Consider the following 57,671-nt stretch of genomic DNA (forward strand, 5'->3'; position numbering starts at 1 on the left):
GGTCAGCATCGGAAGCTCGGCCTCCATCCGGTCCATCTCCTGCTCCAATGCCTCGATGTCCTGTGGGAGCAGATCCGGCTTTTTGACCTTGTCTTTCCCCGGAGCGGTGGCTAGGTCAGCACCGATGGTAAAGAGCCTGTCCTGGATTTCCTTCAGGAAATCAGCCCGTTTGGCATTGACCTCCTGGTCCCGGACCAGCCCGATAAAAGAATTCAATTCGTCGATCGTGCCGTAGGCGTCTATCCTCAAGTCTGATTTCGGTACCCGCTTGCCTCCTAAGAGTGATGTGATTCCCTGGTCTCCTGTTTTGGTATAGATTTTCATTCTGACGCTCTTCTTTCGGAGTCAAAAATAAGAATCTATTTCAAATAAAGGGGAAATCAGACGTGGACAGCGACTCCGCGGGTTGGGTTAGGATTGATCTTGTCAGTCTCCACGAGTCCGTCACGCAGACGGATCACGCGGTGGGCATAGTGGGCGATATCGTCTTCGTGGGTTACCATGATGATGGTGTTGCCCTTGGAGTGAAGCTCGTGAAAGAGCTCCATGATGTCGTAGGAAGTCTTGGAGTCCAAGTTTCCGGTCGGTTCATCGGCAAGGATGATACTGGGATTGTTCACCAGTGCCCGCGCGATGGCGACACGCTGGCGCTGTCCACCGGAAAGCTCGTTGGGGCGGTGCTTGGTGCGCTCGCCTAGGCCCACGTTCTCCAAGGCTTGGAAGGCCCGCTCTTCTCTTTCGGCTTTGCTGAATCCAGCATAGACGAGCGGAAGGGCCACATTGTCCAGGCAGGAAGCCCTAGGAAGCAGGTTGAAGGTCTGAAATACAAAGCCGATTTCCTTGTTTCGGATCTCGGCCAGCTCGTTTTCGCTCATGTCGCTGACATCTTTGCCAGCCAATACGTAGGTGCCGGAGGTAGGAGAGTCCAGGCAGCCGATGATGTTCATCAGCGTGGACTTGCCAGATCCGGAAGGCCCCATGAAAGCCACATATTCCCCACGATCCACGGTGATACTCACTGACTTGAGGGCTTGGATGATCTCGGAGCCCATTTTATAGGTTTTGTTGATTTCGTGGGTTTCTATGACTCTGCTCATGGTAGAAAATTTTGCTTAAGATAGTGGTTTAGTATTTAAAATTTCGAAGGCCGATGGGTCAAAATACGTGAAAAAGTGCTAATAGTTTGTCCTTTGGAGCAATTCGATCTCGTCCCAGCTCATCCAGTTGCGCATTTCCTGGATCGCATCCGTGGCGTAGTTGTCCAGGCCGATTCGCTTCGCCGCCTGCACCTTTCTGATCCACAGCAGGGGATCCCTGCTGAATTCGCTGGCGGTGTTGAGCAGCTCATACTGGGCCAAAGGGTCGGGCATGCGGTCCGCTGCACTCAGGATGAGCGGCGTGCGATAGGGGTTTGCCGTGAGTTCCTCGCCGACTTTCAGGAAGTCCATGTAGGCCGTTAGTGAGTTTTGGTTTGCCCAGTCGGTTTTTTGCAGAAACTCGTTCAGCTTGTCCTCGTTTTCCACCTTTCCCTTTAATACTTTTCCCAGCTCGTTTAGCTGGTAGCTGGTCAGTCCATGGGCTTTTCTCTCCAGGATCAAAAAAGCCAAAGCAGCCCTGGAATCCGGAGAGCTAAGCGTATTCCAGCGGTCGAAAAGCTTGTCCGGCAGCGTTTGGTTGAACGTAGCCAGCAAGGACAGGAATTCATCCTTGGTGTTGGATTCCGGTACCTGGTATTTCGCGCGGAGCTCTTCTGCTTTTTCCCCAAATCCACCCAAGTCCATCATGCCCAGATGATAAGGCCTAAAAGCTTTTAAGCCTTTTTCCTCGGCTGCGATGAGGTCTTTCGCCGCTTTTTCAAAATCCAGGTTTCTGGCCAAAATCCCCGCGGTCAAGTTGAGGTAGTAGCCTGCGTCGCCGGGATTGCGGAAGGCCAGCCCGTTCAGGTTTTTGACCGCTTCGGTCACCCGACCGGCCGCAAGGCTCCTGATGGAGGCTGTCTCCTGCACCTGCATCAGATATTCCAACATCTGGGGCTGGCGGCTCAGGGAGTCTATCCAGGCCAGGTCCTCGGAGGTATTGGCCTGCGCAGGTACGGAAAAGAGATTTCTCGTCCCTGCATTCAACAGCATGGGGGAGGATTCCAGCTCCAGCTTTTTGCGAAGCGAGGCCAATTCCTCCTCGCTGGAAAGCTCGCCTCGGAGGTTTTTGGCGGCTAGGAGGTTGATCTGGGAAGCCAAATCTTGGGATACTTCCAGTTCATCCTGCTCTAGCTGCAGCTTGCTGCGCATCGCCAGGAGGTTGGAGGCTACGATAGGGTCGGTCGCCTGATTTTCCTCCAAAAGCTTCACGGCTTCGTCAGCCCTGCGGACTTTCACATAGACCAAAGCGAGGTTGTTGAGTAGCTGCGGATTGCCTGGAAATCGCTTTAGGCCGTTTTCGAGGTAAAACACGGCTTCGAAGGGCTTGTTTTCCAGTAGCATCCGCGAGCTCAGCAGCAGGATGTTGTCGACTTGCGGGGCTTCCGCAAAGCTTTCGTCCAAATGTTCCTTGGCCAGTGTGGGCTGGTTGAGCTCAAAGAGCAGGTGCGCAGTCGCGTTTTTTGCCTTTTTGTTTTTCCGGAACGAGTCCCAGGCATTTTCATAGAGTATGCTCGCCTCGAGTTTTTGGCCGGTCTGGTAGTAGTAGTCCCCAAGGATGTTGGTCGTCAGGGAGTTGGCCTGGGCGGCGATCACCGCGTCCATGTAGATGGTGACCACCAGGATGGAGATCAGCCCGCCGATGCGGAGGTGGTAGTAAGGCAGTGAATAGGGCTGGAAAAGCACCTTTTCGATGGCCTTGCCTGTGTCCATGATGGACAGGAAGTTGCTGAAAAGGTAAACCAGGAAAAATAGCGAAAAGCCAAACTGGCTGTAGATGATCACGTGCTTTGCAAATTCCCCCGCGGCTTCGTTGCCGGAGAGTTCCAGCTTCCACAGCAGCCAGCAGGTCATGGCAAATCCAAACAGAAAAAGCGCCTTTAGATAGACGGGAAGGGCGGCGACTTCTTTTTCCTGTTCCAGTTTTTCCCGCGTAGAGATCCAGCCCAACACCCCGATCGGGAGGATCAACAGCAAAGCGGTCGATGTGGGAAGAGGAAGGTTTATTTCACCCTTCAAGTCCAGAAGCAACAGGATCAGGCCGATCAGATACAGCGCGCCGATGCCGAAAATCTGCCAGGAGATCTTCATGCTGATGTTTTGGTTGGCTCGCGCCAAAAGCACATAGATACCCGACAAGACGCCGTGACCTTGCCAAAAGATCCAGGCGATGGACATGCCCAGGGCGATGACCAGGCTTTGCTCGGCCAGATAAAGCTGGGGAAGGGCGATGGGGCTCAGGCTCACGAGTGCCAGCAAGGCAGCGCCGCTGGATAGAAAGAGCGTCAGCCAACGCATCCAAAAAGGAGCGTTTGGCCTCCAGACGTGGAAAACCAACAACGGCAAGACTGTGCCGGCAATCAGGATGATCAGGGGGAGGTTGGAGCTGGGCGAGCCAATGTTTAGGCCATTGGAATTGAATAGCGTAAGCAAAACAATCCAGGCTGCGGAGGCGATGAGAAAGGGGATCTTTCTGAAGGTGCTGAAAAGTGCCAGTGCAGAGACGCAAACCAGGAACACGACGGCGCCAAAGAGGTAACTTTCTCCTAATGTGAAGCCGGGCAAAAGTGAGTGGAATTCCTGAAAGACCAGGTAGTTGTCCACTTCGACCGGAAAGGCCAGTGCACCAAAACTCACCCAGTCTATGGGCACGGCCAGCGTGTCCAAAAACGCCGCCGGGGCAATCTGCGGATAGGCAGACGCGCCAAACCACAATGAGTAGAGCGCAAAAAGCCCTCCGGTCACGAGGAGCAGGAGGGCGGATGTTTTGGCCAGAAAGTCCAAAGGAAGGGTTTTTCGCTGCATTCCTATTCCAATACTTTCGGTACGCGGAAGTAGTCTTCGTCACGCTTGGGGGCGTTTTTGAGGCCTGCTTCGTGGTCAAGGTGCGTCCCCACTTTGTCCTCGCGCATGTCGTTGACCTCGGAAGACATGGTGGTCAGGGGCTCCACGTCGCTGGTGTCCACCTCATTGAGCTGCTCCACCCAATCCAGGATTTGGGACATGTCCTGGGACATTTTTTCCGCAGAGCTCTCGTCAAATTCCAGCCGGGCCAGATGCGCGATTTTCTTGATGGAGGCTTTGTCTATTTTCATTTCTCAGGGGATTCTAGGTTTGGATCTACGGCATTGTCCCGATTCAGTTGCTCTTGGATGATGCCAAAACAAGCGGCTCTCAAGCTGTCGTCCGAGACAAAATCCCTCGGGTGCAGCGCCGGGTGGAAGACCATTTTTGCGCGTCTCCTTTGGAGCAAAAAATGGCCGTCGTCGGGCAAAATTAGATGATTATAGGATAAAGTGACAGGGATGACGGGGATTTGTTTTTCCATGGCCAGGCGAAAAGCGCCATTTTTGAAGGCGATCATCTGGGGTGGGCGCTTGGTGAAAATACCTCCTTCGGGAAAGAGGACGATGCCGCTGCCGCGGTCAAGTGCCTCGCCCGCCCGGCGCATCGTCTCGGCGCGGCTCTTCATCCTGTCCCGGTCCACGGCGATATGGAGCATTTTGAAATAGTAGCCAAAAAGCGGTGCCTTGCGGATAGACGCTTTGCCTACAAAAAGCACATCGCCTGGGATAAAACCCATCATCGCCACGTCTAGGTAGCTAAAGTGGTTGGCCAGAAAGATGTAGGGGCTGCCGCTTTTCAGCTTGGCCTTCATCTCGATATCTACCGGAAGCAAAATCAGGGAAAAATAGACCCTTGCCCAGTAGCGGTTGATTTTCCTCCCGTACTTTTTCCAGCCAGGCATCCAGATGCAGATCAGGATAAACGGAAAGATGAGCAGAAAGGTGAGGATGAACATCACCGCCGCATAGACCGAGTAGATGCGTCGGAGCAGCCTATTCATGGTTGATCATGTGGTTGGCGACTTTGATGAAATAGCCCGCCATGAGCTCTTTGGCATTTTGCTCGGGTCCGAGCCGGTCCAGGGCAGTCAGCATCGCATTCAGCCAATGGTCACGCATCTCCGGGCCGATCTGCCAGTCCAGATGGCGCATTCTCAGTCGGGGATGGCCCCGCTCCTCATAATAGGTCTGCGGCCCGCCAAACACCTGGAGGAGAAAGAGAAAAAGCCTTCGCTCGGCAGGGGCGAGGTCCTCGTCTGGATAGAGCTTTCGCAGGTCGGGGATTTGCCGCACTTCCTCGTAAAAGTAGCGCGTCAGCAGTCGGATTTGATCTTCGCCGATCAGTTCATAGATGGACTGAAATGGATTCATGCCGTAAACTTAGGGAAATCTTCCGGCTCAGGATTGGAGATTTTTCACCTTCAGCGAGGTGCCTTCGGTGGAGATGACGACGATCTTTTCGCCTTGGTCGATGAATTCACCTCTGGAGTAAGCGTCGTAGATCTCGCCGTCGATTTCCACTTTGCCGCTTGGGCGAAGACGGGAGTGGACTGTGCCCGTTTTTCCCATCATCCCACTGCTGTAGAAGCTGGACGTGTAGCCTTGGCTGCGATCTTGGGTGTCCGCTAGCGTCACATGGCGAAAGGCCCCCCATTCGTTCACTTTGGGAGTCAGCCAAAAGACCAAGCCAACAGAGGCCAGTGAAGCCAAAATCACCGTCAACAACGCGCCAAACAACTGGGAGGCCGGGACAAAATCAAAGTTGAAGTCCTGGTTGGGCACCATGCCAAGCACCAGCCCGCCGATGATGCACACGATGCCGAGCACGCCGAAAATACCGAATCCGGGAATCACAAAAAGCTCTATCGCCAGCAAGATGATCCCGGCAAAGAAGACGAGTATTTCCCAGTTTTCGGCGAGCCCATTCAGATAGTAGGGGATGAAGTACAGGGCGGTGGCGATGATGGAAGCGACGATGGGGAAGCCCACGCCGGGAGTTTGCAGTTCAAAATAGATGCCCCCGACGATGATCAGGATCAAAACCCCGCTGATGGCCGGGCTAAGGAAAAAGGAAATGATCTTGTCCACAGTGTCTTCCTCGTAGGCCAGCACCTCCGCATTTTCCAGATTTTGGGCTTGGAGTATCGCTTCGATGGAGCGGTATTCCCCTTCGCAAAAGCCGTATTTGATCGCCTCGGACACCGAAAGCGTAATGACCGATCCGGCGCTGGAGATCCCTTCGATTTCTATTTTTTCGTCCACCATGCCCTCGGCGATGCGCGGATCACGGCCTCTAGCCTCTGCCGTGCTGCGCATCATAGAGCGCATATAGGACTGGTATTTGTCCGGCGCAGCGGCGCCATCCGCACCGTTGACCACGGTGGCGGCACCGATGCTCGCACCCGGGGCCATGTAGATGCTGTCACAGGCGATGGAGATCAGCGCTCCGGCAGAGGCAGCGTCCTTGTTGATGAAGACATACACGGGGATGTCGCTTTCCAAAATCATGGTGCGTATCTCGTCGGCATCGGTCACTACCCCGCCATAGGTGTCCATCTCGATCAATATGAGGCCAGCATCTGTTTTTTTTGCCTGCTCCAAAGCGAGCTGCACGCGGCGGTTCATCGCAGGATCGATGTCTGCATCGATCTTGAAAGTGAAGACTTTGTCTGGTTTTTCCTGTGCAAAAAGGGAAAAACCGACAAGTCCTAGAAGCAATACCAAGAGAATGGAAAACCGCATTTGTTGGAGAATTTGTAAGAAAAGATACGTATCCGGGCGAGATAACGCCAAATTTTCGCCAGGAGATTCAAAAAAGGAGGGGGAGGTGTTTCGTGGGGTTTGAAATAGCGGGATAAAAAGGCCGAGGCGTGGCATTTCTAGCATAATTCTTGCGAAAAGTCTAGTGGAATTTTTGACCTGTTTCACTTCAATACCCCAGATTACAATGATTTCTCCATCCAAATTCCTAAGTACGTTCCTTCTGGTTTTGGTTATAAGTATTTCTTATTCAAAAGCTTCCAGTCTAGTCGCTGGAGACTCCATCGGCGTGGAGCGAGTAGGGGACAAGACCTTTATCCTGCACAAAGTGACTCCTCAAGAGACGCTTTTTGGCATCTCCAGAAAGTACCAAGTCCCGGTAGGGGAGATCCAAAATGCAAACGAGGTGCTGAAGCAAGGACTTAAAATCGGCCAAACCATCCGCGTTCCTTACATAGAGAAGAACAAAGTTCCAGCTGGTGCTGAGCTTCACAAGGTAAGCCCCGGAGAGACGCTTTTTTCCATTTCCAAGAAATATGGCGTGACGGTGGATTCGCTAAAAAGATGGAATAAGCTCTTGGGAAATGACCTGAGTGTCGGTCAGGCCTTGGTCGTGAGAGACGTAGCAGTCGCCAGCAGCCCGACGCCGAGCCCCGTGGCCCCTACGGCGGCGGCAACTTCCGCTGTAGCTGCCACAACGAAGGCAAATCCTTCAGTGGTGGAAAATAAGCCCAAAGTCGAAAAGAAGACCGAAACCGTTACCAAACCTCAGCCCGAGGCCACCCGTCCCGCAACGACTCCGACGGCTACCGCAGCCAACACCACGCCCATCGCTCCCGGAGAGTGGATATCCCATACCGTGAAGCAGGGCGAGACGCTGTTTTCCATCTCTACCCAGTACAACTCCAGCGTGGAAGACCTGATCAAATGGAACGCCCTGACCTCCAATAACCTCCGATCTGGCCAGGTGGTCAAAGTGGGGCGTGCCCCGGAAGGCCCGTCCACCGTGCCCGTCATCGGTACTCCCAAGGTCGCTGCCTCGACTGCCGAAATGAGCGTAGAGCCAACTGTCGAAAACACCTCGGGAGGATTCAAGAACATCACCGAAACCGGCCAAGCCGAGCTCATCGAGGGCACCGGTTCACATAAAAAATACCTGGTGCTTCACCGCACCGCGCCAGTGGGCAGCATCATGCGGGTGAAAAACGAGGAGAATGACCTGACCATCTTTGCGCGTGTGGTAGGGACATTGCCGGAAACGGGCGACAACTCCAAGCTGGTGATCAAGCTTTCCCAAGCGGCCTTTGACCAGCTGAAAGCAGTAAACCAGCGATTCCCGGTGGAAGTGCTTTACTAAGCCATAGTCAAATTATTATCGAGTCCCCTTGCAGCGCCTGCAAGGGGGTTTTTTTTGCCTAAAGAATACCGATCTACCAGGCGACTGATGAAAGGGTCAAAAAATCAGGCAACCGACTTTGGCTTGGGATTCTTGGCGGGTCGGAGTACCTTTGTGCATCGAGTATTCAGGCATGAATAAAGTCCAACTCTTTTTCCACCACGCGTTTCGATTTGTCTGGAACGCGATCTTCATCATCAGCTATCCCATTTTGGCTAGCTTTGGACTGCTTTTCATCGGCTTGACTTTCGTTTTTTCCAAGCTTTCCCAGCTACTTACCCGCATCAAGCCCGAAGGCAACAAGGTGGTGTTCAAGGAATCGGACTGGGAGACCATGCCCCATACGAGCGAGCTGCTGGAGGCCAAGGTGTACAAACAGATCATGTTTGGCCCGGCTGGGTTCAAGCTGAGGAGAAAGGACGGGGTGCCGTCCGTCCTGGAAGACCATGTCTTCGGCAACAAAGTCCGGGTGATGGATGAGGGGTTTATTCTGGAAAAATGGAATACCCTCGACTCCAAGGAAATGCCGGACTTCGACATCTGTCTCTATGACCCCGACCAGGACTCGCTCAGACCGCTGACAAATATCAAATGCTTCGACTGGCATGTGTCCGAAAAGGTGGAGAATGAGCTTTCCTTCAAATGGTTTGACGGGACCCAGGGTGGGGAAGTGAAAGTGGCGCTTTGATGCAAAACCTGAAGGATTTTCTCGATGAAAAGGTCGAGCAATACAACCAGCCTGGGTTTATTCCTAACGATCCCATCTGCATCCCGCATCGCTTTTCCAAAAAACAGGACATCGAGATCGCCGGTTTCTTTGCGGCGATTTTGGCTTGGGGGCAGCGGAAGACTATCATCAACAAGTGCTTGGAGCTTTTCCACCTCATGGACGATGCCCCACATGATTTTTTGCTCCACCATCAGGACTCGGACTTGAAGCGCTTTCTGAGCTTTAAACATCGCACATTCAATGAGGTGGACACGCTCTACTTCATCCATTTTCTGGGTTGGTTTTACCAAAGCCACGACAGCCTGGAGGAGGCTTTTCTGAAAGGGCAAACTGGCCAAGTGGATGCCATGGAGCCGATTCTGGCTCAGTTCCACCGTTTCTTTTTCAGCTTGCCGGATTCCCCCAGCCGAACGAAGAAGCACATTGCCACGCCAGCCCGCAAGGCCGCCTGCAAGCGGATCAATATGTACTTGCGCTGGATGGTGCGATCCGACGAGAAAGGGGTGGATTTTGGACTTTGGAAGCGTATCAGCCCAGCCCAGCTCATCTGTCCCTGTGACCTTCACGTGGATCGGGTGGGGAGGAAGCTGGGCTTGATCACCCGCAAGCAAACCGACTGGCTGACCGCCGTGGAACTAACCCAGCGCCTTCGGGAATTTGACCCGCTAGACCCGGTGAAGTATGATTTTGCACTGTTCGGCTTGGGGATAGAGGAGAAGTTTTGATGGGCGGATCAGAGATTCAGCTCACTTTTAAGTTGGAGTAGATCTGAGAGTAATTCCTCTCTCATTTTTTGGGTGTAGATCCGATAGATATCCCCATAGTTTTGAAACTCGATCAGTCTCTCGAGGTCGCGCAATCTCGCTTTCCATGTGATTCCGTCCGTGACCAGAATGAAATAAGTGTCACTTCTTTTTTCAAAAATGATTTTCTGTACGTCGCCGATTACATCGCTTTGCTTACTCCCGGTAGCACCATAGGCTTTGACCTCGATGACGATACTTGGATGTTGGGTGGACGGAATACAAAAATCGGCTTTGGCTGTAGTCAATCCTTTGGCACCCAAAAAGCTTTTTCTAATCTCAAACTCATCAAAAACGGCAGTGAGGATCGATTCAACAAAATCTTCAAGGTTTTTTCCGCGTCGTTGTCCCTTGATGGCACTTCCACGGCCGAGTTTCAGTCGCTCCTGGACAAGGTCTCTCCATGAGTAGGTTCTCGAAACCAGCTGGTTTAGTGCTGTAATCAGTCCATATTCCGCCAGAGTCCGGGCGTAGTTCGTAGGATGGATAATAAAAGCCAGCTTTCCGTAGCCATTCGGATTGTTGAAAAATATAGCTTTTAGCGTTTCTGTGAATTCGTCTTTGGATTGCTCGAGCGCCAGTCTAAAGAATGTGATCCCGGTTTCGTAGTCTCGCTCTAGGATTTGGACTAAATGTGCTTCGGTGATAGGTACATTCAAAGACAGTTCGTCCAAGAAAGTCAGAAAATCGACAGCAAATGTGTCTTTCCAATCCGTGGCCACTTCTCCAAGCTTCTCGATGAGTTGCTCCTTTGTTTGCGTGATTCTCCGCATGAGTTAGTCTTTCCCGATGATTAGATACTCAACCACATTAGCACGCATAGCTTTGGAGTGGTTGCCAAAATTATAGCGATGGGATTTGGTCTTCACCTCTACTGTGGCTTTTTGGTTTTTCATCAGGGAGACCAACGTGTCAAGATCCGGGAAGGCATTGGAGGAATAGGAAAGCGCAATGATGCTGTCGGAAAACTTGTCAAACATATTCTCAAACGCTTCAATGGCTGTCTTTTTATAGGAAAAAGGAGTATACTTTTTCTGGATCTTTTTCACTTTGGTGTCTTCCATGATCTGTTCTCCATGCCAGTATTTCGAGAGGCCTTCAAGGAAATGGTACCTTTTGACGTAGCAATTGTCGTCCGAAGCAGGGACATAAGGAGGGTCAAGATAGACCAGATCCGGCTTGCAAGATTGGGTGTCAATTTCAAAAATACTTGAATGGAGAGATTGATTTTCTTGCTGGTTGTCAAACACTACTTCGTTGTAGATGGCGACTTGTTCCAAAAAATGTCTTTGGAGAGATATTTTCAGATCCCGGCGGCCATCATCGTATTTTTCCAGATTTCCAGATATCGTAAAAACCCCCCTAGGCTGTTTTTTCAGACAAGACCTAAACAAGGCAGTTAGCGCTAGCGCTTTTTTGTAAGGAGAGGTCAGCTGGGCGATGTTGTGGCTGATTTTGTCCAGAAAGACCAAATCGTCCTTGGAGTAAAAAACCTTGTGAAATGTCTTTTCGATGAAATCGTCGGATTTCACATCCATGTTGGTCAATGCACGGATATCTTCCTCCTCCAAGGTGGTTTGGTTGTTTTCGATCAGGGCTTTGGAAATGGTGGACGGGAAATTCAAAAAGTCATTGGAATAGACCTGTTTATCCATTGATTTGAACAGATAGGAAACCACGCCTGATCCAGAAAAAGCATCCAAGGCTGAATCAAACTCTAACTCGCTGAAAGCCTCGTAAAACCAAGGGATCAACTTGTACTTGCTCCCCATGTAGCGCATCAGAGGGTAGGATTCCATCCTCTCCATCGCATTTGTTTCAGTTAATTGGGGGATTGTGAGTTGTTCCATCTATTGACTGTTCTTCGAAATAAATATAACCGGATTGCCCTAAAGTCGGTTCGGGTTTGTAAAGTTGTGACTGAATTTGTCACACTTCTGTTTTACCAATGTAACCCTCCATATACTTCAACAGCAAGCCCACACCATAGGCCGTTCCGGTCTTGGTTTTCGCAAATTCACCGTCCATGAAAGACACACCCGCGATGTCCAAGTGCGCCCAGGCAGCGTGCCCGTGGGTGAAAGCCTGTAAAAACTTTGCCGCCGTAATCGCTCCCGCGAAGGGCTTTCCGTGGTAGTTTTTGATATCCGCAATCTCTGAATCCATCTCCCGGGCATATTCCTCCCAGATCGGCAAGGGCCAAGACCGTTCGCCAACCCCTTCACCGGCTTGCTGTAGCCCATGGGAAAGGCCGCCGTCATTGGTAAACAAGGCCGCGCACTGGTAGCCGAAAGTCCCGATGGAGCTTCCGGTCAGCGTGGCGAGGTTGATGAGCTGGTCGGGTTGGTAGTTTTTGACCAGATAGGACAGACCGTCGGCCAGAATCAGCCGTCCCTCTGCGTCAGTATCAATCACCTCGATGCTGAGTCCCGCATGGCTACCGATCACCTCGGAGGGCAGGTAGGCATCTTTGTCCACGGCATTTTCCACTGCCGGGACGATGGTGGTCAGATGGATCGGCAGTCCGAGATCCGCCACCAGTTTCGTAGTGGCGAGCACGGCAGCCGCGCCACCCATATCGGACTTCATCTCGTGCATACCTTGGGTTTTCACATTGAGGCCGCCCGTGTCAAAGGTCACGCCCTTGCCGACTAGGCCGAGATGGAATTTGGCTTTCGGATGTCGGTACTCCAGGATGATAAATTTCGGCTCTCGGGCAGATCCTCTCCCAACTGCCAGAAAAGCCTCCAGACCTTCAGATTTTGCCTTTTTAGTATCAAATACCTTGACGTTTACCTTGTTTTTTTTGCCCAAGTCCTTGGCCCAATCCGCCAGATATTCGGGCGTGATTTTGTTGGGCGGAAGGTCGACGAGCTCGAATGCCGCCATCTTGGCGGCGGCGATTTTTTCCGCACGCTCAACTAACTCATCGATGTTTTTCAGGGCAGAATGTACTTCTACCTTCAGCTTTGCAAAGCTCTTGGGCTTCTCTTTTTTGTAAAAGCCGATGGAGTAAGTTCCCAAAATCAAGCCGATCAATCCCGCTTCGGTTTGCTCTGGGGTAAAGGTCGCCGGAAAGTCGAGCGATAGGCCGGATTCGGCGAGCTTTTGGTTTTTGGAAAGGATTCTCCGAAAGGCCGTTTCGACGGTCTTGTATTCCGGCTCCTTGCCTAGGCCCAGGAGCAAAACCAATCTTCCCTCGGACTCCAAGCTGTAGGAGGAGTCTTTTTCCCCGGAAAAAAGAAGCTTGGACAGAGGCGACTGAACCAGCTTTTCTTTCATGGTCGAAAGGTTTTCCTCGCCCATAACGGGAATCACGCGCAAGGCAGTCTGGGAGGGCTTTTTTGGATTGGTCTTGAAGTGCATGGATATCTGTGACTTAGGGTTTGGGAGAAAAAAAGCGGAAATGACCGCTTTCTTTCAGCTTCGAAAATAGGCTTTGGAAGGCTGAATTCTAAATCAAACCGGCTCGCCGGGCCGGAATCGGATCTCCTCCGGATAGGGAAAAGCGTGGATCAGCTCGCCGCTTTGGATGCGCGTTTTCAGCGAATTCCAGTATTCGGGGTCAAACAAGTCGCGGTGATACTCCAGGAAGTGCGGCTTTAAGTCCGCCCGACCGATCATCCAGCGTCGGAAATCCTCGGGAAACACGTCGTTTTTGTGGATCTCGTACCAGGGCTCGGCGGCGTAGATCTGCTCGAAGTTTTGGGGCTTGGGCTTTTCCCGGAAGTTCATGTCGCCGAGAAACTCGATCTCGTCATAGTCATAGAAGATGACGCGTTTTTGGCGGGTGAGCCCAAAGTTTTTGGTCATCATATCGCCCGGGAAAATGTCCGCCTGGGCAAGCTGCAGGATGGCTCGGCCGTAGTCCTCTACCGCGCGAAGTCCGTCCTCGGTGGAGCAGCTTTCGAGGAAAATGTTGAGCGGCACCATTTTTCGCTCTGTGTATAGATGCTTGATGATGAGGTAGTTTTCTCTGATGTCCAAAAGGGAATTAGTCGTGTTTCGCAGCTCCTTCATCAGCTCCTCGCTGACTCTGTCCAGCGGGATCTTGAAGGACTCAAACTCGTGGGTGTCGGCCATTCTGCCGACACGGTCGTGCAGCGAGACGAGCTTGTACTTTTCCCGAACCTCTTGGCGGGTCATGTTTTTTGGGGGCTCAAAGTGGTCTTTGATCAGCTTGAAGACGATGTTGAGCGAGGGTAGGGCGAAGACCGTCATCACCATCCCCTTGATCCCCGGCGCGACGACAAACTGGTCGGTACTGGTCTCCAGGTGATGCAGAAAGTCCCTGTAAAAGAGCGTCTTGCCGTGCTTGTTGAAGCCGATGGCGTTGTAGAGCTCGTGGATTTTTTTGTGCGGAATCACCGAGCTGAGAAACCCTATGATCTGGGAGGGCACTTCGGCCTCGACCATGAAATAGGATCGTGTGAAGCTGAACAGGTGGCTCATCAGATTGGGGTCAAAGATGAGCGTGTCCACATAGATGCCCTTCGGCCCGTGCATGAAGGGGATGATGAAGGGCATCCATTTTTTTCCCACGAAAGTCCTTCCAATCAGGTAAGCGGCTTTGTTTCGGTAAAAAACCGGCTTGAGCAGCTGGGTTTTGGTACCGACCTCGACCCGGTATCGGGTAAGTATGACCTCTTTGACGCCTTCCACCAAAAAAGCGACGTCCTGCTCACGATACATGTATGGCACCCCAAAGTCAAAGTCGTTAAGGATCTGTCGGATGATCTGCTCCAGCCCCATTTCGGCAGGGTAGGTGTGGAGCAGCTCGGAGTTTTCCCGGATTTCGCAGGAACTGTAGCCTTCCATCACAAACATCAGCTCCTCGTCCAGCGGATTGTCGGGGAAGGTTTTTCGGAAAACAGAATTGAAAAAAGTCTCCGCCAGCTCCACATCCGGCCGCTCGGCAATCAAAAGCTGGTATTCCTGCCGGATCAAGGCCCAAATGGCCCGGTTGCCGGAGTCCTTTCCCAAGATCTGCTGGAAGATTTTGACCAACTGGAACAGGAGGTCTTTGTATAGCCTCAGACGCTGGCGGTGGTTGAGCTGGGTAGCTGGCCAGTTGCGCTGGGCAAAGTAGAGCGGAGCCAGGCGGGTGTAGGTTTTGAAGGTCTCGGTGTAGGTGAGGAAGCCTTCAAAAATCCGGTTGGCAAGAGGTCGGGCGCGCTGTGGCATAGGAAATTTGGCGGTATAGGCTGGAAAATAATTTTTTTAGGTTTTTTGGGCTATAGTTTTTTGAAAAAAGGCCTGATTTTCTGTGGCTTAGGAGCTTCGGTTTCATGCCGAATAAAATTTTGAAACTTTTTCGCAATCGATTGTTTGGTGGAAATGAAAACATTTTCTACTTTTCGACTGTATTCATGAATTGAATATCTACAATAGGTTTAATAGGTTTGAGAGCAGGAAAAGGCCAGGATGATATCCAGGCCTTTTTTGTTTTTTAGGGACATGCAACGGCTAAATAAAATCCTGCCTGGAGCGAAAACCATAAAATTATCTTTGATCGCCATAGGCCCGCAAGATTTGATTTTTCCCCCACTTCTCTTAGCTTCATCTTTCAAATTTTCTCCCATGGGTACATCGCGACTTTTTCTTTTCCGGGTATGGATTTTAGTGTTGATAGGTATATCTGCCTGCGAATCTTCGGATTCAGTCAAGAGCGAGGAGACCAGCGAAATCAGCCCGGATCTGGGAATGGTGGAAGAAATGCGAACGCAAATCGACTTGGGCTTGGCCCAAAAGTCGGGCTGGCAAAAACACTGGGCGGCCCAGATAGGGAGCTTCGATTCACAGAATTTCGAGCTTTTTGCGCTGGACTCCATCGATCCCCTGGAGATGCCGGAGAAGAATCCCATCCTTGAGGGCGATCCGCTTTTTCCCTATCAGATTCCCCATCCTGAGGGCAACGGAACCATGGACATTTATTCCTATAAGGTGGAGGCCCAAGATGGACTAGACCATCCCTTTCTCAATCCGGACTCCGAGGTCATTTGGTATCGCTCGGACGGGATGAAGGAGCGGCTGCTTTTCATGGGGCCCTCGGGCATGTTTGAAGAGGGGATGTGGATGAGTGCGAGCAAGTTTTTGGTGCTGGGCTTTTTGCAGGAAGAGCAGGGATTTAGGCCCATGGCCTGGATCCTCGATCTCGATAGCCACCAGTTGTATCAGTTTAGGCTAGACCAGCTCGTAAGAGATTACAGCTACGAGTCCTACTTGGACCTAAAGCTGAAATCCGTGGATTTGACCACCGATGGAGTTTGATTTTCTCATTTCCGTACTAGAAAGAAAACTGAAATCCCCGCTTCCCGGCAAGGAGGCGCATCTCAGGATGTCGCCCCGGCCTGTGGACCAAAGGAGGTTTGAGCCGGTTTTGCCTGAAAATATCCGCAATAGCGGGGTGTTGATCCTTTTTTACCCCGACGGGCAAGGCTCTTTTTTCCCATTGATCAAAAGGCCGGAGTATCCCGGTTTCCACAGCGGACAGATGGCTTTTCCCGGAGGGAAGATGGAGCCGGAAGATGAAAATATCGTCCAAACCGCGCTACGGGAGGCGGAGGAAGAAGTCGGCATAGCCAGGCATGAAGTGAAGGTATTGGGCAAGCTGAGCGACCTGTACATTCCCACGAGCAATTTTTTGGTGAGTCCGGTGGTTGGTTTTTTGGAGCGGAGTCCGGACTTCGTGCCAGATCTCAGCGAGGTGTCGCGCATCGTGAAGACTGACCTAAGGGAGCTGCTGAGTCCGGCGATCCGAAAGCAGACCGTCTTGGAGATTAGCGCCAACAGAACGCTCCATACGCCTTATTTTGAGATTGACGGGGAAGTCGTGTGGGGCGCTACGGCGATGATTCTGAGTGAATTGATCGCAGTGCTCGAGTCCGCGGACTGACAAAAATTGGTCAGTCTGCGCTTTTGTTGGTATTGTTGCAGTCGAATCCCGAGACTAATCCATGGAAGAAAACACCCCTTTGATCAGCAACGATGCCGTCGTGCTGGGCCTGCTGATGACGACTTTGGCATTTGTGTTTGCCACTTCTGCCAGCAAGCGCCCTTTTTGGGTCAAATTTTACACCTACGTTCCCACGGTTTTGCTCTGTTATTTCATCCCTGCGGTATTCAACTCGCTGGGTTTGATTTCAGGTGAGTCTTCCGGACTTTACAAAGTGGCTTCGCGCTACCTACTGCCGGCTTCGCTGGTGCTTTTTACCATCAGTATTGACCTCAAGGGCATCTTGAGGCTGGGGCCAAAGGCGCTCACCATGTTTTTGGCCGGTACGGTTGGGATCATGTTTGGAGGGCCCTTGGCTTTGCTGACCGTTGGTTTTCTGTATCCGGAAATCTACGCGGGGACGGGCCCGGACGAGATTTGGAGGGGACTTTCGACCATAGCGGGCAGCTGGATCGGCGGAGGAGCCAACCAGACAGCCATGCTGGAAGTCTTCGGGGCGAGTCCGACCTTGTTTGGTCAGATGATCGCCGTGGATGTCTTGGTGGCAAACCTTTGGATGGCGTTTTTGCTGTATTGGGCAGCCAAGCCGGAAAAAATCGACAAGCTGCTGAAGGCCGATTCCTCTGGTATCTACGAGCTGAGGGATAGGATCGCGAAGTACCGAGAAGGGATCATGAAGATCCCGAATTTGGGCGACACCATGCTTATCCTTGGTTTCGGCTTTGGGGTGACTGGCTTTGCCCATTTGTGTGCTGATTTCTTGGCGCCTTGGTTTGAGACCAACTATCCCCAGCTCAATCAGTATTCGCTCAATTCCGCCTTTTTCTGGATTGTGGTGATCGCGACCACGGCGGGGCTTTTGCTTTCCTTTACCAAGGCCCGGGAGCTGGAAGGTGCCGGTGCATCGAGGATGGGAAGCGTGCTGTTGTATATTTTGGTGGCGACTATTGGGATGCAGATGGATCTGGGCGCAGTGCTGGACAATCCTGTGTTTTTCCTGATCGGCATCCTATGGATGTTTTTCCACGTCACGATCATGATTGTCGTGGCTTGGGTGATCAAGGCGCCGTTTTTCTACGTGGCGGTGGGCTCCCAGGCCAATGTCGGAGGGGCGGCTTCCGCACCTATCGTGGCTTCGGCTTTTGACCCCTCTTTGGCTTCCGTGGGCGTGTTGATCGCGGTATTGGGCTATGCGTTGGGAACTTATGGGGGCTATCTTTGTGGTTTGATGATGCAGGCTGTTTCGGGAATGTAATGAGATTCAATCGCCATCTGGTATTTGTGTGCAGCGGATCGGACTGCAAAAAGGCCGGCTCTAAAAAGATCCGCAAGGAGCTAAAGCATGCCGCGACCGAAGGGACGCTGAAGGGGCATTGCAAGTTTTTTCAGACCAAGTGCATGGACATGTGCAAGTCAGCCCCTGTGGTGGTGGTGGACGGGCATTTTTGCAAAAAGACAGACACCAAAAACGTGATGGAGCAAATCAAAAAGGCCTGAGCAAGTCAGGCCTTTTTTTGTGTTTTAGAGCTTCGATACTTTCACCGCCGTGCCGCTGACAGTGACCATCAGCATGCCGTCGCGGATGGTTTCGTAGTCCAGGTCAATGCCCACGACCGCATTGGCGCCGAAGTGGCGCGCTTGCATTTCCATTTCTGAAAGTGCCGTGGCTTTGGCCTCGCGGAGCACCTGCTCGTAGGCCGAGGATCTCCCTCCGACGATATCGGTGATGCTTGCGAAAAAATCTTTGAAGACGTTAGCGCCTATAATTGTCTCCCCGGATACGATGCCGAGGTATTCGTCGATCTGAAAGCCTTGAAGGGACGGAGTGGTGGAAATGATCATATTAATGGAATTGGATTGAAAATAAATGTAATTTATGGGTTCAGACGGCATTTCTAAAAGGAATGTTCGTTTGATTTGGACGGATTTCATGGCAGAAGAAATTGGCCTGCCGTCCAGCGATGTGATCGAAAATCTCTTAAAGATAAAGTTGTCTGTTTGTTTTTAAGTTTTTCTTTTTAAATATTAACAGCGCTATTTGGGCTAAACAAACCCTATTTCCCCAGATACTTTCATTTGATTGATGAGCCAGTTCCAGCAGTTTGACATTTCTGATTTTCTGGATGAAGTACAGGAGCCCATGATTTTGATGGACGCTGAGGAGATTGTGTTTTTCAACAGGTTTTTTAGGGAAAAGCTCGCCTCGATCTCGGATGACTGGCGGCTGTTTTTCGACCGCTCTGGGGTTTTGGACGAGCTTGATCTTTTCTTTGAAAAGGGAACTGTCCCTAAGTCCCGGGTGATCCAGGATCTGGTACTTGCCGATGGAGGCGTAGCGAGGTTTGAGTGGGCATTTATCCACCTGCCATCCAGCTACACTTCCCGTTTTCTGATTGCGAAGGGTACTCAGCTGAGGGAGGAGAGGAAAGTGGCTGGCGGGGCCTTTCCCCTGCGGGTGGGGCCTCTGGCGGACGAGCTCAGCTTCATGCAGAGCATTCTGGACAACAGTCACGATCTCATTGCCATCCTCGACGAAAACGGCAACTACAAGTATATCAGCGACTCCGTGACCGAGAAGCTTGGCTACGACATGGAGGATATCATCGGGAAAAATTACCGGGATTTTGCAGCCAGGGATATTATAGAGGTGGTAAAGGGGGACTTTGCCGACGTGCTGGTCTCCCAGGAGGAAGTTGCCATTGATTTTTGGCTGAGGTTGCCAAACGGCAACCGGATCTATCTGGAGAGTTTTGCCAAAAACCTGCTGAACCACTCCCAGATCAAAGGCATCATCTTCAGCTCCCGGGACATCACGGACTATATCAATACCGAAAAGTCCCTCCAGCGGCGCTATGAAATCGAAAACCTGATCATCCAGGTTTCCTCCAGTCTCATCAACGGTAGTCTGCTGCAGCTGGAAGCCGAGTTTTTCTCCGCAATCTCCAAGTTTGGCGAGTTTCTTCAGGCGGGGCAGGCAGACCTTTTGGTTTTCAACAGGGAGTCTGAGCGTCTGGAAGTACAGACTTCCTGGACTGCGGGGAAGGAGCAAGCGGCGCCGCACGTCGTCCTGTCCAAGGAAGAGCTGAATCTCGTTTTCGAAAACCAGCCCTATTTGGAAAAGGGGAAGGTGAGGCTGATCAAGCCTGCTCTGCCTCGACCTCATGCGATCCGCGATCTTTCCCATTCGAGAATACTCGTACCCATGCTGTCGGGCACGCGGCTGCTTGGCCTGCTTAGGTTTCAGTCCTTGGCTCCGTTTTTTCCCTTCGAGGAAAAGGAAATCCAAGTCCTTCGCCAGCTTGGGGATGTCCTGGCTGGAGCGTACGTCGGGAGCCAGATGACCCAAAGGCTGGAGCGAAACGAAAACCTCCTGGCATATACAGAACTGCTGTCCAAGTCAGGCTCCTGGAGGCTGAGCACCCATAAGCGACGTTTTCATTTTTCTGGGGGCTTGGCCAGCTTGTTTGATTTGGGGACGGAGCCGATTATACAAGACTTTTGGTTTTTGGTCTTCAAGATAGACAAGCCCTGCCGGCCAGACTTCATCCGCAATCTCAGACGGTCGATCAGTGAGCTGGTGAGGACTTCCGGTGAATTCACCACCACGAATGCGGAAGGAAAGGTCAAGTTCATCAGCTACGAGATCGTGGGCAAGCGGGAATTTCTCAGCCAAGGGTTGGAGGTCTATGGGTTTTGCACGGACATTTCCCACAAGCGAGCCACGGACAGCTACCTGAAGCTGCAGTCCCAAATCTTGGCCCAGGTGAGCGACCCTATTTTGGTGGCGAATCTTGAGCTGGAAATCATCTACCAAAACGAGGCCGCCGTAGAACTGTGTTTCGGAAGCGGCGAGCGGGACTTTGAGGTGGGCATTCGGGATCTGGTATCGGTCAAGTGGCAGCCGGGGGAGTCGCTCGAGCAAATCACCTCGGGACTGGCCGTGGGGGAGGTGTGGAAGTCAGAGCGGCAGATCAAGACAAGGGACAGGGATTTTGCCCCGTTTGATATCTCCGTTCAGGCTATCCATGCAGAGGGGGCAGAAAAGATCGGCTACTCCATCATTTTGAGGGGACTTGAGGAAAAATACCGCTCAGAGCAGATCGCCAAAGGTGCCAAACTGATCGTGGAAAATAGTCCTGCGGTGCTGTTTAGAGTGGATCCCAATGACAATTTCAGATTTCACTACATATCGGAAAACATCAGGCGCTACGGCTACGAGGCATCAGATCTCATCAACGATGGCAAATCGGTGCTGGATCTCTTGCATCCAGAAGATGCGAAAATGGTCATCTCGAAGTCGAAACAAATCAAAGTGGATCAGGGTGTGCCGGCTTTTTCGGGTGAATACAGGCTCAGGACTGCTTCGGGAGACTACGTATGGGTCGAGGACAGTGCCCAGGACGTCGTGACCGAATCGGGGAAGATCGTCCTGCACGAGGGACTTTTCCAGGATATTTCGGATAGGAAAAATCTGGAACTGATCCAAAACGAACGGGATAGGCAGTATAGGGTATTGGCCGCCAACATTCCCGACACCAACGTCTTCCTGATAGACTCCGACCGCACGTACATCCTGGCCGAGGGCACCAATTTTGAAAAGTGGGGGCTGACGAGAGAAGACTTTGAAGGCAAAAAGCTGAAAGACCTGCAGCTCACTCCCTACAGTGAGATCAGCGAGATCATCGATAGGGTGTACGAAAACCGGGAGATCGTCGAGACCGACTTTGTGCTGAAGAACCGCAGGTATCATCGAACCATCCGTCCTATCGTCATCCACGATCAGGTAAAATATGCGCTTAGTATCGTCAGGGACGTGCAGGATGAGTATCAGGCCAAGCTCGACCTGCTGCAATCTGAGGAAAAATACCGAAGACTCGTGGAGGAGTCGACCGAGATCATTTTCTCCCTCACGGAGGCCTTTATCCTGCACTACGTTTCTCCAAACGTCAAGCAGTTTTTGGGCTACGAGTCGGAATGGGTCATCGGCAGAAGCATTTTTGACTTTCTCCATCCAGACGACCTGGACGTTTTTCAGGCCTTGCTGGGGGAGAGTTCGGACTTTCTCGCCCAAAACCAGTTTTTGGAGTACAGGCTGAAGCACTTCAACGGAGAGTACCGGGTGTTCAACTCCAACGGAAAGATGATCCAGGACAAAAACGGTATCCATAGGTACTACACCGGCGTGGCACGGGACATCTCTAAGCTAAAGGAAACCCAGCGGGAGCTCTTGTTGGCCAAGGAAAGGGCAGAGCAGGCCTCTCAGGTCAAGTCCCAGTTCCTGTCCGTGATGAGCCATGAGATCCGTACGCCGATGAACGCGGTCATCGGCCTTACCCATCTTTTGGTGGAAGAAGATCCTCGGCCCGACCAGCTCGAAAACCTCAAGACGCTCCAGTTTTCGGCTGAAAACCTCATGGGTCTCATCAATGACATCCTGGACTACAACAAGATCGATTCGGGAAAGGTGGACTTGGAAAGGGCGCCTTTTGATCTGAGGAACATCATCCACAGAATCGTCCATTCGCACAGCTACCAAGCCCATGAGAAGTCGCTCCGAGTATCCTGCGAGATCGACGAGGCCATCCCCGAGACGCTGATCGGCGACTCCCTCCGCATGGGACAGATCGTCAACAACCTCGTGTCGAATGCCATCAAGTTTACAGAAAAGGGATTTGTCAGGATCTCGATTTCCCGCGAATTCACCCAGGACAATGTCACCGACATCCGTTTTGTATTCGAGGACACGGGGATAGGAATCCCGGAGGCCAAGCGGAAAACCATTTTTGAGGCCTTTACCCAAGCCTCCTCGTCCACGAGCCGTAAATATGGCGGCACCGGCTTGGGGCTGGCGATCGTCAAGCGCCTGGTGGAGCTGTTTGGCGGCGAGATCGAGGTGGATGCCCGTCGGGGAGGAGGCAGTGTCTTTGAGTTTACGCTTCCTTTTGAGTTCATCGACCAGCGCAAGATCGAGGCGGAAAAGGCCATTCAGCTTTCCAACCAGCGTTCCTTGGAACAGGCTTCCATCCTGGTGGCCGAAGACAACGTGGTAAACCAGATACTGATCCGCAAGTTTCTCAGCAAGTGGAATACCGGCCACTTGGTCATCGCGTCCGATGGCAAGGAAGCCCTGCAGGAGTTCAATGCGGGGGACTTTGACCTGGTACTTCTTGATCTGCAAATGCCGGAGTTGGATGGCTTTGCGGTGGCGCATGCGATCCGCACGCACGCCGATCCGGAGCGGCAGCATGTCCCCATCTTGGCTTTGACAGCCGCCTCGCTCAATGAGGTGAAGGAGGAGATGCGAGTCAGCGGAATGGATGATTTCGTGCCAAAGCCTTTTTCCCCGGAAGTGCTCTTCGAGAAAATTTTAAAGTATCTCAGCCCAAAAGATCGGGATTCAAATGGGGTTTAGCATTAATTTTGCCTAGTCGCAGCGGAAATGCTCCGCTACTTCACAACCCCGAATACATGACTCTTTTCAGAAGGCTACTCCTTTTTATCTTCCTGATATCCTTACCGGTTTTACTAGAAGCGCAAGAGCTGGTCAACAAGCGATCTTCTTTTTACGCCTTCACGGGCATCTCCGGAGCCAAGTTGAGACAGTTTAACGAGATGCTGGAAGATAGGGGGCTGTCTCCGATGCGAAACCGATATCGTTCCTATGGGCTTGGCTATCAGGCTAGAATCAACGATTTCGTGCTGGGGTTGGAGCTCTCCCAGCATCAGAGCAAGGCGAGTCATTTCGATGAGTTTGACATCAAGTACCGCACGTCCAGAGCGCTGCTGAATGTGGGCTATGCGCTGACGGAAGAGGGTAAATTCCAGCTGATCCACTACATGTCGCTTGGCGTGGGATACCTGAATTTTGAAATGCTTCCCGCTGATCAGACCCAAAACCTGGAGGACTTTCTGCTCGATTCCAAGGAGGGCTTTATCCTTAGGGAAAACAACATCCACAAAGGATCCCAATATTTTGGGGATTTCCTCACCGAGATCGGTTTTCAGCTGAGCTATGATTTTGATCTGCCTGGCAGAAAAGAGGCGGTCGAGGTACTGGCCAAGGTGGGCTATTCCTTCAGCCCCTTTGAGGGAAAGTGGGAAATGAACGGCTACTCCTTTGACAATACCCAGTCGGGGGCATTTGTGCGGATTGGAGCGGGAATATCGCTTCCTGACCGCAATTTTTTCTACAAAGACGCCTCTATCGGGGCCTCGCTGTATCGGGGGTTTCATTTCAGCAAACCGGAAACGCTGAACGGAGAGCTGGCAAAAAAAGGGCTACAGTCTCTGGAAGGTGCTCCAGCCAACTGGGGCTTGAGGATTTTGGGAGAGACGGACGGCCTTCTCTATGGGGTGGACGTGTTTAACTCAGCCATGAAAGGCATGGCCTCAGACAGCCAAGAGCAGACGCTCAACAGCCTGCGTATCTATGCCAATGCCGGGATGAAGTTTTTCCAGTTCAAAAATTTCTCCCTTGGCGCGATGGGAGGGCTGGGCTACGGCAATATCCGATACACCCTCAGCGAAGTCGAGAAACCGGACTTCCCCGAGCTTTTTGAACAGCGCTATTTTGACGGCTACCTGAAGAACTCCGGGCTGATGGCCAAGCCCGAGCTGCTGATCGAATACGGGATTCCGATGACCAACAGAAACCTTTTTGACCTGGTACTCGGCGCTTCTGCCGGATACGAGCTCGCCCTGAGCAACTACCGGCTAGGCGAGTTGGGCATGGCGCCCTTCCTCTCCGGGCCGGTGGTGGGACTAAGCTTGGGAGTGCGGCCCTGATTCCCGATTTTGAATTATTCGGGGAACAAAAAACGAGGAATTGAATTATAACCGAAGCATTTTGCCAAAAATGCTGTTACCTTTGTGGGGCTTATCGAGAAAGACTGAGGGAAGGGCCCTACGACGTCTTAGCAACCTGTAACCAAGGTGCTAACTCCCATTCCGGAAATGCCGGGAACAGATGAGCGGACAAGTACCAGTACTTACCTCCGTGTTTTTGCTCGATTGGCTTTTTGAACTAACTATAACGCGATGCAAAACAGAACGGAAACCCTGCTTCAAGCCCTTCAGAATCGGATTTTGATCCTCGATGGAGCCATGGGTACCATGATCCAGCGATATACACTGACCGAGGAGGACTTTCGCACGCCTGACCTGGCTGCCCACCCCAAAGCCCTCAAGGGCAACAACGACCTGCTCTCCCTGAGCCGTCCCGACATCATCAAGCAGATCCACCGGGAATACCTCTTGGCGGGTGCCGATATCATCGAGACCAATACCTTTTCTGGGACTACGATTGCCCAGGCGGATTACGAACTTTCCCACCTGGCCTACGCCATCAACTATGAATCCGCAAAGCTTGCCCGAGAGGTGGCGGATGAGTTTTCCGTCAAGGAGCCGCTGAAGCCCCGCTTTGTAGCTGGAGCCATCGGCCCGACCAACCGGACTGCGTCACTTTCTCCAGACGTCAATGATCCCGGCTATCGTGCGATCACGTTTGACCAGCTGGCAGAGGCCTATGCCGAACAGGTGAGGGGGCTGTTGGATGGAGGCTCCGATATCCTATTGATCGAGACGATCTTTGACACGCTCAATGCGAAAGCTGCGCTGTACGCCGTGCAGGAGGTCTTTGAGGAAAGAGCGATCCCGCTCGACCCGAGAGAAGGCGGGATTCCGATTATGATTTCGGGGACGATCACCGATGCTTCGGGCAGGACGCTGTCCGGACAGACTACCGAGGCGTTTTTGATCTCCGTTTCCCACGTTCCGCTGCTTTCGGTGGGTTTGAACTGTGCTCTGGGAGCCAAAGAGCTTCGCCCATATCTGAAAGTTTTGGCACAAAATGCACCTTTCTATGTCTCCGCCTACCCGAACGCGGGCCTGCCAAACGAGTTTGGAGCCTATGATCAGGGAGCCAATGAAATGGCGGATCAGGTGCGGGAGTTTTTGAGGGAAGGAATGCTGAATATCCTGGGCGGATGCTGCGGCACCACGCCGGATCACATCCAGGCGCTGGCCAAGCTGGCGGCGGAGTTTCAGCCAAGAAAAATCGAAGAAGTAACCGAGGAGGAGGAAAGCAATGTCTAAAAACTACATGAAGCTGTCTGGGCTGGAGCCGTTGGTTTTCACCCCGAATATCAACTTTGTCAACATCGGTGAGCGGACCAACATCACCGGATCCCGGAAATTTGCCCGGCTGATCCTGAACGGTCAATACGACGAGGCGCTGGAGATTGCGCTCGACCAAGTGCGCGGCGGAGCCCAAGTGCTGGACGTCTGCATGGACGAAGGCATGCTCGACGGGGAATTTGCCATGGTGAAGTTCCTGAACCTGATCGCTTCCGAGCCGGAGATCGCGCGTATCCCCATCATGGTGGACAGCTCCAAGTGGAGTATCATCCTCGCCGGACTGAAATGCATCCAAGGCAAGGGGATCGTCAATTCCATTTCCCTGAAAAACGGCGAGGCCGAATTCATCCACCAGGCCAAGACCGTGAAGAAATTTGGCGCGGCGGTGGTCGTGATGGCTTTTGACGAAGTCGGACAGGCCGATACCTACGACCGCCGGGTGGAAATCTGCTCGCGCAGCTACCGCATTCTAGTCGATCAGGTCAAGTTCAATCCCCAAGACATCATCTTTGACCCGAATATCTTCCCGGTGGCTACCGGCATGGAGGAGCACCGCAGGAATGCGCTGGATTTTTTCCTCGGGACCAAATGGATTAAGGAAAACCTTCCCGGAGCCAAGGTCAGCGGTGGGGTGAGCAACGTGTCCTTCTCTTTCCGCGGCAATGACCGCGTGCGGGAGGCCATGCATGCCGCTTTCCTCTATCACGCCATTCACCACGGCATGGACATGGGGATTGTGAATCCGACCATGCTGGAGGTCTACGACGACATTCCCAAGGATCTCTTGGAGCGCGTGGAGGATGTACTTTTTGACAAAAGGGAAGACGCCACGGAGCGCCTGCTGGACTTCGCGGAGACGGTGAAGTCTGCTGGCAAGAAGGAGGTCGTCAACGAAGCATGGAGATCCGAGCCGGTCGCCAAGCGCATCGAGCATGCCCTGGTGAAAGGGATTCTCGACTACATCGTAGAGGATACTGAGGCTGCCCGATTGGAGCTGAACAATCCCCTGAAGGTAATCGAAGGACCTCTGATGGACGGGATGAACGTGGTGGGAGACCTTTTTGGAGAGGGGAAAATGTTCCTTCCCCAAGTGGTGAAGTCTGCCAGGGTGATGAAAAAAGCAGTGGCCTATCTCGAACCGTTTATGCCACTTCCGGAAGAGGGGCAGGAAAGCTCGTCCCTGAAAAAGATTCTACTCGCCACCGTCAAAGGTGACGTGCACGATATCGGAAAAAACATCGTAGGCGTAGTCCTGGCCTGCAACAGCTACCAGATCATCGATCTCGGTGTGATGGTGGATTCGCAAAAAATCATTGACGAAGCGCTCAAAAATAAAGTCGACATCATTGGGCTCAGCGGTCTGATCACGCCATCCCTCGACGAGATGGTCAACGTGGCTTCCGAGATGGAGCGGCAGGGATTGAAAATCCCTCTGCTGATCGGCGGAGCGACCACTTCCCGCATCCATACTGCCGTGAAGATCGATCCGGTCTACTCGGGCACGGTCGTGCATGTGACCGACGCGAGCAAGTCTGTGCCTATCGCTGGAGAGGCGATCTCGGAGGAAACCAAGGAATCCTATCGTCTGCAAATCAAGGAAACCTACCGACAGCTTCGCGAAGAGCACGAGGCCAAGCAGTCTGTGAAACAGCTCGTGAGCTATGCCGATGCCAAAGCAAATCCGGTGGAGATTGACTGGACAGCCTTCGAGCCGGTAAAGCCGAAGGTGCTTGGAAATACGGTTTTGAAGGATTTGGATCTCTCGGTGGTGAGAAACTACATCGACTGGACGCCGTTCTTCAGCACCTGGATGCTGAGCGGCAAGTATCCCAAGATCCTCGAAGACCCAACTGTAGGCACCGAGGCGAAGAAGCTCTTTGCCGATGCGCAGGTGATGCTGGATCAGATGATCGCCGAGAAGTGGCTTTCCGCCAATGCGGTCTTTGGGCTTTATCCCGTGCAGCGGGCAGCCGATGATGCGGTCGTGTTTGACGAAAAGGGAGAAAGTGTGGCCAGTTTCCACTTTTTGCGGCAGCAGGGCAAAAAGGGAAAAGGCGTGCCCAACCGCTCACTGGCCGACTATCTGCATCCCGAAAGGACTGACTACATCGGCTGCTTTGCGGTGACCGCGGGTATCGGCATGGAACGAAAACTGGCCGAATTCCAAGCCGCTGGCGATGACTACAACGATATCCTCTTCAAGGCTTTGGCCGACCGCTTAGCTGAAGCGGCTGCAGAATACCTGCACGAGGAAGTCCGAAAGAACTATTGGGGCTACTCCACGGAGGAAAGCCTGGACAACGACTCCCTGATCCGCGAGGAATACCTTGGAATTCGCCCAGCACCGGGCTATCCGGCTTGCCCGGAGCACTCCGAAAAGGAAACCATCGCGCGACTGCTTGACATGGAAAAGACTGCGGGGATCACGCTGACCTCCAGCTATGCCATGTACCCGACCAGCTCGGTTTCCGGCTTCTATTTTGCCAATCCCGAAAGCAAGTATTTTGGCCTTGGCAAAATCGGGGAGGACCAAGTGTCCAGCTACGCCGAGAGGAAGGGAATCACCCAGCAGCAGGCTGAGCGTCTGCTTTCTCCCAATCTTGCCTATTCTCCAGCACCTATTTTAAGCTAATTCATGAAAATCACCGAGCACCTTAAAAACGCGAAATCGACGCTTTTTTCTTTTGAAATATTGCCTCCGCTCAAGGGACAGAGCCTGAAAGAACTGCTTGAAGGCATAGCCCCTCTGATGGAGTTCAAGCCGCCTTTTGTCGATGTCACCTACCATCGCGAGGAGTTTATCTATAAAAAGCATCCCAACGGACTGCTCGAAAAGGTCAGTACCAAAAAGCGCCCCGGGACTGTGGGGATTTGCGCGGCCATCATGAACCGCTTCCATGTGGATGCCGTGCCGCACCTGCTTTGCGGTGGCTTTACCAGAGAGGAGACCGAGAATGCGCTCATTGACCTGAACTTCATCGGTGTGGACAATGTGCTGGCGCTGCGCGGAGACGCTCCAAAGGGGGAACGCTTCCTTCCGGAGCCGGAGGGACATAGCTTTGCGACGGAGCTGGTGGAGCAGATTCTGCGGATGAACAACGGGCGCTACCTGCATGAGGAGACTGAAAACAGCTACCACACCGATTTCTGTATCGGAGTGGCCGGCTATCCGGAGAAGCACTTCGAGGCCCCGAGCATGAAGTTTGACTTGAAGTACCTGAAGGAAAAAGTCGATAAGGGTGCGGAATATATCGTGACCCAGATGTTTTTTGACAATAAGAAGTATTTTGAGTATGTGGACAAAGTTCGTGCTGCCGGCATCACCGTGCCGATCATTCCGGGCATCAAGCCGATTGCGACTTTGGGACAAATCACGAGCCTGCCGAGGACGTTCTTCCTCGATCTGCCTGACGCACTGATGGATGACCTGGAAAAATGCAAGACCAACGCCGAGGTAAAGGAAGTGGGGATTGCCTGGTCGGTAGCGCAGTGCAAGGAGCTGATTGCTGCGAATGTGCCTTCCCTGCACTTCTACACCATGAGCAAGGCGGATACGACCTATAAGATCGCGAAGGAGGTCTTTTGATGAAGACCGGAGTATTATAGTTGCAAGGCTCAGTTCCAAATGGGATTGGGCCTTTGTTTTGCCCGGCAAAACGTATATTTTCGCCGGAGTCAAAGAAATTAGTTGTAAATCCTTATGCGGGCACTTTTACTTTCTGTCTCGGCAGTTTTCATTGTTTTCCAGTCCCATGCTCAGAATTTTGTGAGGTACTTGAACAAGTACGACATGGAGATCAGCAAACCTCAGAAGGCCGAATTTGAATATTTTGAGCTGGTGCAGGGGCAAGGCAGCGTAGTCTTGATCCACAGGTTCCAGAGGGATTCCGTGAGGGTTTTTGAGAAGACGGTATTTTTTGACAGTGTAGGAAATCAGGTGGCGATGAACAAGCGGGAATTTTACGCATCAAAAAAGCTTAAATCATTGGAACGGGCAGACTATCTACTGGATGAAAGTCAAACGAAGACCTACTATGAAACTGGATCTCTCAGAAGTGAGGTGATGCAACGGGAGGGAGAGGTGTTTTTCGAGAAATACTATGACTCGCAGGGTGTGGAGGTTCCTAAATTTGAGCGGTCTCCTCCGATCCCGAAGGGTGACATGCTGGGGTGGAACCAATATTTGAGCACCACTTTGCAATATCCAGTCGATGCGCGACGGGCTGGCTATGAAGGGATGGTTATTGTTGTTTTTACATTGGATAAGGAGGGGGTGATTTGCGATCCGCAAGTGTTCAACGAAGGGGAGAATCACCAATCTCTGGAAAGAGAAGCATTGAGGATTTTCAAAGAATATCCCTATCGTTGGGTACCGGCGACGGAGGAAGGAGTGCCAGTAGAGACCGTAGTGCGGCTACCAATCCGGTTTAAGTTGGGCTAGCGTTCCGGTTTTCCAGACTTAATCTCCCTATCTTCGACTATGATCAAGCTAATCGAATGCCCTCGGGATGCCATGCAGGGCATACCCGGATTTATTGACACGGCGATCAAGGCAGCCTATATCAACCAGCTCTTGGAGGTCGGTTTTGACACGGTGGACTTTGGGAGCTTTGTGAGTCCAAAGGCCGTCCCCCAGATGCGGGACACAGCCGAGGTGCTGGAGCTGCTGGACTTGCACCATGCCAAATCGAAGCTCTTGGCCATCGTTGCCAACGTACGTGGAGCTGAGGATGCGCTGCACTTTCCTGAGATCGACTACCTGGGTTTTCCGCTTTCGGTCTCGGAGACTTTTCAGCAGCGCAACACCAATGCCTCGATCCAAGAGGCCTTGGAGACAGTCGAGACCATCCAAAACCTCTGCGAAACCAAGGGCAAAAAGCAGGTGGTTTATCTCAGCATGGGCTTCGGCAATCCCTATGGTGATCCGTATTCGCCTGAATTGGTGGCGGAGTTTGTTGAGAAGCTGGCCGATCTGGAGATCGAGACGGTATCGCTGTCCGATACGATTGGTGTGGCCAGTCCGGAACTGATCACGCAGCTTTTCGCAGTCCAAACGCAAGCGTTTCCCCAGATCGAGTTTGGCGCGCACCTGCATAGCAGACCTGATCGGGTTTCGGAGAAAGTGCTGGCGGCTGTGAAAGGCGGATGCCAGCGCTTTGATGGAGCCTTGAAGGGCTTTGGGGGATGCCCGATGGCGAAAGACGAGCTGGTGGGCAATCTTGCCACTGAAACAGTGATCGAAACCTTGGAGAAAGCGGGCTATGAGCTAGGCTTGAAAAAGTCGGAATTGGCGGAGGCGATGAAGCTGACGGGTTTTGTTTTCACTTCTTAAGCGATTGACGTTCATTCTGATTTTTGTAAATTCTGCGTATGAAATCCGAGAAAAACGACCATGTCAAAGAGCCCGATATTGAATATGGGCTGTACACGTATGCAGACTATCTCACCTGGGAGATGGACGAGATGGTTGAGCTGATCAAGGGAAAAATATTCAAGCGGGATATTGCAGCCCCGGCGCTGAATCACCAGCGGATTTCCATGCATCTCTCCAATAAGTTCTACAATTTTCTCAGAGGAAAAACCTGCCAGGTTTTTCATGCGCCATTCGACGTAAGGCTGCCTGTGAAATCAAGAAAGAACCAAGACATCGACACGGTGGTGCAGCCGGATATTTGTGTGGTCTGTGATCCGGCCAAGCTGGATGCTGCGGGTTGTCTTGGAGCTCCAGACCTGGTGGTGGAGATCCTTTCACCGGGAAACAACAAGCGCGAGCTGAAAAACAAGTACGAGGTGTACGAAGAGGCAGGTGTCAGGGAGTACTGGGTCATCCATCCCAACGAGCAGACGCTACTGATCTACTCGCTTGTCGAAGGGCGATATCAAGCCTCGCGTTTTTTTGTGCCGGGCGATGAAGTCACTTCAGCCTGCCTGCCTAGTTTTTTTCTTGATTTGGAGGAGATTTTTGAAGAGTAAGCTTAAAGCAAAAGCTTGAACTTCTTTCCTGGCAGGGACTTGACGATCCCCTCAAACTCCAAGGAAAGAAGCTTGGAGGAAAGCATTCCTAGGGGGATTTCAGTTTGATGGCTAATCTGGTCGATTTCCGATTCGCCTTTTTCTTGCAAAAGCTTCAAAATCAAGATTTCATCCTCCTCTCTCCCGTTTAGATCGAGTTTGGCCTTTTTGGCGGATTCTTCTCCAGGTTTGTTCCAAAATAGCGCCTCCGCCACGTCGCCTGGACCGGTATAGATGCCGGCTTTCATCTTTCGGATCAGCTGGTTGCACCCTTCAGAAAAGGGCGACTGAAGGTTTCCGGGTACGGCAAAGACCTCCCGATTGTAGCTGTAGGCGATCTCAGCGGTGATGAGCGCACCACCTTTTTCGGCTGCCTCGACCACGATCAGCGCATCGGAGAGGCCAGCGATGATGCGGTTTCGGGCGGGGAAGTTGCCGGGTACCATCGTGCTGCCCGGCGCGTATTCGCTCAGGAGTAGGCCTGTTTCTTGGAGTTGCTCGGCTGTTTTCCTGTGTGCGGCGGGGTAGATCTGTGAGAGCGGGGAGCCCATTACCGCGACGGTAGGCAGACCGACCTGCAGGGCAGCCCGATGCGCTTCGATGTCTATGCCATAGGCCAGGCCGGACACGATCACCGGCTGATAGGGCAGGAGGTCTTCGACGATTTTCCGCGTGACAGTCTTGCCATAGCTGGTCGCGGAGCGGGTGCCTACGATTCCTATACTCCGGTCAAAGTTCAGATTTCCATTTCCTTGGGCAAAGAGCAGAATTGGACCGTCATCTAGGGATTTTAGTCGTTGGGGAAATCCAGGATCTGTCGAAACGAGGATTTGAAAGCCTTTCTTTGTGCAGGTTTCGATCAGCTCGTCGGCTTTGCGGAGCAGGGATTCTGCCTGTTTTTGGATTTCCAGAAGTTTTTCCCCGACCCGGGGGATTTTGGCGGCCTTCCCTTTTGAGAGGGTGAAAAAAGCCCTTGCCGAACCGCTGTACGCCACGATAGCCTTGAAGACTCCGGGGCCTATTTTTGGGGCTTGGGAAAGGGCGAGGGCGTAGCGAAGGTGGTCAGGATCCGTTTCGGGCGTTGAGTTCATTCTTCAGATTGATTAAAAAGTCCTTGATTTCCTGAAGTTTCTGAACTGCTGCCACTTTGTCGAAGCCCTGGTTTTTGCCCGAAGTGATGACTTCTTGGGCTCCCTGAAGCGTGTACCCTTTTTCCTTCACCAGGTGGTACACATAGCGGATCTTTTGGATGTCGTCCTTGGTGTAGCGTCGGTTGCCTTTTTTGTCCTTTTTGGGGCGAATGATGTCGAATTCCCCTTCCCAGTACCGAATCAGCGAAGGCGCAACCTTAAACATCTCGGCTACTTCTCCGATGGAATGGTATTTCTTCTCTATCTCTCGCTCTTTGTACGGCACAGCAGTATTGGTTAATGTCAACCCTCCAAGGGTTTCAAACCCTTGGAGGGTTTTGGTAAATATCTAAGTTAAAAAAATGCTCCGTGACTTCAAGGGATACTTGAAGCTACAGGAAAAAAACGCGCGATTCAGCGGTTTATTATCTGCAGCATTTGTACTGCGGCCAGCCCGGCAGTCTCCGTGCGAAGCCGGCTTTTTCCCAGGGAGACGGGCAGAAAGCCATTCTCAAAAGCCTCTTGGATTTCTTTGGGGTCAAAGTCCCCTTCCGGCCCGATCAGTATCAGGTACTTTCCGCCAGGCTTAGCCACATCGAAGAGATGGTTTTCATGCGTGTCATCCACGTAGGCGATGAACTTTTGGAAATCGTCAAAGCCGTCCGATTTGAAAAGATCTTCGAGTTTCACGGTGGGACTTAGGCTCGGAATCCTATACTTCAGACTTTGCTTGCAGGCAGAAATGACCTTTTTGAGCAGGCGGTCAGTCTTCAGAAAGCTGCGCTCGGAGTTTGTTGTTTCCAGCAGTGTCAATTCATGAAATCCGATTTCGGCGATCTTTTCCACCATCCATTCCATACGGTCTGGGCTTTTGGTAGGAGCGATGGCGAGGTGGATGTGGAATCCGTCCTCCGCCACATCCTCGGAACTCAGGATCTTTAGAACGGCTTTCTTTGGATTGGCTTCGAAAATCAGCCCCTCGAACACCTGCCCCTTGCCGTTGGTGAGGCGGATGGGGTCCCCCTGCTTTTTGCGCAGAACCCTCACGAGGTGTTTGGATTCCTCCTCGTCCAGATGGGTGAGGGGGAGGGTGATTGTTTCTTGGAAAAAGAGCTGCATGGAAGGAAACTGCGGTCAGGACACAAAAAAAGCACATTTCCTTCAGAAATGTGCCTTTAACCTAATTAACCTTTAACCAAATTAACCTTTTGAAATTTCCATATTTACGGCTTTCCCTTTGATCGTGTTGTTCTTCATCACTCGGATCACATGTTCCGCGTCCTTGTTTGGAACGTCCACGAAGGAGAAGTTGTCGAAGATGTCGATGCCACCGATGCTTCTGCCTGGTACTCCAGTCTCACCGGCGATGGCGCCTACGATGTCGTTTGGACGGATGCGGTCTCTGTTGCCCAGGTTCAGGAACAAGCGGGTCATGTTGGCCTCGCGGGTTCTTTCCTCTCTAGGGCCACGGTTTTCCCCTCTGTCGGAGAATCTTCCGCCTCTTTCGAAACGGTCACCGCGTCCTTCGCCTCTTTCGAAGCGATCACCACGGCCAAATCTGCCAGCACCACGCTCTCCACGCTCACCACGTCCGAATCGATCTCTGCCGCCTTCTCTGTTGCCAAAGTCGCGTCCTCCGTCTCTTCTGCGATCTCCGTAGGTTTCGATGCCGAAGTCTTGCTCTTTGAGCTCCTTCAGGGTCTCGCCCATGTTCATTTTGATCAAGCCCAAAGCGACTTGCTCGATGCTGAGTCCTTCAGCCAGCATTTGGCCGATGGTAGCTTCGAAGTGTTGGTTGTCTTCCTCGTTGGAAAGCGCGCGATAGACGTCTTTCACCAGCTGGGCTTTCTTCAGCTCTACCAATTCCGCCACGGATGGAGGAGTCATTTTTGCGATGGTCGCCTTGGTATAGCGCTCAAGATCTCTGAGCTTCATCGACTCTCTGCGGCCGGTGATGAAAGTGATCGCAGTACCGGATTTGCCTGCACGACCGGTACGGCCGATTCGGTGTACGTAATATTCTTCGTCCAGCGGAATGTCGTAGTTGAATACCGCCTCTACATTGTCCACGTCGATCCCACGGGCAGCTACGTCGGTAGCGACCAGTACGGAACAAAGTCCCTTGCGGAATTTGCCCATTACTTTGTCTCTTTGTGCCTGGGAAAGGTCGCCGTGAAGAGCCTCAGCCAAGATGCCTCTGGCACCCAAAGATTCGGTCACCTCGTCGGTCATTCGCTTGGTGTTACAGAACACCACGCTGAGCGCATAGTTGTTGATGTTCATCAAGCGGGCCATGAGCTCCATCTTCAGGGATGGCTTCACTTCATAGTACACCTGCTCGATGCGGGATACCGTCAGTTCTTTCTTGGCGACTTTGATGATTTCTGGCTCAGTTTGATACTTTTTGGTCAAGTCCATGATAGGCTTGGCCATAGTAGCGGAGAAGAAGACAGTCTGTCTCTCTTCCGGCATCTCCTGAAGGATCGCCTCGATGTCGTCTCTGAAGCCCATGTCCAGCATCTCATCGGCCTCGTCGAGGACGATGATGCCGACGTTGTCCAGCTTCAGTGTGCCTCTGCTCATGTGGTCTTGCACACGGCCAGGAGTACCCACCACGATCTGCACGCCCTTTTTCAGGATGCGGATCTGCTTGTCGATGGACTCGCCGCCGTAGATGGCCACGGAGTTGATGGCGCGGTGGTGCTTGGCAAGTTTTTGGATTTCTCCCTCTACCTGAACGGCAAGTTCGCGGGTAGGGCAGAGGATGATCGCCTGGGGCTTGTTGAAGTCAGGATCGACCAGGTCGATGATAGGGATGGCAAAAGCTGCGGTCTTACCGGTACCAGTCTGAGCCTGGCCGATGACGTCGCGTCCTTCGAGGACAAATGGGATAGCTTGTGCTTGGATTGGGGAAGGAGTGGTAAAGCCCATCTCTTCCACGGCCCGCAAGATTTCTTCCGAAATCCCCAGGTCTGAGAATTTTACAGTGTTTTCCATGAATGTTTCCTTACTTTTCTTGCCATGTTATCCTAAATCCCAGACAAGCGACAGTAAGGATTCACGGCTCGAAAAATTTCTATGTCAAAATTGACGGTGCAAAAGTAGGATTAATAATTTGGAAATCCAAGATAGGCTTCGATCTTTTTAGAATATTCGATAGAATTCGGCCGATTAGGGCGAAAAAAATTTGGCGAAGGTAAGGAAGTTGGGAGGTTTGGAAGTAGGAAGTTTGTCAAGAATTGGACACTTCGACAAGCTCAGTTCAAGAATTGGAAGATTTTAGAATTGAAAAATTGTTTTGCGACCTCACCCCTTTTTTAGGCGCAATTTGCCACAAAGACTAAAGCCAACAAGTTTTTTTAGAGGAGCTTGTAGTCCAAAATGCTGAAAGTAGATCTGTTCTATCGTTCAGCTCGTACCTCAAAAATCACAAATCATATATACGCCAATCAGAGAAACGACCTGTCGGCACTTGCCTCCTTCATCATTTCTTCGGAGAGTTCTTTGCCCAAGTATCGGTCGATCAGCCCGTGTCCCAGATAAAGCAGGGGCGTGAGGATGACGGCGATGGTGAACTTGTAGATGTAGTTGATGATGCCCACGGCGACGATTTGGCTCAGGCTCCAGTTGCCAAAAACATAGAAGGCGATCCCCAACACCACGAAGGAGTCGATAAATTGGGACACGAGCGTCGACCCCGTGGCCCTCAGCCAGATCATGCGGTGACCGGTGACAGCACGGAGCTTTTGGAAGACAAAGACATCCACCAGCTGTCCGAGCAAAAAAGCGGTCAGCGAACCGATGATGATGCCCAAGCCTTGGCGAAAAATCGTGTTGAAGGCGTAGTCAATGTCAAAGCTTTCGCCGCTCGGGGTTTGCCCGTTGACTTCGATCCAGAATTCCGCGGGGACGAGGACGGTCACCACGCTGATCACCAAAAACACATAAGCGATCAGTCCGGCGGTGATAAAGCTGATCTTCCGCACGCCCTTTTTGCCAAAATACTCATTGATGATATCGGTGGTGATGAATACGACTGGCCAGATCACCACGCCTGCGGTGAGGTTGAAATCCAGCACATATTCCCCGAAAAAAGTCCAGTTGACAGGATTGATGCCCATGGTCTTTTCCGCGGAAAAGATCTTCACGCCGATGATCTCGGCCAGGATGGCGTTGGTCAGGAAGATGGCGCTGAGGATGATGAAGAGGTTGGTCTTTCGGCTTTGCTGGGTCTTATCCATTGGGGGGCAGGATTGCGTAGGTTTTTCCCTCCTCGCTAAGCTCGGCATCCGCAAAAACAGCCTTAGCTTCTCCAAGCATGGCTTCCAGGTCGACGTATCGGGAGGAAAAGTGACCTAAGATAAGGGATTTCGCCTGGATCAAGGTGGCGATTTCCGCGGCCTGTCGGGCGGTGCTATGAAAGGTCACTGCCGCCCGCTCCACTTCAGATTCCATAAAGGTGGACTCGTGGTACAGCAGCGTCGGCTGATCCAGGTAGTGCACCAGTCGGGGCTCGTAGCAGGTGTCGGAGCAAAAGGCATAGCTTCTGAGCGGAGGATGCGGATGGGTGTAGTCCTCCAGCCTATAGACGTTGCCGTCGGGATCTGTGTATTCCTGCCCTTTTCTGAGGCTTTGGATGGCGGCCAGCGGAATCTTTTTTTCTTGGAGTTTTTCTTTGACGAGGCTTCGCAGCCCTTCTTTTTCCCTGATCAAAAAGCCGGTAGTCGGCAGGCGATGGGTGAGGGGGAAGCTGTGGACCGTAAATCTGGGATGGTCTAGCAGGAGACGAAGCCCATCCGCTTGGGTCTCAACAAACGTGAGCGGATAGGTCAGTTTGGTGTTGCTCCAGCGAAATTGGGTGGTGATGATCTCGTCCAGCCCTTTTGGGCCAAAGATCGTCAGCGGCTTGGTGCGCTTCGATAGGTTGTAGCTGGACAGGATTCCCATCAGGCCCAGGTAGTGGTCCCCGTGCAGGTGGGAGATGAAGATGTGGGAGATGGCGGAGGATCTGACTTTGAATCTCCGCATCTGTATCTGCGTGCCTTCCCCACAGTCTATCAATAAACACGCCTGCCCAAATCTGACGACTTGGGCAGTGTGGTTTCTTCCATGTACGGGAATGGAAGAAGTGTTTCCTAGGATGGTGACTTCGAAATCGGGTATCAAACCGCCTCTTCGTCTTCGCCTCCCTCGATTTCGTGCATGAAGATCGCCTCACCGGCTTCCTCCAGCGTGCTCACCAGGTTTAGCTTTTTGTCCAGCATGGAGATCTTGAGAAGCTTCATCACGTGGTCTTGCACGCCTGCGATGACGAAGATGCCTCCGCTGCGGCCAAACTCCCGGTCACCCACCAATAGGGCGCTCAGTCCGCTGGAGTCCACATATTTGACTTGGCTCATGTCCAGGACGATGTTGGAGTAGCCCTCTGCATGGATAGTCAGCAGCTCGGACTTCAACTTGGGAGCCAGCAGGGAGTCGATCTTTTCCTCAAGGGGAGTGAAGACCACATACTGCTCTTTTTTATCGATGGTGTATTTCATGTGTTTAGGTTTGTTTAATGGCGCTTGGGATCTCGGAGGTTTTGCCAGATGTCTCGGCTTTTGCCTTGCCTGATTTCAAGCGTGTTGGGTTTAGCGGGCCAGGTGTGCCAGGATCGCTTTTTCTATTCTGTTTTCGATGTTTTCGGTTTCCGCTTTGACGAAGGTTTCTCCGGTGATTTTTTCGAAGAGCTCAATATAGCGATCCGAGATGCTTTCTACAATTTCGTCGCTCATTTCCGGTACGGTCTGTCCGTCTTTGCCCTGAAATCCGTTGGAAATCAGCCACTGGCGTACAAACTCCTTGGAAAGCTGCTTCTGAGGCAGGCCTTTTTCCTGGTTTTCGGCATAGCCCTCCGCATAGAAATAGCGGGAGGAGTCCGGCGTGTGGATCTCGTCGATGAGGAGGATCTCGTCGCCAAACTTGCCAAACTCATACTTCGTATCCACGAGAATCAGGCCTTTTTCCGCTGCCATTTCTTGTCCACGCTGGAAGAGCGCTCGGGTGTATTTTTCCAAGATTACATAGTCCGCCTCGCTCACGATGCCTTTGGCGAGGATGTCCTCTCTGGAGATGTCTTCATCGTGGCCTTCGGAAGCTTTGGTGGTGGGGGTGATGATCGGCTCGGGGAGTTGGTCGTTTTCTTTTAGCCCTTCGGGCAAAGCTACCCCGCAGAGCATTCTTTTCCCGGCTTTGTATTCTCTGGCCGCATGGCCTGCGAGATAGCCGCGGATGACCATTTCGACCTTGAATGGCTCGCATCGCTTGCCGATGGTCACGCTGGGATCAGGGGTGGCAGTCACCCAGTTTGGGACGATGTCGGAGGTCGCTTGGAGAAAACCAGCGGCGATCTGGTTGAGCACTTGGCCTTTGAAGGGGATAGGTCGGGGCAGGACTACGTCAAAAGCGGAGATGCGGTCGGAAGCGACCACGACCAGCTCCTGGTCAAACATGTAGACGTCACGTACTTTTCCTTTGTAAAAACCCACTTGTCCGGGAAAATTGAAATGGGTTTCCTTGATGGCTTGGCTCATTTGAAAATCGTTTCGGCAAAAATAGAAAAAGGACTTTCCTCTGCCTTAGACTTGGGTTTTATTTCTTGATTTTATTTCCGTTTTCCCAAAACTCGGTGCTGACCACCTGGCCGGATTCGTCGTAGATTTCCCGCTTTCCGTCCAGCCTTCCCTTGGTGTAGTTTCTGGTTTCCAGTAGCTTGCCGTCTTCACCGTAGATCTTCACCATACCCTCCTGGAGCTCATTGACAAAGCGGATCACGCTGGCAGGCTGCCCGTTGGGATGGAAGTTTTCCTCCAGGATCTTTTGCCCACGATCACTGTAGGAGATGCGCTGTCGGACCTCACCATTGGCGTGGAAGTATGCGATTGGGCCGGTGGGAATGCCTTTTTGGTATTTCGCCTGCATGCGTAGGCTTCCATCGGGGAAGTATTCGACGACTTCACCGTCCGGACTGCCGTTTTTGTAGTTTCCCCTTCGCTCCGGTTTCCCGTCCGGATAGTTGAGTTCGTAGGCGCCGTGGAGTTCTCCATTTTTGAATTCCCTTTTGGCTTTGACCGATCCATCGGGGAAATATTGGATTTCAGGGCCGTTCACGACTCCCTTGTTGTAGGTAGCGCTGAAGACCAGCAGGCCGTTTTCGTCGTACTCCTCGTAGGGCCCGTGGTACTGGCCCGCAAGGAAATTGATTTTCGACTTTGGCTTTCCGTTAGCCTGGAAGGCTTCCGACAGCCCGTCAGGTTTGTTGGCTTTGAATTGGGTTTGGTCACGGATGCTGCCATCTTCGTAGTAGGAGGTGATGGTTCCCTCCAGCTGGTTGCTGACAAAAAAAGACTCCTGGCTCAGCGCTCCGCCGGGAAAAAAGCTCAGCGCCTTGCCTTCGCGGAGGTTGTTTTCGAAGTGGACCACCCGAAGTGTGTCACCCGTGTCCGGATCCAGATCGTAGAAGTCGCCGTTTTTTTGGTCGTTTTTGAGGTGTCCGATCAGAATCAGCTTGCCCGAAGGGTCGAAAAGCCGGACTTCTCCTTCGGCCTTGCCGTTGATCTTGGTCAGGATTTCCTTGACATGAAGGGAATCCTCGCCATAGTAGGTCCGGAGGGTATCCTGAGCCGAGGCCATGTTTGCCAACACCAGAAAACTGGCTAGCGCCAAAAGGAAGTACTTTGCTGTAAATCGGGTCATTGTCTGGACGGAATCAAATGCTGCAGCCAGCCTGTCTTCGCTTGGCTCGTGATACTTTGCCGAAATTTAACGGGAAGGGTTTCAATTTGACTATTTTTGGGCAAAATTTCCAGTTTCGCAAAAAGCCGTGTCCCTGGCTTTTGCCCAATTCCTAAACTATGAGACTCACTTTGATCTGTTTGCTGATTGCCTTGCTTGGTTTTAGTTCTTGCTCTGAAAAGGAGAAAATCTACAAAACCTACGAAGGGGAGATTTTTGGCACCTACTACCGCATCCAGGTCGAGGACTTGGGCAAAGACCTGCAGCCGGAGTTTGACTCGGTCTTTGCACTGATCAACGCCGCTTCCAATTCCTACGTGCAGGAGTCCGAGGTCTCGGCCTTCAATCGTGACGGCAAGCTGCTCGACGCCTCGGCGACATTCAAGGAAATGATGGACTCTGCCGCAAAGTACAACCGCGTCTCACAGGGATTTTTTGAGCCCACGCTCTATCCCCTGATCAAGGCTTGGGGCTTTTCCTTTGAAAAGCGGGAGGAAATGGACTCGGCAAAGATCAGGGAAACCTTGGCCTTGGTAGGCTTCGAAGCAATGATCCAAGTCGCCGACTCGGGCTACTTTGCCGCCAAGCCGGGCGTCATGCTGGACATCACCGGACTGGGAGAGGGCTATGCCATCGACAATCTGGTCGAAGTGGTGGAGAAAAACGGCATCGCCAACTACATGGTCGAGATCGGAGGGGAGATGAAGGCCAAGGGACTCAACTCGCGGAATACGGTCTGGACGATAGGAATCGAAGATCCAATACAGGCCGAACTGGGCGTGGGCAGCTCCATGCTGACCAAGGTCGAGCTGGACGAGCGCTCCATCAGTAGCTCGGGCAACTACCGCAAGTTTTACATCGACGAGGCTGGAAACAGAAGGCCTCATATCATCGACCCGAAAACGGGCTATCCAGTCAGTCACAACATGGTCTCCGTCTCTGTCCTGGCTCCATCGGCGACCCAAGCCGATGCGCTGGCGACGGCATTTATGGGCATGGGAGTGGAGCGTGCCAAAGCCCTGGTCGAAACCATCCCCGGCGTGGAAGCGATGTTTGTGATCGGTGGAAAAGAAGGACTGGAGATGGAGTTTACGAGCGGATTTCCTAGGACGGAGAGCACTGCACAGTCCCAGTAGGCAGTGAAGTCAGGAAGCTGAAGGATGAAGGCTGAAGTAGAGATCATTCCATCGTTCAGCTTTCACATTTCGTCTTTCTGATTTTTACATTTTCTCAATCACAATCGCAGAACCGCCACCGCCTCCGGTTTGTCCGTTTTTGTTGCGGAGCAGAAAGCAAGCGCCTGACTAAAGTTAGGATGCGTGGGAAGTCGATTTGGTTTCCTACCGGGGTAATGATCGGGTACTTTTTTCGTAATTAATTAAATCATTAATAATCAATCGGCTAGCTTTTGTCGGATTAAACTTTTTTGAGATCGGGGGCTGACAGGCGCGATAGACCTAAATAAATCAATATATTTCCCATGTAGTTATTAGTTCTAGGTTTATGCTCCGACTTCTGATCCTGGGTATGCTGCTCTGCGTGGCAACCCTGTCCGCGAATGCCCAAAAAGTTTTGTCCAGCCCGATACCCGAATGGGTGGAGACACCGAGCCTGGATACCAAAGCACAGCGGGACAACCAAATAGGAGAGGGCTATCGCTACCTGCTCATAGAGAGGCAGATCAATGTGTCTGAGCAGCAGGCTTTTTATAGATACGCCACGCAGGTCTTGTCTCCTGATGGAATCAGGGAACATTCGGACTTGCTGATTGAGTACGATCCCAGTTTTCAGGTGCTGGAGATTCACGAGGTGAGTATCTACCGTGAAGGTCAAAAGATCGACAAGCTGGATCTGGCTGATTTGAAAATCATCCAGAAAGAAACCAGCGCCGACAGGCATATCTATGATGGCGCTTTGACGGCCCTGATTCATTTGTCAGACGTCAAGAAAAATGACATCATCGATTATAGCTACTCTATAAAGGGCTTCAATCCAGTCTATGGCAAGAATATTTCGGGTTTCCTTTACCACCAGTTGGGAGTCAAGGTAGAGAATTTCCATTACCGGATATTGGTACCACAGGGGCAGCCTCTTCAGCTCGACCTTAAGGGGCATTCCCATCAGCCAGAGAAAGAGGCAAGAAATGGCAATGATGTCTACGAGTGGAGTCACCCAGGACTGAGCCCGATGCTTTTTGATTCCAATGTCCCCTATTGGAAGGCGATCTATCCCATGACCTCCTATTCGACATTTGCGGATTGGAAGTCTGTGGTAGGTTGGGCTTTGCCTTTGTATGACTATTCAGAACAAGGCTTGGACAAGATCAAAGGTCAGATCGCCGATGGCAGAGAGAACATCTCGAGAATTACCGACATCATTCGGTATGTGCAGGATGATATTCGCTACCTCGGTCTGGAATCTGGGATGAGCGCCTATAAACCCAATTCTCCCCAAAAGGTGTTCGAACAGAAATATGGTGACTGCAAGGACAAATCGTTGCTGCTGGTCGCGCTGCTTAGAAAAGAGGGGCTTGAAGCTTATCCAGTTTTGGTCAATACGGAGTGGAAGGACAATGTCGCTGCTTTTTCTGCCAATGCATCCGCCTTTGACCACTGTATTGTGACCTACAAGTGGAAAGGACAGGATTATTTCGTGGATCCTACCATCTCCGGTCAGGGAGGCAACCTTACCAATATCTTTTTTCCGGATTACAAAAAAGGTCTGGTCTTGAAGCCGGGCAATGCATCACTGACTGATTTTCCTGAAGTCGCGAAGTCTGTCCAAAAGGTCGAAGAACTCCTCGTGGTGCATGATCTGGAGGGGAAGGCATCACTTCAAATCAAGACGGAATACCGAGGAAGAAGAGCGGACGAAATCCGTTCCAGTTTCCTCAACAGTACGGTTGAGGAGATCTCCAAGACGTACCTGGACTTTTATTCTGCGGTTTTTCCTGGGATTTCTGCAAGCAGCCCCATCGAGTTTTCGGACTCGGACAGGAATGTGTCGAATGTGGTGACCACCCTGGAGACTTATGAGATTGATGGGTTTTGGGTCAAATCGGAGACGGAGGAAGGCCAGTTATATGCGGAGCTTTATCCGCTCGAACTGAATTCCCGTTTGGGCTTTCCCCAAACATCCTCCAGAGAGGCTGACTACTTCCTCGGAGAGCCTGAGGAGTTTTCATTGGTAACCAAGCTGGTCATGCCAGAGCCATGGCCTGTAGAGGATTACCACAGATTGATTGATGCGGGAGCTTTTACCTACGAAAATGAGGTCAGCGGCAAAGGCAATACGATAGAGATCAAACACAAGTACAATCTCTTCAAAAGCAGTATTCCCGGAAGCGAGGTTTCACAGCTGATCGAAAAGAAAAAATCGGTAAACAACGAGTTGAGCTTTTACCTGACTTACGCCCCGAACGGGGGAAGTACGTTGGATATCACCGCGTTTCTCTCGGCAATGGCGCTTCTGGCTGTCTTCGGTTTTTTGGCAGTCAGATGGTACAAAAGCTATAATCCTGAACCGGAGATGGCGAGCAACCATGACACGATCGGTGGCTGGTTGATCTTGCCTACCATCTCACTGTTGATTACCCCAATCGTTCTCATTTACAACATGATTGAGTCAGGCTACTTCGATAGTGCCATTTGGAATGGGGTAAAAGTGTATGGGACGGCATTATACACCTATTATCTGGTCAGCTTTGTTTTCCTTCTTTTCTCGTTTTCCTACTCGATATTGACAGCGGCTTTCTTTTTCAAGCTGCGTTCGGGAGCTCAATTGATGTATATCGTATTCATGTGCGCCAACTTTCTCTCCCTGATGCTGGAAGCCTATGTGTCCAATCAATACTTCCACGATTTGGGAATCGAGTCCTCATCTAGAGACTTGATTCGGAGTGCGATCGGGCTTTTTATCTGGATACCTTATTTTGTGAAGTCAACGCGGGTGAAATCGACTTTTACCAATATTTATAAAAATAGTTCCATTGAGATGGCAATGGCAAGCAACCGAGCTTTGGCTGACATTCGGTCAAGCGAGGACAATGGATAAAAGAAAAATGCTCTATCGACAAGGTAGAGCATTTTTCTTTCTGATTATCCGCTTTAATACCAGTAGGTAGACGTGACGATACAAAAGAAGGCTAAACTTTAGGCTTTGCCCTACTTCGGTCTTCGGTCATCGGTCTTCCAGCCCGATTGAAGAAGCAAATTCACTTGCTGGCAAGATTGCGTATATTCTTGTTTTTCTTTTATCTGAATGAATGTCACATCTTCTCAATCACAATCGCCGAAGCGCCGCCGCCGCCGTTGCAGATGCCAGCGACGCCGATGTCCCCGGATTTCTGGTGAAGGACTGAGTTGAGCGTGGTGATGATCCTTGCGCCGGATGCCCCGAGCGGATGGCCAAGCGCGACGGCTCCTCCGAAGACGTTCAGTCTGTCATTGTCCAGCTTGAGCTCCCGTTGGTTTGCCAGGGCGACTGCGGAAAATGCCTCGTTGATCTCGTAGTATGACACTTCGTCCGAGGAAACACCGGCATGCTTCAGCGCTTTGGGGATCGCCAGGGCAGGGGCGGTGGTAAACCACAGCGGATCGGTCGCCGCATCCGCAAAGCCCCGGATTTTGGCCAATGGCTTCAAGCCTAGTTCCTCTGCCTTTTCCTTGCTGACCAAGACCAAAGCCGAGGCTCCGTCGTTCATCGTCGAGGCATTGGCGGCTGTCACGGTGCCATCTTTGTCGAAGACAGGTCTCAGGGAAGGGATTTTGTCAAAGACCACGTTTCGGAATTCTTCGTCTTCGTCGATCAGGATCATCTCGCCTTTTCTCCCGGTCATCTCCACCGGCACGACTTCGTCCTTGAAGAGGCCCTTTTGCCAAGCTTCTGCCGAACGACGGTAGGATTGGATCGCATAGGCGTCCTGCTCCTCGCGACTGATGTGGAGTTCTTTGGCGGTGTTTTCGGCACAGTTGCCCATGGGAAACTTGTAGTACACCTCGAAGAGTCCGTCTTTCACCAGCCCGTCGGTCAGTTCGGCATTGCCGTATTTGTACCCAAATCGGGCCTTGGGAACGTAGTAGGGCACGTTGGACATGCTTTCCATACCGCCAGCCACGACCACGTCGTTGATGCCGAGCACAATGGATTGGGCAGCGAGCATGACGGCTTTCATGCCTGAGGCGCAGACTTTGTTGACGGTGGTGCAAGGTACTTGGTAGCCAATTCCTGAGCCGATGGCCGCTTGTCTGGCAGGTGCTTGGCCCAGATTGGCCGAGATGACATTGCCCATGAAGACTTCATTGACTGCTTCGGGAGCGACGCCGGATTTGGCCAGCGCTCCCTTGATGGCGATGCTGCCGAGCTCTACCGCGGTGAGGGCTGCCAGTTTTCCTCCAAAACTTCCGATGGGCGTTCGTACTGCTGAGACGATGTAAACTTCTTTGATCATGGATATTTGGGCTTAAGTTGATTCGAGATTTGAAATTTGATATTCGAGGTTGAAAGAACTTCATGAGTCATTTTCAATCCCTGATTGCTTTCAAGATAGTGATAAAAAATCAGCAAGGGTTACTGCTGGGCAATGACACTGCTTACCAATTACTACTTACAAAAACAGGGAATGCGCTTCGACTCCGCTCAGCGTGACAATACTTTCGACCTCCCTACCAATCCGGCAAGCCCCGCTTGGGCCGCTGGGTGGGTTTCTTCTTGTTGTCTTGGATGTAGCGGAGCTCGGCGGCGTTGAGCGACTCCAGGATCTGTGCGGCCTGCTCGGGAGTGAGGTTCATGCTCTTGAGCTTTTCGCGCATTTCCTCCAGCTTTTTGGCCCGGTCCGCTAGGTTGGCGTCCATCTGGTCGTTCGCATTTTCGCCCGCTTCCTCGCTTTGCTGGGAAGGGTTTTGGCCTTCTTGACCTTCCTTGGCTTTGTCCTCATCAGTCTGTTCCCCTTCTTTTTGCTGGGAGTCGCTCTCTCCCTGCTCGCCTTGGCTATCCTGGTTTTGGTTTTGCTGGTTCTGCTGCTGCTGTTGCTGGTTTTGCTGCTGCTGTTCTTCTTCCTGCTCTTTTTCCAGCTTTTCCTTCAAAGCTTTCAGTTTGGCGTCGTTGGGGTATTTTCCTAGGCCGTCGTTGACCTCTTTCAGCGCGCTTTCCTTTTCGGTTTTGACATAGGAGCGAGCCGCCCGGTTGAAGTAGTCTCCGGCAGTCTGGGCCGTGCTTTTTCCTGCGAAAAAGAAAAAGACAGCCAGCGCAAATAGGGTTAGTCTAGTTTTCATCGATCTCCACTACCTCCTGAAGTGTGCTCATAAAATCCTGATAGGCAGCCACCGTCTCATCCTGGGACATGGCATCCTGCAATACCTTCAACGCGTCACTGAAGCGGAATTGTTCCACCAATCGATCCGCTTCCGCCTTTTTGCGCTTGGCAAAGTCGGACGGTTCGGGCTTGTTTTGCTCTTGGTTTTTGCGCTCCTCGTCCCGCTGCATCCAGCGCGCGAGCAGCTCGTAGTTGTACCGGGCAGTCTCGTTGGTCGGGTCTTTTATCAGCGCCGACTGGAATTTGCTGAGTGCTGCCTCGTACTCCATTTTGTTGCCGACGATCACGCCGCTTTGGTTGAAGGCGAAAGACGCCAACATCTTGTTGGGGCTTTGCGTAGCTTGGTCGTAGTGGGTGAGGGCCTCATCGGGCTTTTCGGCAAACTGCTGGCTCAGGCCCAAATCGAAACTCAAGGCCGGGGAGCTGTATTCAAATTCGTTGACCAATACTAGGTGGTCGGTGACGGACTTTTCATATTGGGCGGAGGCGTAGCTCTCTTCTGCCGTTTCTATGGCGTTGTTCAGCCGCGTGACGCGAGTCCAGGAACTCGGGATGAGTAGTAAGGTCGCCAGGATTAGTTTGCTTGCGTTCATCAGATTTTGATCGTTTTGATGGGCAAGATCATGTCCAGCAGCGCCAGACCGAGGGCTGCGAGGAGAAAGTAAAAGTACTTGTTGGAGCTGGCCTCGACCATGCGGGTATTGGCCACGCCGCCTTCGAGTCGGTCGATGGCGGAGACGAGTTCGCCGATTTGCTGGGCTTCGTCGGAGATCTCAAAGTAGTCGCCTGAAGTCTCCGAAGCCGCCAGCCGGAGGGAGTTGGATTCCAGCTTGGAGATGGCCGGCTCTCCGGTGCCTGGGTCGATCACCATCCCGTTGCCTCTTGGGATTTGGCTGCCCTTTTGGGTGCCAATGCCAAGGGAGAAGACTTTGATGTTGTTTTCCGCGAGTTCGGATACGATGCTTTCGAAGTCGTCGCCGAAGTTTTCCCCATCGGAAATCAAGATCACTGACTTGGCTTTCACTTCCTGGCTTTCGTCCTTCATAAATCTATCCATGGCCATCTTCAGCGGTGCGGTCAGATCCGTGCCTGCATTGGGCACCAAGCCGGTATTCAAGCCATCGATATACAGCTGGATCACGGCCTGGTCAAAAGTCAGCGGACACTGCATGAACGCCTCGGAGCTGAAAATGATCAGGCCGATGCGGTCGGAAGGGAAGCTTTTGATGAGGTTTTTCAGCTCAAACTTGATGCGCTGGAGTCGGCTCGGGCCGATGTCGGTCGCGTTCATGGACTGGGAGAGGTCCACGGCGATGAAGATGTCTTTCCCTTCTTCTTTGACTTCCTTGAAGGAATTGCCGATCGATGGGCCAGCAAAGGCGATCAGGAAAAGGATGAAATAAGCCGTCCTGACAATCAGCTTGGTGAAAAGCCGCTGCTTCTCCACCTTCAGCTTGCGGTTGATCGCCCAGAATCGGGTGAGGTAAAACAGGTAAAGCAGGATGAAGACCCCCGTCAGCAAAAGGGTAAGTCTCAGGTCAGGGTATGCCCAAATCATGGCCTGAAATTAGGAAATTAAACCTAATTTGAAAGCTGGGCTTGGGGGATTGGGCTGAGGCTGGCAAAACTTCCCAAAGAATTAACAAACATTAATTTCAGCTGCCCGTAGATCTAGCGTACTTTCCAAAAAACTCGCCACATGCCGCTTTTTAGAGTCCTGACCTTGTTTTTTTTGCTAAACTTTGGATATCGGGCGTTTTCTCAGGATCAAGAATCCATCACCGGAGAAGTGCTCGACGTCACCAATTCCGAACCTCTGGTGGGTGCCAATGTGTACTGGGAAGGGAAGAGCAGCTCTGGCGTGGTCTCCGACTTGGACGGCCGGTTTAGCCTGAAAATCACCGAACTTCCCTACCGGCTTGTGATCTCCTACGTGGGCTACGAGCAGTCCGTCCGGATCATCAGCGCCAAGGACGCCGAGAAGCCCATCCGCTTTTTTCTCAAGCCAGAGGAAATGTCCCTCGATGAGATCATTATCCAGGAGCGCCGTCCCGACGAGCAGGTCAAAAACATGGAAATGGGCAAGGCAACCGTGCCCATAGAGACGATCAAAAACATCCCGGCGCTGTTTGGCGAGGTGGATCTGCTGCGTAGCCTGCAGCTGCTGCCCGGAGTCAAGTCGGCGGGCGAGGGGACGACGGGGATTTTCGTCCGGGGCGGGTCCGCGGACCAAAATCTGGTGCAGCTAGACGGCGCGCCGGTGTACAACCCTTCCCACTTTTTCGGGATTTTCTCCGTATTTAACCCTGACGGAATCAAGAGTGTGGACCTGTACAAAGGAAACATGCCGGCTTCTTTTGGAGGTCGGGCGGCCTCGCTCATCGACGTGTCGCTGCGCGAAGGCAACAACGTCAAAGTCCGCGGTGAAGGCGGCATCGGGAGCATCTCTTCCCGCTTGACCGTGGACGGACCGCTTTTCGGCAACAACTCCACCTTCATCGTCAGCGGAAGGAGGACCTATGCGGATCTATTTCTGAAGCTTTCCTCTGACGAAAACATCAAAAACAACAAGCTCAACTTTCATGACCTGAGCGGCAAGGTTTCCTTTGTGCTCAATGACCGGGACAAAATATCCCTGTCCAGCTACCAGGGAAGCGACTTTCTGGGCTTGGAGAGGGAGTTTGGTCTTGGCTGGACCAACTGGGTGAGTGCGGTCAATTGGAGCCGGGTAAGTTCGGAGAATTTCTTTTTTGACCTGCAGGGCTACCACTCCCGCTACAGCTACACCGTTGAATTTGACGATCCCGAAAACGGCTTTGAGTGGAGCAACCAGCTCTCCGAGTCGGGATTGAAGGCTGTCTGGACTTTTTTGCCTAATGCCAAAACCCAACTCGCCTGGGGAGCGCACAGCCAATACTACCACTTTGCACCGATCGATCTGGAGCCCGCCGCCGAGAGCGCCATCCAGCCCATCGCCACCAACCCAAAAAACGGCCTGCTGAACAACCTTTTTGCGACAGCGACCTACGAGCTCTCTCCCAAGCTGAGTGCCGAGGCTGGGCTTAGGTGGGGGCTTTTCAACCAGGTGGGAAAAGGGGTGGACTACCTCTACGAGGGGGGAGTCCCAGGGCCAGAGGCCGATATCACGGATTCCCTGTCCTATGGCACGCTGGAAAACATGCAGTTTTACCACGGACTGGAGCCCAGGATCGCTTTCCGCTACCTGATCAACGAGCAGTTTTCGCTGAAGACGGCCTACAACCGCAACTTCCAGTACATACAGATCGCGTCCAACAGCTCTGCGGGACTGCCGATAGACCGCTGGATACTCTCCGGCAGATACATTGAGCCGGTGAGGAGCGACCAGATTTCCCTGGGACTCTTTCACAATTTTGACCAAAACCGTTGGGAGTTTTCCGCCGAGGGCTATTACAAAGACCTTCGAAACGTGATCGACCTGAGAAACGGGGCGCAAGTACTCTTCACAGACCAGGTGGAGACGGAGTTGCTGGCCGGAAAGGGCTGGGCCTATGGAGCGGAGTTTTTGCTGAGGAAAAACATCGGCAAGACCACCGGCTGGCTGGCTTACACCTGGTCAAGGACCTGGAGGGAGATCGAGGGGGTGAGCGAAGGCGAGCCCTACAATCCACGGTTTGACCGCCCCCACGACGTCACGCTGGTGCTCAACCATGAATTTTCGCCCAGCTGGTCAGCGGGTTTGACCTTTGTGTACACCACGGGACAGGCGGTGACTTTTCCGGTAGGCTCCTATCAGATGGACAACCAGTCCGTTCCGCTTTTCCCCGACGAAAGGAACGGGAGCCGCTTTCCCGACTACCATCGCATGGACGCGTCAGTGACTTGGAAAAATGCGGACAAAGGCCGCAAGTGGCGCGGAAGCTGGAATTTCAGCGTTTACAATCTTTACGGAAGGAAAAACCCCTTTGCGTACGAGTTTAGGACCATCTACAACGATGACATCAACTACGACTCGACCGAGGACGGAGAGATCATCTCCTCCAGGCCCGGCGTGGTCATGACCTATCTCTTCACGTTCCTCCCTTCTATCACCTACAATTTTCAATTCTGATGAAAAGGCTGACTTTATTGTTTCTGTTCCCATTGCTCTGGTCATGTCAGGAGGAAGTGGTCTTGCCTCTGGGAGAAAAAGATACTCCAATCCCGACCATCGAGGCCTACTGGACTGACCAGGGCTCTTTCAACGAGGTCAAGCTCACGCTCTCCAAGGACTACTATGATTCCGCCGATGTGGAGGTGATCCGCGATGCCCAGGTGACTATCACCGCACTTAGCAGTGGCCGGGTGATTCCCTTTGTGTATCTCGGCGAGGCGAAAGCCTACAAGCCTGCCAATCCCTCCGAGAAGGCCGTGGTGGGAGAGAGGTACCGGCTGAGCATAAACTGGGAAGACAAGGTCTTTGTGTCCGAGGGCGAAATGCTCCAGCCGCCGATAGTCGATAGCGTCACTTGGAGCTTTGAGGAAGAGCGGCTGTTTAGGGACGAGGGATACTATATCAAGGTCTATGGCAAGATCCCTTTTACCGAAAACAACAACTACCGGATCCGGGTGATAGAAAACGATACGCTACAAAACCAACCGGAGGACTACCTGCTTTTTGACGACACCTTTGGGTTGCAGTTTTTTGAGGAAGGCCTGGAATTGAGCTATGCGTTTGAGGAAAACGACAAGGTGAGGCTTGAGCTTTTCCGTCTCAACCGGGACGCCTTCGAGTTTCTCAACCAGCTCGTGGGCCTGTTTTTCAACGACGGTGGGCTCTTCAGTCCTCCTCCCCAAAATCCGGACTCCAACATCAAGGTCATCCAGGGGCAGTCGGAGGTCTTGGGCTATTTTGTGGTCACTCCCGTACTTTCACAGACGGTCGTGATCCAGGCCAAATACGACTGAGACTCGATTTTCATAGGCAAGTCGCCTTTCAACTATTTCCCTTAAGTAGAAATACGAAAAAATCGTAGGAAGTTGTTTTTTGATTTTTTACCTTTCAAGTATGGAAGAATTGAATCAAAACGAAGAACAGATCATGGCGATCTTCTGGACCCAGGGAGAATTGCTGATCAGGGATGTGCTGGACCAACTGCCAGATCCCAAACCGCCCTACACCACCTTGGCCTCTACGATCAAAAACATCGAGCGAAAAGGCTACCTCACCCACAGAATGTATGGGACGGTCAATATCTACAAGCCAGCAGTCAAGCAGGAGGATTACAGCAAAAAGAGCTTCAACCGACTGGTGACCCATTTTTTTGGGGGCTCGGTGGGCAATTTCCTATCCTTCATGGTGAAGGAGAAAAGCATTTCCGACAAGGAAGTGAAGGAGCTTCAGGACATGATTGACAAAATGGACGATTCCGCCAAGTAATGGAAGCGCTGCTGATCTACCTGCTTGAAGTATCTGTCTGTCTGGGGATTTCCCTTTTGATCTACAGGTTCTTGCTTAGCGGATTGACTTTTTTCGCCTGGAACAGGTCTATTCTGCTCGCCATGCTCGTCCTGTCGGGAGTGATCCCCTTGCTGAGCCTGGAGTTTTTCGGCATTGGCAACCAAGTGTCGGAGATGAGCCTGCCTGTCTTTCAGGTGGGAGAGCAGGTGAAGTCCTCGGGAAATGGCTGGCTTTCTTGGACCGAACTTTTGGTCTGGGCTTATGTGATCGGAGCCTTGTTTGTCGCCGCGCGACTGGTGTTTGGCTTCATGGCTTCGCAAAAGCTGCTTGGCCAGGCCCGCTTGGCCAGGTTTGGCAGTTTTTGGGTGGCGATCCATCCCCAGTTTGTGCCAGCGTCCTTTTTTGACTACATCCTGATGCCTGACTTTGATCCCCAGGATAGCAAGCAAAAGCAGATATTGGCGCACGAGTCGGTACATGTAAGGCTGAAGCATAGCTGGGATCTTTTGTTGGTCAACTTTGCCAAAGTCCTGTTTTGGTTTAACCCCCTGATCTACCTCTTCGAGCGCTCGCTTCGGGAAGTGCACGAGTATCAAGCGGACCAGGGTGTGACCCGGCAGGTGGCGCGCAAGGAGTATGCGACCCTGCTGCTCCAGCTGATTACCCCTAAGCCAGGTTGGCAGTTTATGAACAACTTCAACCAGTTTCAGACCAAAAAGCGCATCCAAATGATGGGAAGAGCTGCGTCGGAGCCTTTCCAGCGCCTGCGGTTTTTGACCGTGATCCCAGCCATCGGGCTTTTGGTTTTCATGTTTTCCTGCGAAAAAGAAGATGCGCTGCCCATGCCCTCTGCTGAAGAGCTGAGAAATGCCACCCTGATATTGAATCCTGCGGATGAGGTTTTCGACGTGGTGGAAGACCAGCCCAATCCTCCGGGAGGGATGGCCGGATGGAATATGTATCTGAGCAAAAATCTCAAATATCCCTATCAAGCCCGTCGAATGGGCATAGAGGGAACGGTGATCGTCCTCTTTGAAATCATGAAAGACGGTGCGATCCGAAATGTGGAGGTCCTTCGCGGAATAGGCGGAGGAGCGGATGAGGAGGCGATGCGCGTGGTGATGAACTCGCCCAATTGGGAGCCTGGTCGCCAGAAAGGCAATCCGGTGGTGACCAGGATGAGGCTGCCGATCCGATTTAAGCTGGGAACTGACACATCGATTGCTTCCGGTCTCAAGGAGGAATTGGTCTCTGGGGTAAAGCCCCAAGTCACGGTGGTAGGCTACAACTAAGCTTTGGCTTAGCCGCAGAAATAAAAACAACAAGAACCAGGCGCGATGGTCTTGCCCAAGCCTGGTTTTTTAAGACATCTATCTACTAAAAAATCATAACACCATGAAAAGAGAAGTTTTGATTAGAACGGTACTCCTTGCCGTAGTGATGGCTTTAAGCTTCCACTCGGCTGTATTTTCGCAAAGCAAGGACTTTGTCATCGAAGGAAAAGTCAACGATCCCGACGGAAACAAGGCTCCGGGCGCTACGATAGTGCTCAAGGGGACCACCACCGGCACGGTGACGGACTTGGACGGCAACTTTTCCATCAAAGTCCCTACGGAGCAGGCTGTTTTGGTGATCCGGCATTTCACCACCACACAAGTCTGGGAAGATACCTTTGATGCGGGCAAAAAGTACGTCATCAAGCTCGCTCCGGATTCGGTCTCACGGTCCAGTCAGGTTTTTGACCGGGTGGAGGAAGTGCCCAGACCCAAAAGCGGCAACGATGGCTGGTATGCCTACCTTGCCAAAAACATCAAATATCCCCAAAGCGCGAGAAAAAACGGAGTCGTAGGCACCGTCATCGTTGGCTTTGAAGTCCATGCGGACGGCTCGGTGCAAAACGTCGAGATACTTCGCGGGATAGGAGGGGAATGCGACCGGGAGGCCGCTCGAGTAGTCGCCGCTGGACCTGACTGGGAGCCGGGAAAGATCTCCGGTCAGGCGGTGAACACCCGCATGAGCATTCCTGTCCAGTTTAAGCTTCAGGGTGCCGAGCCATCACTTTCCGATGCCAAGGAAAACACCATTGCCAGGCTTTACGGCGAAAGCAGCCTGGTGGTGATCGGCTACCTTCCGCAGGCGTCGAGATAGGGTAGATCCAAATCGTTCTGAGTAGTCCTTCTTTTGGAAAAAACCAAAGGCAGGAAGTGTATGTCCAAATTTTAACCTAAACCAAATAAATCATGAAAAACAACATGTTGAAATTCAGAAGTATGGCATTGATCCCAGCATTGGGTCTGATGCTGTTGTCCACCGCATGCGAGATCTCTCCGGAGGAAGAGCTGGAGGGGCCCACCCAGGTCGAGGCTAAGCAGAGCATAGGCCCGTCCAATCTTACCGCCAGGGTCAACGACGTCGGCAAAGACGGCAAAGAAGTCTTTGATGTGACCGAGGTGCAACCCCTTCCTCCGGGAGGTATGCAGGGCTGGAATACCTACTTGTCCTCAAACTTGAGCTACCCCAGCCAAGCCCGGGAGATGGGGATAGAGGGCACGGTGATCGTCGTGTTTTTGGTCAACTCGGACGGTTCGGTCTCCAACGTGGAAATCCTCCGGGGGATAGGTGCGGGGTGTGATGCCGAGGCGCTACGTGTCGTGGAGAACTCTCCCAATTGGACGCCTGCCCAGCAAAAGGGCCAAGTGGTCAATTCACGGATGAGGCTTCCGGTTCGGTTTAAGCTAAGCTGATCGGCCTAGCTCAACTCGGGTAAAATGTTGCCCCAAGGGTAAACCTTAGCTGACAACGACCCGTTTGAACGGCTATACGAAGCCTCCTAGCATTCAGACATAGGCTAAACCAACTCAACAGAAATGGCCCTGGTTACCTCCAGGGTTGTTTTTTGAAATAAACCTACGATATGATCGTAATAAAATGACCTGATCGTAGGTTTTCATTTTTAGCTTTTTTATCTTGGGTGTATGGAAGATTTGATACCACAGGAGGAGCAGGCCATGCGGGTCTTTTGGAAGCTCGAGCGGGGAATAGTCCGAGATGTACTAGACGCGCTACCGGAGCCGAAGCCTCCCTACACGACGCTGGCCTCTACCGTCAAGTCCTTGGAGAAAAAGGGCTACCTCGGCCACAAGACCTACGGCAAGACCCACGAGTATTTTGTCCTGATCAAGGAAGGGGATTACAAAAAGAAGACCTTCAATCGAGTCCTTCGAGACTTTTTTGGGGGGTCGGTGGAAAATGTCCTTTCCTTTTTGGTCAAGGAAGAAAAGATCTCTGGCAAAGAAGTGGGGGAACTGCAGCGGCTGATAGACGAGTACGAGAAAGGCAATAAGTCATGAAGGCAGTATTGGAATATCTGATCGAAAGCATGCTGGCCAGCGGCCTGGTTTGGCTGGGGTATCGCTTGTTTTTGGAGAGGCTTACCTTCTTTTCCTGGAACCGGGCTTATCTCCTGTTGGGGATGCTGCTGGCCTTTTCCCTGCCACTGCTGTCCATTCCGCTCTCCTGGGCGAGGCCGACTGTTGTCCCGGCAATCCTTCCTTTTGCGGATTTTGGCCAGAATCAGGAATCGAGTACCCAAGCCTCTTCCGCATTGTTGGATTGGAGTGCGGGTGGATTGTTGCTTTCATGTTGGCTGGGGATCGCGCTGTTGCTGATTGCTAGGCTGGCGATCGGCGTTTTGATCCTTTGGAGAAAAATCCGACAGGCCGAGCGGGTACCAAAAGGAGGGCTGACCTTGGCATTCCACACCTCATTTAGCCCTTCTTCCTTTTTCGGGTACGTCCTGCTTCCCCAAGATGGTCTGTCAGGGGAAGCGTTAGAACAAATTTTGGCGCACGAGTCCAGCCATATCCGGCATTGGCATTCCCTTGACTTGTTGGTCTTGCAGATTGTGAAGGCACTTTTTTGGTTTAATCCCTTCCTGTATTTGTTGGAAAGGGCGCTGAAGGAGGTGCACGAGTTTCAGGCCGACGCCGAGGTGGTGAAGACTTTCGAGGCGATCCCATACAGCCGATTGCTGGTGCAGTCGCTCTGGGCTTCGCAAGGCGATTTTATCCCGAGTTTCAATCAATTTCAAACCAAAAAAAGAATAGTCATGATGAACAAAACAAAATCGAACGCAAAGGAAAGACTGAGGTTCCTGATGGGGATCCCCCTGGTCGTGGCGATGCTGGGCCTTTTTTCCTGCCAAATGGGCTCCAGCGATGAGGATTTGGTCGGTACTTGGACAGGTACGGACTTTGAGTTTGAGCAGACTCAGGGGCCCGATCTTCCGGGGGTAGTTGAAGGTGGCAAGAACCTCCATGTAGATGGCAAAATGGTGCTCAATGCCGACAAAACCTACGAGATCAGGGACTCCAGTCGTACCATCAATGGGAAGGGCGTTTGGGAACTTGACGGAAGTGTGCTGCGCACCACAGACGACAAGGGGAATGTGATAGAATATGAGGTGGTGAGCAGCAGCGCTACCAAACTGGTCACGAAACACCACGTTAGCCTTGAGACCCCCATGGGCGTCCTGGAAGGTACCATCGTACTGAGCTACGAGAAATAGCTTAAAAAATTTGCCAAAATCTACGATCTTGTCGTAGATTTTGGCGATAGGAAAAGCCGCGGAACAGTCTGTTCCGCGGCTTTTCCATGTCTTCTATCTTAACTTAGAACCGGTCAATCCATGTTGTTTCCATGGAAAATCGCATTCAGAAACAGTTTGTTTGTGCCAAACCAAGTCCCACGGAAGTTTGGACTGTCGAAGAAATGCACCACCCGGCCTTGGCCGACCGGAGAGATCACCACCCCGGCGCTTTGCTTCAGCTTTTCCAAGTTCGCCTTCGAGATGTAGCCACCCAAGTGGGGATCCGCGGTGTATTTCACTGGCGTCAGGTATTTGTCGGCTGACGGCTTGATGAAAATGCTGGAGTTTCGGTACACCGGAAGCGTCTGGCGATGGTAGCCATAGGCGATGGGGTGGCTGAGGTCCAGCTGGGCGAGGTAGATGCTTCCGCCCACTTCTTTGGCTCCCTCGAAGTCATTGCGAACGGCAAATGGAAGGGAGTTGGGGTCTTTGGATGCGTCAACCAGCTCCACGGGCAGCTCTTTGCTGATGCCTTTTTGGCTGAGCCAGAGCGAGGCGTTTTTCATGGAAATGACCGTACCTCCGCGGCTGATCCAGTCCTTCAGGTGGTTGGTTTGTCCTTCGGAAAGGGAGTTGTATCCCCCGGAAGGCAGGATAAGGGTGTTGAAGTCAAAG

At 52.1% G+C, this 57,671-nt stretch carries 51 protein-coding genes and 1 riboswitch (2 of these 52 cut by a window edge); of the genes, 25 read left to right on the forward strand and 26 right to left on the reverse strand.

Going from position 1 to position 57,671, the window contains the following annotated elements; translation table 11 throughout:
* The 7 genes from J0A68_RS05930 to J0A68_RS05960 form a co-directional block, all read right to left on the reverse strand.
* Window positions 1-324: the 5' portion of a cob(I)yrinic acid a,c-diamide adenosyltransferase gene (locus J0A68_RS05930; protein ID WP_206577274.1), read on the reverse strand. The gene continues 228 nt to the left of window position 1, outside the view; the window shows 324 of its 552 coding nt (coding positions 1-324); the start codon lies at window positions 322-324; its stop codon lies beyond the left edge, outside the window.
* A 56-nt stretch (window positions 325-380) separates the two neighbouring features.
* Window positions 381-1,097 (reverse strand): ABC transporter ATP-binding protein, encoded by a 717-nt coding sequence (locus J0A68_RS05935; protein WP_206577275.1) that lies wholly within the window; start codon window positions 1,095-1,097, stop codon window positions 381-383.
* 78 nt (window positions 1,098-1,175) lie between these two features.
* Window positions 1,176-3,941: a tetratricopeptide repeat protein gene (locus J0A68_RS05940; protein ID WP_206577276.1), complete on the reverse strand. Its 2,766-nt coding sequence runs from the start codon at window positions 3,939-3,941 to the stop codon at window positions 1,176-1,178.
* A 2-nt stretch (window positions 3,942-3,943) separates the two neighbouring features.
* Window positions 3,944-4,231: an Asp-tRNA(Asn)/Glu-tRNA(Gln) amidotransferase subunit GatC gene (gene gatC, locus J0A68_RS05945; protein ID WP_206577277.1), complete on the reverse strand. Its 288-nt coding sequence runs from the start codon at window positions 4,229-4,231 to the stop codon at window positions 3,944-3,946.
* A complete protein-coding gene (locus J0A68_RS05950; protein WP_206577278.1) occupies window positions 4,228-4,983 on the reverse strand; it encodes a lysophospholipid acyltransferase family protein in 756 nt (251 codons plus the stop codon). The genes gatC and J0A68_RS05950 overlap by 4 nt, the downstream gene beginning before the upstream one ends.
* Entirely contained in the window at window positions 4,976-5,353 is a 378-nt protein-coding gene (locus J0A68_RS05955; protein WP_206577279.1) for a globin domain-containing protein, read from the reverse strand. Before J0A68_RS05955 ends, J0A68_RS05950 begins: the two co-directional genes overlap by 8 nt.
* A gap of 27 nt (window positions 5,354-5,380) precedes the next feature.
* Window positions 5,381-6,724 (reverse strand): NfeD family protein, encoded by a 1,344-nt coding sequence (locus J0A68_RS05960; protein ID WP_206577280.1) that lies wholly within the window; start codon window positions 6,722-6,724, stop codon window positions 5,381-5,383.
* A 205-nt stretch (window positions 6,725-6,929) separates the two neighbouring features.
* Between J0A68_RS05960 and J0A68_RS05965 the strand changes: the two genes are divergently transcribed.
* The 3 genes from J0A68_RS05965 (at window position 6,930) to J0A68_RS05975 (ending at window position 9,593) form a co-directional block, all read left to right on the forward strand.
* The gene (locus tag J0A68_RS05965) at window positions 6,930-8,099 is read left to right on the forward strand and encodes a LysM peptidoglycan-binding domain-containing protein (RefSeq protein WP_206577281.1); all 1,170 of its coding nucleotides are present in this window, start codon (window positions 6,930-6,932) and stop codon (window positions 8,097-8,099) included.
* A 172-nt stretch (window positions 8,100-8,271) separates the two neighbouring features.
* The gene (locus tag J0A68_RS05970) at window positions 8,272-8,826 is read left to right on the forward strand and encodes a hypothetical protein (RefSeq protein WP_206577282.1); all 555 of its coding nucleotides are present in this window, start codon (window positions 8,272-8,274) and stop codon (window positions 8,824-8,826) included.
* On the forward strand, window positions 8,826-9,593 hold the full coding sequence (locus tag J0A68_RS05975; protein WP_206577283.1) for a TIGR02757 family protein: 768 nt from the start codon (window positions 8,826-8,828) through the stop codon (window positions 9,591-9,593). Before J0A68_RS05970 ends, J0A68_RS05975 begins: the two co-directional genes overlap by 1 nt.
* Before the next feature lie 8 nt (window positions 9,594-9,601).
* On the opposite strand, the gene J0A68_RS05980 is transcribed toward J0A68_RS05975, so the two are convergent.
* The 4 genes from J0A68_RS05980 to aceK all read right to left on the reverse strand — a co-directional run bounded on the left by J0A68_RS05980 (window position 9,602) and on the right by aceK (window position 14,855).
* The gene (locus J0A68_RS05980) at window positions 9,602-10,444 is read right to left on the reverse strand and encodes a DpnII family type II restriction endonuclease (protein ID WP_206577284.1); all 843 of its coding nucleotides are present in this window, start codon (window positions 10,442-10,444) and stop codon (window positions 9,602-9,604) included.
* A 3-nt stretch (window positions 10,445-10,447) separates the two neighbouring features.
* A complete protein-coding gene (locus tag J0A68_RS05985; RefSeq protein WP_206577285.1) occupies window positions 10,448-11,470 on the reverse strand; it encodes a DNA adenine methylase in 1,023 nt (340 codons plus the stop codon).
* A 130-nt stretch (window positions 11,471-11,600) separates the two neighbouring features.
* The gene (locus J0A68_RS05990; protein WP_236021373.1) at window positions 11,601-13,037 is read right to left on the reverse strand and encodes a leucyl aminopeptidase family protein; all 1,437 of its coding nucleotides are present in this window, start codon (window positions 13,035-13,037) and stop codon (window positions 11,601-11,603) included.
* Between the two features lie 93 nt (window positions 13,038-13,130).
* Complete coding sequence (aceK, locus tag J0A68_RS05995) at window positions 13,131-14,855, reverse strand: bifunctional isocitrate dehydrogenase kinase/phosphatase (RefSeq protein WP_206577286.1); 1,725 nt, start codon at window positions 14,853-14,855, stop codon at window positions 13,131-13,133.
* 396 nt (window positions 14,856-15,251) lie between these two features.
* Between aceK and J0A68_RS06000 the strand changes: the two genes are divergently transcribed.
* From J0A68_RS06000 to J0A68_RS06015, 4 genes are all read left to right on the forward strand, one after another.
* Window positions 15,252-15,941: a bifunctional isocitrate dehydrogenase kinase/phosphatase gene (locus J0A68_RS06000; protein WP_206577287.1), complete on the forward strand. Its 690-nt coding sequence runs from the start codon at window positions 15,252-15,254 to the stop codon at window positions 15,939-15,941.
* A complete protein-coding gene (locus J0A68_RS06005; protein ID WP_206577288.1) occupies window positions 15,931-16,566 on the forward strand; it encodes an NUDIX hydrolase in 636 nt (211 codons plus the stop codon). The genes J0A68_RS06000 and J0A68_RS06005 overlap by 11 nt, the downstream gene beginning before the upstream one ends.
* Before the next feature lie 61 nt (window positions 16,567-16,627).
* Window positions 16,628-17,881 (forward strand): DUF819 family protein, encoded by a 1,254-nt coding sequence (locus J0A68_RS06010; RefSeq protein WP_206577289.1) that lies wholly within the window; start codon window positions 16,628-16,630, stop codon window positions 17,879-17,881.
* Window positions 17,881-18,123 carry a (2Fe-2S) ferredoxin domain-containing protein gene (locus J0A68_RS06015; RefSeq protein ID WP_206577290.1) on the forward strand — a complete coding sequence of 81 codons (243 nt, stop codon included), beginning with the start codon at window positions 17,881-17,883 and terminating at the stop codon, window positions 18,121-18,123. The genes J0A68_RS06010 and J0A68_RS06015 overlap by 1 nt, the downstream gene beginning before the upstream one ends.
* Window positions 18,124-18,147: 24 nt before the next feature.
* Here J0A68_RS06015 and J0A68_RS06020 read toward each other — a convergent pair whose 3' ends face one another.
* Window positions 18,148-18,468 carry a YbjQ family protein gene (locus J0A68_RS06020; protein WP_206577291.1) on the reverse strand — a complete coding sequence of 107 codons (321 nt, stop codon included), beginning with the start codon at window positions 18,466-18,468 and terminating at the stop codon, window positions 18,148-18,150.
* 241 nt (window positions 18,469-18,709) lie between these two features.
* On the opposite strand from J0A68_RS06020, the gene J0A68_RS06025 reads away from it, so the two are divergent.
* The 8 genes from J0A68_RS06025 to J0A68_RS06060 all read left to right on the forward strand — a co-directional run bounded on the left by J0A68_RS06025 (window position 18,710) and on the right by J0A68_RS06060 (window position 31,734).
* Window positions 18,710-23,038 (forward strand): PAS domain S-box protein, encoded by a 4,329-nt coding sequence (locus tag J0A68_RS06025; protein WP_206577292.1) that lies wholly within the window; start codon window positions 18,710-18,712, stop codon window positions 23,036-23,038.
* 56 nt (window positions 23,039-23,094) lie between these two features.
* Window positions 23,095-24,411: a hypothetical protein gene (locus J0A68_RS06030; protein WP_236021374.1), complete on the forward strand. Its 1,317-nt coding sequence runs from the start codon at window positions 23,095-23,097 to the stop codon at window positions 24,409-24,411.
* A gap of 88 nt (window positions 24,412-24,499) precedes the next feature.
* Window positions 24,500-24,599: riboswitch (SAM riboswitch) on the forward strand.
* A 64-nt stretch (window positions 24,600-24,663) separates the two neighbouring features.
* Window positions 24,664-25,719, forward strand: coding sequence for a homocysteine S-methyltransferase family protein (locus J0A68_RS06035; RefSeq protein ID WP_206577293.1), 1,056 nt, complete (start codon window positions 24,664-24,666; stop codon window positions 25,717-25,719).
* Entirely contained in the window at window positions 25,712-28,393 is a 2,682-nt protein-coding gene (metH, locus tag J0A68_RS06040) for a methionine synthase (protein ID WP_206577294.1), read from the forward strand. The genes J0A68_RS06035 and metH overlap by 8 nt, the downstream gene beginning before the upstream one ends.
* Window positions 28,394-28,396: 3 nt before the next feature.
* Window positions 28,397-29,347 (forward strand): methylenetetrahydrofolate reductase [NAD(P)H], encoded by a 951-nt coding sequence (gene metF / locus J0A68_RS06045; protein ID WP_206577295.1) that lies wholly within the window; start codon window positions 28,397-28,399, stop codon window positions 29,345-29,347.
* Between the two features lie 189 nt (window positions 29,348-29,536).
* Window positions 29,537-30,202, forward strand: coding sequence for an energy transducer TonB (locus tag J0A68_RS06050; RefSeq protein ID WP_206577296.1), 666 nt, complete (start codon window positions 29,537-29,539; stop codon window positions 30,200-30,202).
* Between the two features lie 39 nt (window positions 30,203-30,241).
* Entirely contained in the window at window positions 30,242-31,093 is an 852-nt protein-coding gene (locus J0A68_RS06055; RefSeq protein WP_206577297.1) for a hydroxymethylglutaryl-CoA lyase, read from the forward strand.
* A 38-nt stretch (window positions 31,094-31,131) separates the two neighbouring features.
* Entirely contained in the window at window positions 31,132-31,734 is a 603-nt protein-coding gene (locus J0A68_RS06060) for a Uma2 family endonuclease (protein ID WP_206577298.1), read from the forward strand.
* A gap of 2 nt (window positions 31,735-31,736) precedes the next feature.
* Here the strand turns inward: J0A68_RS06060 and dprA are convergent, their stop codons facing one another.
* The 9 genes from dprA to J0A68_RS06105 form a co-directional block, all read right to left on the reverse strand.
* The gene (gene dprA, locus J0A68_RS06065) at window positions 31,737-32,864 is read right to left on the reverse strand and encodes a DNA-processing protein DprA (RefSeq protein ID WP_206577299.1); all 1,128 of its coding nucleotides are present in this window, start codon (window positions 32,862-32,864) and stop codon (window positions 31,737-31,739) included.
* Entirely contained in the window at window positions 32,836-33,189 is a 354-nt protein-coding gene (locus tag J0A68_RS06070) for a MerR family transcriptional regulator (RefSeq protein ID WP_206577700.1), read from the reverse strand. The genes dprA and J0A68_RS06070 overlap by 29 nt, the downstream gene beginning before the upstream one ends.
* A gap of 128 nt (window positions 33,190-33,317) precedes the next feature.
* Window positions 33,318-34,022 (reverse strand): 16S rRNA (uracil(1498)-N(3))-methyltransferase, encoded by a 705-nt coding sequence (locus J0A68_RS06075; protein WP_206577300.1) that lies wholly within the window; start codon window positions 34,020-34,022, stop codon window positions 33,318-33,320.
* A gap of 81 nt (window positions 34,023-34,103) precedes the next feature.
* Window positions 34,104-35,900, reverse strand: a complete 1,797-nt coding sequence (locus J0A68_RS06080; protein ID WP_206577301.1) for a DEAD/DEAH box helicase — start codon at window positions 35,898-35,900, stop codon at window positions 34,104-34,106.
* Between the two features lie 452 nt (window positions 35,901-36,352).
* Window positions 36,353-37,144, reverse strand: a complete 792-nt coding sequence (locus tag J0A68_RS06085; protein WP_206577302.1) for a queuosine precursor transporter — start codon at window positions 37,142-37,144, stop codon at window positions 36,353-36,355.
* Window positions 37,137-38,069, reverse strand: a complete 933-nt coding sequence (locus J0A68_RS06090) for a ribonuclease Z (protein ID WP_206577303.1) — start codon at window positions 38,067-38,069, stop codon at window positions 37,137-37,139. Before J0A68_RS06090 ends, J0A68_RS06085 begins: the two co-directional genes overlap by 8 nt.
* A complete protein-coding gene (locus J0A68_RS06095; protein WP_206577304.1) occupies window positions 38,066-38,443 on the reverse strand; it encodes an STAS domain-containing protein in 378 nt (125 codons plus the stop codon). Before J0A68_RS06095 ends, J0A68_RS06090 begins: the two co-directional genes overlap by 4 nt.
* Window positions 38,444-38,533: 90 nt before the next feature.
* Window positions 38,534-39,475 (reverse strand): phosphoribosylaminoimidazolesuccinocarboxamide synthase, encoded by a 942-nt coding sequence (locus J0A68_RS06100; protein ID WP_206577305.1) that lies wholly within the window; start codon window positions 39,473-39,475, stop codon window positions 38,534-38,536.
* Window positions 39,476-39,533: 58 nt separating this feature from the next.
* A complete protein-coding gene (locus J0A68_RS06105; RefSeq protein WP_206577306.1) occupies window positions 39,534-40,637 on the reverse strand; it encodes a toxin-antitoxin system YwqK family antitoxin in 1,104 nt (367 codons plus the stop codon).
* Between the two features lie 158 nt (window positions 40,638-40,795).
* On the opposite strand from J0A68_RS06105, the gene J0A68_RS06110 reads away from it, so the two are divergent.
* Together J0A68_RS06110 and J0A68_RS06115 are read left to right on the forward strand one after the other, a co-directional pair.
* On the forward strand, window positions 40,796-41,812 hold the full coding sequence (locus J0A68_RS06110; protein WP_206577307.1) for an FAD:protein FMN transferase: 1,017 nt from the start codon (window positions 40,796-40,798) through the stop codon (window positions 41,810-41,812).
* 367 nt (window positions 41,813-42,179) lie between these two features.
* Window positions 42,180-44,729 (forward strand): DUF3857 domain-containing protein, encoded by a 2,550-nt coding sequence (locus tag J0A68_RS06115; RefSeq protein ID WP_206577308.1) that lies wholly within the window; start codon window positions 42,180-42,182, stop codon window positions 44,727-44,729.
* A 214-nt stretch (window positions 44,730-44,943) separates the two neighbouring features.
* On the opposite strand, the gene J0A68_RS06120 is transcribed toward J0A68_RS06115, so the two are convergent.
* The 4 genes from J0A68_RS06120 to J0A68_RS06135 all read right to left on the reverse strand — a co-directional run bounded on the left by J0A68_RS06120 (window position 44,944) and on the right by J0A68_RS06135 (window position 48,547).
* On the reverse strand, window positions 44,944-46,122 hold the full coding sequence (locus J0A68_RS06120) for an acetyl-CoA C-acyltransferase (protein ID WP_206577701.1): 1,179 nt from the start codon (window positions 46,120-46,122) through the stop codon (window positions 44,944-44,946).
* 217 nt (window positions 46,123-46,339) lie between these two features.
* On the reverse strand, window positions 46,340-46,948 hold the full coding sequence (locus J0A68_RS06125) for a hypothetical protein (RefSeq protein WP_206577309.1): 609 nt from the start codon (window positions 46,946-46,948) through the stop codon (window positions 46,340-46,342).
* Window positions 46,938-47,582, reverse strand: coding sequence for a tetratricopeptide repeat protein (locus J0A68_RS06130; RefSeq protein ID WP_206577310.1), 645 nt, complete (start codon window positions 47,580-47,582; stop codon window positions 46,938-46,940). The genes J0A68_RS06125 and J0A68_RS06130 overlap by 11 nt, the downstream gene beginning before the upstream one ends.
* Window positions 47,582-48,547, reverse strand: a complete 966-nt coding sequence (locus J0A68_RS06135; protein WP_206577311.1) for a vWA domain-containing protein — start codon at window positions 48,545-48,547, stop codon at window positions 47,582-47,584. The genes J0A68_RS06130 and J0A68_RS06135 overlap by 1 nt, the downstream gene beginning before the upstream one ends.
* 141 nt (window positions 48,548-48,688) lie before the next feature.
* Here J0A68_RS06135 and J0A68_RS06140 point away from each other — a divergent pair, with 141 nt between their 5' ends.
* From J0A68_RS06140 to J0A68_RS06175, 8 genes are all read left to right on the forward strand, one after another.
* Complete coding sequence (locus tag J0A68_RS06140) at window positions 48,689-51,079, forward strand: TonB-dependent receptor (RefSeq protein WP_206577312.1); 2,391 nt, start codon at window positions 48,689-48,691, stop codon at window positions 51,077-51,079.
* A complete protein-coding gene (locus J0A68_RS06145; protein WP_206577313.1) occupies window positions 51,079-51,915 on the forward strand; it encodes a DUF4249 family protein in 837 nt (278 codons plus the stop codon). Before J0A68_RS06140 ends, J0A68_RS06145 begins: the two co-directional genes overlap by 1 nt.
* 100 nt (window positions 51,916-52,015) lie before the next feature.
* Entirely contained in the window at window positions 52,016-52,387 is a 372-nt protein-coding gene (locus tag J0A68_RS06150; protein WP_206577314.1) for a BlaI/MecI/CopY family transcriptional regulator, read from the forward strand.
* Window positions 52,387-53,700, forward strand: a complete 1,314-nt coding sequence (locus tag J0A68_RS22790; RefSeq protein ID WP_236021376.1) for a M56 family metallopeptidase — start codon at window positions 52,387-52,389, stop codon at window positions 53,698-53,700. Before J0A68_RS06150 ends, J0A68_RS22790 begins: the two co-directional genes overlap by 1 nt.
* Window positions 53,701-53,803: 103 nt before the next feature.
* Entirely contained in the window at window positions 53,804-54,556 is a 753-nt protein-coding gene (locus J0A68_RS06160) for an energy transducer TonB (protein WP_206577315.1), read from the forward strand.
* A gap of 92 nt (window positions 54,557-54,648) precedes the next feature.
* The gene (locus J0A68_RS23245) at window positions 54,649-55,152 is read left to right on the forward strand and encodes an energy transducer TonB (protein WP_206577316.1); all 504 of its coding nucleotides are present in this window, start codon (window positions 54,649-54,651) and stop codon (window positions 55,150-55,152) included.
* A 231-nt stretch (window positions 55,153-55,383) separates the two neighbouring features.
* The gene (locus J0A68_RS06170; RefSeq protein ID WP_206577317.1) at window positions 55,384-55,758 is read left to right on the forward strand and encodes a BlaI/MecI/CopY family transcriptional regulator; all 375 of its coding nucleotides are present in this window, start codon (window positions 55,384-55,386) and stop codon (window positions 55,756-55,758) included.
* Window positions 55,755-56,975, forward strand: coding sequence for a M56 family metallopeptidase (locus tag J0A68_RS06175; protein ID WP_206577318.1), 1,221 nt, complete (start codon window positions 55,755-55,757; stop codon window positions 56,973-56,975). The genes J0A68_RS06170 and J0A68_RS06175 overlap by 4 nt, the downstream gene beginning before the upstream one ends.
* Before the next feature lie 113 nt (window positions 56,976-57,088).
* Here J0A68_RS06175 and J0A68_RS06180 read toward each other — a convergent pair whose 3' ends face one another.
* A protein-coding gene (locus tag J0A68_RS06180; protein WP_206577319.1) for a M14 metallopeptidase family protein crosses the window boundary here: on the reverse strand, window positions 57,089-57,671 show its 3' end. It continues 1,961 nt past the right edge of the window; the window shows 583 of its 2,544 coding nt (coding positions 1,962-2,544); its start codon lies beyond the right edge, outside the window; its stop codon occupies window positions 57,089-57,091.

The organism is Algoriphagus oliviformis, from assembly GCF_017254915.1.
GTDB lineage: Bacteria > Bacteroidota > Bacteroidia > Cytophagales > Cyclobacteriaceae > Algoriphagus > Algoriphagus oliviformis.

Bases quoted from the DNA above. Each gene is read 5' to 3' on its own strand.
- J0A68_RS05935 (WP_206577275.1), bottom strand. From the start codon at position 1,097: ATGAGCAGAGTCATAGAAACCCACGAAATCAACAAAACCTATAAAATG.
- J0A68_RS05940 (WP_206577276.1), bottom strand. From the start codon at position 3,941: ATGCAGCGAAAAACCCTTCCTTTGGACTTTCTGGCCAAAACATCCGCC.
- gatC (WP_206577277.1), bottom strand. From the start codon at position 4,231: ATGAAAATAGACAAAGCCTCCATCAAGAAAATCGCGCATCTGGCCCGG.
- J0A68_RS05950 (WP_206577278.1), bottom strand. From the start codon at position 4,983: ATGAATAGGCTGCTCCGACGCATCTACTCGGTCTATGCGGCGGTGATG.
- J0A68_RS05955 (WP_206577279.1), bottom strand. From the start codon at position 5,353: ATGAATCCATTTCAGTCCATCTATGAACTGATCGGCGAAGATCAAATC.
- J0A68_RS05960 (WP_206577280.1), bottom strand. From the start codon at position 6,724: ATGCGGTTTTCCATTCTCTTGGTATTGCTTCTAGGACTTGTCGGTTTT.
- J0A68_RS05965 (WP_206577281.1), top strand. From the start codon at position 6,930: ATGATTTCTCCATCCAAATTCCTAAGTACGTTCCTTCTGGTTTTGGTT.
- J0A68_RS05970 (WP_206577282.1), top strand. From the start codon at position 8,272: ATGAATAAAGTCCAACTCTTTTTCCACCACGCGTTTCGATTTGTCTGG.
- J0A68_RS05975 (WP_206577283.1), top strand. From the start codon at position 8,826: ATGCAAAACCTGAAGGATTTTCTCGATGAAAAGGTCGAGCAATACAAC.
- J0A68_RS05980 (WP_206577284.1), bottom strand. From the start codon at position 10,444: ATGCGGAGAATCACGCAAACAAAGGAGCAACTCATCGAGAAGCTTGGA.
- J0A68_RS05985 (WP_206577285.1), bottom strand. From the start codon at position 11,470: ATGGAATCCTACCCTCTGATGCGCTACATGGGGAGCAAGTACAAGTTG.
- J0A68_RS05990 (WP_236021373.1), bottom strand. From the start codon at position 13,037: ATGCACTTCAAGACCAATCCAAAAAAGCCCTCCCAGACTGCCTTGCGC.
- aceK (WP_206577286.1), bottom strand. From the start codon at position 14,855: ATGCCACAGCGCGCCCGACCTCTTGCCAACCGGATTTTTGAAGGCTTC.
- J0A68_RS06000 (WP_206577287.1), top strand. From the start codon at position 15,252: ATGGGTACATCGCGACTTTTTCTTTTCCGGGTATGGATTTTAGTGTTG.
- J0A68_RS06005 (WP_206577288.1), top strand. From the start codon at position 15,931: ATGGAGTTTGATTTTCTCATTTCCGTACTAGAAAGAAAACTGAAATCC.
- J0A68_RS06010 (WP_206577289.1), top strand. From the start codon at position 16,628: ATGGAAGAAAACACCCCTTTGATCAGCAACGATGCCGTCGTGCTGGGC.
- J0A68_RS06015 (WP_206577290.1), top strand. From the start codon at position 17,881: ATGAGATTCAATCGCCATCTGGTATTTGTGTGCAGCGGATCGGACTGC.
- J0A68_RS06020 (WP_206577291.1), bottom strand. From the start codon at position 18,468: ATGATCATTTCCACCACTCCGTCCCTTCAAGGCTTTCAGATCGACGAA.
- J0A68_RS06025 (WP_206577292.1), top strand. From the start codon at position 18,710: ATGAGCCAGTTCCAGCAGTTTGACATTTCTGATTTTCTGGATGAAGTA.
- J0A68_RS06030 (WP_236021374.1), top strand. From the start codon at position 23,095: ATGACTCTTTTCAGAAGGCTACTCCTTTTTATCTTCCTGATATCCTTA.
- J0A68_RS06035 (WP_206577293.1), top strand. From the start codon at position 24,664: ATGCAAAACAGAACGGAAACCCTGCTTCAAGCCCTTCAGAATCGGATT.
- metH (WP_206577294.1), top strand. From the start codon at position 25,712: ATGTCTAAAAACTACATGAAGCTGTCTGGGCTGGAGCCGTTGGTTTTC.
- metF (WP_206577295.1), top strand. From the start codon at position 28,397: ATGAAAATCACCGAGCACCTTAAAAACGCGAAATCGACGCTTTTTTCT.
- J0A68_RS06055 (WP_206577297.1), top strand. From the start codon at position 30,242: ATGATCAAGCTAATCGAATGCCCTCGGGATGCCATGCAGGGCATACCC.
- J0A68_RS06060 (WP_206577298.1), top strand. From the start codon at position 31,132: ATGAAATCCGAGAAAAACGACCATGTCAAAGAGCCCGATATTGAATAT.
- dprA (WP_206577299.1), bottom strand. From the start codon at position 32,864: ATGAACTCAACGCCCGAAACGGATCCTGACCACCTTCGCTACGCCCTC.
- J0A68_RS06075 (WP_206577300.1), bottom strand. From the start codon at position 34,022: ATGCAGCTCTTTTTCCAAGAAACAATCACCCTCCCCCTCACCCATCTG.
- J0A68_RS06080 (WP_206577301.1), bottom strand. From the start codon at position 35,900: ATGGAAAACACTGTAAAATTCTCAGACCTGGGGATTTCGGAAGAAATC.
- J0A68_RS06085 (WP_206577302.1), bottom strand. From the start codon at position 37,144: ATGGATAAGACCCAGCAAAGCCGAAAGACCAACCTCTTCATCATCCTC.
- J0A68_RS06095 (WP_206577304.1), bottom strand. From the start codon at position 38,443: ATGAAATACACCATCGATAAAAAAGAGCAGTATGTGGTCTTCACTCCC.
- J0A68_RS06100 (WP_206577305.1), bottom strand. From the start codon at position 39,475: ATGAGCCAAGCCATCAAGGAAACCCATTTCAATTTTCCCGGACAAGTG.
- J0A68_RS06105 (WP_206577306.1), bottom strand. From the start codon at position 40,637: ATGACCCGATTTACAGCAAAGTACTTCCTTTTGGCGCTAGCCAGTTTT.
- J0A68_RS06110 (WP_206577307.1), top strand. From the start codon at position 40,796: ATGAGACTCACTTTGATCTGTTTGCTGATTGCCTTGCTTGGTTTTAGT.
- J0A68_RS06115 (WP_206577308.1), top strand. From the start codon at position 42,180: ATGCTCCGACTTCTGATCCTGGGTATGCTGCTCTGCGTGGCAACCCTG.
- J0A68_RS06125 (WP_206577309.1), bottom strand. From the start codon at position 46,948: ATGAAAACTAGACTAACCCTATTTGCGCTGGCTGTCTTTTTCTTTTTC.
- J0A68_RS06130 (WP_206577310.1), bottom strand. From the start codon at position 47,582: ATGAACGCAAGCAAACTAATCCTGGCGACCTTACTACTCATCCCGAGT.
- J0A68_RS06135 (WP_206577311.1), bottom strand. From the start codon at position 48,547: ATGATTTGGGCATACCCTGACCTGAGACTTACCCTTTTGCTGACGGGG.
- J0A68_RS06140 (WP_206577312.1), top strand. From the start codon at position 48,689: ATGCCGCTTTTTAGAGTCCTGACCTTGTTTTTTTTGCTAAACTTTGGA.
- J0A68_RS06145 (WP_206577313.1), top strand. From the start codon at position 51,079: ATGAAAAGGCTGACTTTATTGTTTCTGTTCCCATTGCTCTGGTCATGT.
- J0A68_RS06150 (WP_206577314.1), top strand. From the start codon at position 52,016: ATGGAAGAATTGAATCAAAACGAAGAACAGATCATGGCGATCTTCTGG.
- J0A68_RS22790 (WP_236021376.1), top strand. From the start codon at position 52,387: ATGGAAGCGCTGCTGATCTACCTGCTTGAAGTATCTGTCTGTCTGGGG.
- J0A68_RS06160 (WP_206577315.1), top strand. From the start codon at position 53,804: ATGAAAAGAGAAGTTTTGATTAGAACGGTACTCCTTGCCGTAGTGATG.
- J0A68_RS23245 (WP_206577316.1), top strand. From the start codon at position 54,649: ATGAAAAACAACATGTTGAAATTCAGAAGTATGGCATTGATCCCAGCA.
- J0A68_RS06170 (WP_206577317.1), top strand. From the start codon at position 55,384: ATGGAAGATTTGATACCACAGGAGGAGCAGGCCATGCGGGTCTTTTGG.
- J0A68_RS06175 (WP_206577318.1), top strand. From the start codon at position 55,755: ATGAAGGCAGTATTGGAATATCTGATCGAAAGCATGCTGGCCAGCGGC.